Genomic DNA, 48,079 nt, shown 5'->3' with positions numbered 1-48,079 from the left:
GTGATTCGGCCGCTGATTTTCGTCAAGGAAGCGGACATTCGCCGGGCCGTCAAAAAATTAGACCTGCCGGTCATGCACAACGCCTGCCCGGCCGACGGTTTTACCCAGCGCAGCAAAGAAAAAGAGCTGATCTCAAGCCTATCAAAAGAAAACCCCGGCTTGCGGGACCGGATGATGCACGCAGTGACGGCCGGGTTATGGACAGACCACTTAACGATGCCATAGGAGGTGCTTCATGCTTGCCCAACTGAAAAGTGCTTGCCACACCGGTTTGGATGTATCTACGGTTTCGGTAGAAATTGATGCTGCCCGCGGCTTGCCTTCTTGGGACATTGTCGGCCTGCCGGATATTGCCGTTCGCGAAAGCAAAGAACGCGTTCATACTGCCTTAAAAAATGCCGGTTTTGATTTTCCACCGCGAAAAATCGTGGTCAATTTAGCGCCGGCCAACTTAAAAAAAGAAGGGCCTAGCTTTGACCTGCCGATTGCCATTGCCATTTTAATCGCTACAGAACAACTACCCCAAACTGCCGCAGATCATTTCATGCTCTTAGGCGAACTGGGGTTGGACGGCGCCTTGCACCGGGTCGATGGCATTTTGCCGGCCAGCTTAAAGGCCAAGGCAAGCGGACTAAATATGATTTTGCCGGCAGGCAACGCCAAAGAAGGCGCCTTAAGCGGCACCGCTGTTTATGGCTTTAGCCAGCTTCGGGAAGTAGTTGACTTTTTACGCGATCCGACCCTGCGCCAACCGGAACCCATGCCCGACATCGACGGCATTCTCAAAGCCGATCAAAAGGTTAAGTTTGACTTTAGCGACGTCAAAGGGCAAAGCGAAGCCAAACGTGCCCTTGAAATTGCAGCAGCCGGCGGTCACAACGTCCTGTTCATTGGCTCCCCCGGGGCCGGGAAGACCATGCTGGCCCGGGCTTTTCCGGGAATCTTACCGCCCCTCAGCCGCCAAGAAAGCCTGGACGCCAGCAAGCTGTATTCTGTAGCCGGCCTATTGAGCGATGACCGTTTTCTGGTCACAGACCGACCTTTTCGCAGCCCGCACCATAGCGCTTCTCAGGCCAGCTTAATCGGCGGTGGCCGGATCCCGCGACCGGGCGAAGTTTCCCTGGCCCACCACGGTGTCCTCTTTATGGACGAGCTGCCTGAGTACCGCCGAGAAGTGCTGGAAGGCCTGCGTCAACCGCTGGAAGATGGTGAAGTCACCGTTTCCCGCGTCAGCGCCCAGGTCACCTACCCTTGTGATTTTATTTTACTGGCAGCGATGAATCCCTGCCCCTGCGGTTATTTAAACGATCCCCACCACAATTGCACCTGTACTTCTGCCCAGGTGTCCCGCTATCGCCAGCGCATTTCCGGCCCCCTCTTAGACCGCTTTGACCTACAAGTGGAGCTCTCCCCCATTGCTTTTACCGAATTATACGATAAAAAGGCCGGAGAATCGTCTGCCCTTATTCGCGACCGCGTCATTGCCGCCCGCAGCATTCAATTGGAACGCTTTAGCAACCGGCCTGTTTTTGCCAACGGCAGCATGACCCACCAGGACATTCGGCAATTCTGCGCCTTGGGCGCTGAACCCAAGGCCCTCTTGCGCCAGGCCTTTGACCGCTTAGGCTTGTCCGCCAGAGCCCATGACCGCATATTAAAACTGGCCCGAACCATTGCCGACTTAGATGGCGGCAGCGCCATTGCCACCCGACACATTGCCGAAGCCATCCAGTACCGGACCTTGGACAAGCGCCAATGGCATATCAGTTAAGGAGTGTGAACCGATGGATCCTAGAATTCGTCAATTGGCAAAAAATCTAACCGCCTATTCCGTAGCGTTACAAAAAAACGACAACGTCCTTTTGGATATTTCCGGCCATGACGCCCTTCCCCTGGCCGAAGCCCTCTTGGAAGAAAGCTACGCCAGAGGCGCCAACCCCTACCTGCACTTGTCCGAACCCCGGCTGACACGTGCTTATTTAACCGGCGCCGCAGAAGAACAAATGCGTCAACTGGCTGAATTTGAATTGACTCGAATGAAAAAAATGGATGCCTATATTGCCGTGCGCGCCGGCGATAATTCTGCTGAACTGGCCGATGTTGACCAAGAGCAGCTGGCCCGCTATGCCAAGGCCATGAGCCCTGTCCTGCGCGACCGGGTTGACCGTTCACGTTGGGTCATTTTACGCTATCCAAACGGCGCCATGGCCCAGTCCGCCAATATGAGCAGCGCTGCCTTTGAAGATTTTTATTTCAAGGTCTGCAACTTAGATTACGGCAAATTAAGCCAGGCCATGGACGCCTTGGTTGACCGGATGAACGCCACGGATGACGTTCACCTGCTTGCACCGGGCACCGACCTGCATTTTTCAATTAAGGGCATTAACGCCGTTAAATGTGCCGGCGAATGCAACATTCCCGACGGTGAAGTCTACACCGCCCCGGTTAAAGACAGCGCCAACGGCGTGATTCGCTACAATGTCCCCTCCCGCTATCGGGGCACCACCTTTGAGAATGTGAGCCTCACCTTTAAAGACGGCCGCATCATCGATGCCCAGGGCAATCATCCAGACCGCCTCGCCGCCATTTTTGATACAGATGAAGGAGCCCGTTATCTGGGCGAATTTGCCCTTGGCTGCAACCCCTTTATTTTAAACCCGATGAGCGACATTCTTTTTGACGAAAAAATAGCCGGCAGCATCCACTTAACCCCAGGCGCCGCCTATGAAGATGCCTTCAACGGCAATAAGAGCGACGTCCACTGGGACCTGGTGCTGATCATGCGGCCTGAATGGGGCGGCGGCGAGATTTATTTTGATGGCGAGTGCATCCGCCGTGACGGTTTATTTTTACCAGAAGATTTACAAGCCTTGAACCCTGACGCTTTTATTGAAAAGGAGTAATTTATGCGATTTTTTCCTGAATCGACCCTTGCCTATGCCATCGACTATCAAGATCGTCTGCTACCTGCTATGTCTAATACAGATGCCTTGCTAGAGCGTGCGCGAATTTTTGCCGAAGGCCTGGCAGCCCTTCAAGTCCCCCTTGCCGTTACCCGCCAGTACCCGAAAGGCCTAGGCGATACAACCGCTGTGCTGAAAGAGGTCTTCGCCGATGCCCCGGTCTACGATAAGCGCAGCTACAGCATTTATGACGTCGATGACCTGCGCCGCGATTTAAAAACCAAGGACCCGACCACCGTCTTGCTTTTCGGCATTGAAACCCATATTTGTGTCGCCCAAAGCGCCATTGACATGACCGCTGCCGGTTACCAGGTGTTCTTAGTCGTTGACGCCTGCTCAAGCCGTTTTGAACAGGACCATCTCATCGGCTTGAAGCGGATGGCCCATGAAGGCATCGGTCTGACGACTGTTGAAGCGGCCCTTTTCGAACTTTGCCGGACCTCAGAGCACCCACACTTTAAGACCATTTCTAATCTAATCAAATAAAATAAGCAAGCCTGTCGAAACGAAGCTGTTTCGACAGGCTTGCTTATTTTATAAGGTATCTTACTGAGCCACCGGAGCCCCGTTCTCCACTGCCAGCGCGGTCGCGGTGCCGGCAACAGGGGCCGGACCGGTTTGGCCGGCATCCCAAGGCTTGGCCAGAAAGAGCCCGAAAATAACGCCGATGACAATGCCTAAAAGGACAATTCCGGCATAAAGGCTACGATAATTCCCGCCACTTTTCTCCTTTTTTTTCACTGCAGGAATATCCTTAAAACGCTTCACTTTCTTTGAAGCCTTCGCCGGTTTGTCAGATGCGGTTACCTTGCCCGTTTGCTGATGATCGCCATAGCCCAATTGGCCCGTCACCCGCTGGAAAAGTGATTGCTTCTCCGTTGATGGACTGGCCGGCTCTGCCACCGGCGCTTGAAGGTCCTCTGCTTCCTGGTGAGACCGAACGTTTTGCTGGGCATCTTGCCAACGCCGGCTTAACCGTTGGGCGGCTTTAGCGCTGGATTCACGCTCATAATAAGTGTTGCGCGGCCGTTCAAAGGTCGAATGCCTCGGGGCCTCGGCCTCCTGCACCGATGGCTCGTCCACTGGCATCGTTTGGTCTAAGGCCGCCAAGGTCTCCGCCGGGTCGTATAAACGCGTATGATCAAAGTCATTATCGGAATCATCCCAGGGCTCAGGCTCGGGTTGGGGAACCTTTGTGCCACACTGGGAGCAAAAGAGGTCTTCCGATGACAATTTCTTACCACAATGATTACAGTACAAAATATCACCTTCATTAAAATTACAAACTCTATACCGTATCATTCTACCACAATGGCGCATGAATGAATAGGGCTGATTGCAGCATTAAAGCAATTCTCTTACGATTGACGTTGTATTGTCCATATGATACAATAAGTGCAAATATTTTAACGTGAAAGGAAAGGCTACAATGAAAAATCCGTTTTCCAAAAAAACCCCGACTGTAAGCAATGAACCGGCCACTGCAAAGCCCAAGCGGTTTTCGCGAAAGCAGCAGTTAATTGCCACCGGGGTTATCGTTGCCCTTCTCATCAGCGGCATCGCCTATGCCGCTCTCTACCAGGGAAGGGATGAAGCCATTGCCGCCGATCGGATAACCGACCTGACCCCTTCCCACTTTTCAACGACCGTTTCCGCTACCGGCGAAGTGTTGGCCGATAAAGATGTAGACATTTACACCACACAGACCGCGCCAATTGAAGAAATCTTTGTCGAAGAGGGCGAAAAGGTCGAGCAGGGGCAGGTCCTGGCCAAGCTGGACGACAAAAAATTGCGGCAGCAAATTCGCCAACGGGAAGCGGCTGCCGGCGTCAGCGCCCGCAGTGCCGCCGCCCAGGTTAGTGCCGCCCGCAACCGGTACAATGCCGCAGCCAGAGCCCTACAAAACGGAACAAACGGCGCCATCGTCTCAGCAGGTAGCGCCCTGGCTTCTGCCAAATACGCTTGGGATGCCGCCGAAAAGACCTATCGCGATATGAAACGGTCCATTGATGAAGGCTATAACCCGGAACTGACCAATGAAGCTTCCGGAAAAATCAGCAATAAGCAAGCCGTGGACAATGCCAAACAGCGCCTGCAGCAAGCCAAAGCCCAGCTCAGCGAGGCCAGAAATAAATACAATGAGGCGGTCAACGATACCGCCCGCTACGACAAGGAGCGGCAACGCCTGCGCACGGAACGGGACAATGCCCAAACCAGCCTATCCCAGCAGCAGCGGGAAATTTCTAGCTATACGGTGACCCAAAAAGTTCTAACCGGAAAAGACGATAACGGTAAGCCTACTTATGAACTACAAGAGGTCCCGGCCCAATTGCCGGCCGGTGATTCGCGCTACAGGGCTTTAGACGCTCTGAACGAAGACTTATCACGAACCCAGTCTGCCCTCTCCGATGCCGAATCCAAGTACGCCGCCGCCGATGCCAACAAGTCTACCTGGGAACAGCAAATCACCAGCCGGGAAGACGCCGTTGCCCAGGCGCAACTGGCCTATGACCAGGCCATCGAAAACGATGCCCAGCAAGCAGACTTGCGCCATAAATCCGCCAAGGTGCGCGCGGACAACCTTTCCACCGCCCGCCTGCAAGCAGATACGGCCAAAAGTGCCTACGAGCAAGCCCAAAAAAGCTTGGCAGCCGCCCAAGCCGCTGCCAATGATGAAATTCAAACCTTTGAGGACAACATCGCCACCACCGCTGCAGCCGGCGACGACACTGCGACCCGCGTTGAATTGGCCTCCCTTTACGAAGACCTCCAGGACATGACCATTCGCGCCCCAATGGCAGGAACCATCTCCAAAATATACGCCAAAGCCGGCAGCCTGCCCAGCGGCCCCCTCTTTAAAGTTGAAAACTTGAACAGCCTGGTGATCAAATCCGAATTAAAAGAGTTTGACCTGCGCACCGTCCGCGTTGGCCAATCGGTCAAGATCAAGGCCGATGCCACCGGTGATAAAACCTACCATGGGCGCGTGGTCTCTATTGCCAACACAGCAACCCAAAGCGCCGCCAGCGCCATTCCTTCTGCCGACGGCGCAGCCCCCTCTGTCGGGAGCGACACCAATCCCACCTTCACTGCTAAAATTGTCATCGAAAATCCGCCGAAAGAATTGCTCGCCGGCATGAAAACACGCTTATCCATTGTTACCGCTGAAGATCAAGGCGTTTACGCCGTCCCCTTCGGCGCCATCATGGAAACTGGCGATAAAAAATCCGTCATGGCCCTTATCCCCGTCAAAGGAAAAAAAGGCGTCTATGAAGCTAAAAAAATCACCGTGAAAACGGAGCTGGAAAACGACATTAACGTGGTTATTTCAAGCAAAGAATTAAAAGACCACCTGAAAATCTTAAACGATCCGGAAGGCATTGAGGAAGGGGCTCGCGTGAGCATCAGCGATAAGCTCCACAGCGATACGCCGGACGATGATTCTGAGGTTACTGGGAGCGGTGCAGCATGAGTGAGCAGCCTTTAATCCGAATGCAGGGCATTCGCAAAAGCTACTACATCGGTGAACCGAACGAGCTGGAAATTTTACACGGCATTGATTTAACCGTTGATGAGGGCCAGTTTGTTTCTATCGTCGGTCAGTCCGGTTCCGGCAAATCCACCTTGATGAACATTATCGGCGCACTGGACCGGCCGACCGCCGGCAGCTACACCTTAAACGGGTTGAACATCGCTCAAGCGCACGATGCTGAACTTTCCGGCATTCGCAACCGTTTAATTGGTTTTGTCTTTCAAACCTTTAACCTTCTGGGCCGGTCTTCCGCCTTGCGTAACGTTGAATTGCCCATGCTCTACGCCGGCATTCCTGCCAAAGAACGACGCGACCGGGCCGAATACCTGTTAGAGCTGGTGGATATGAAAGAGCGAATCCGCCATCAGCCCAACGAACTTTCCGGCGGTCAAAAGCAAAGGGTCGCCATCGCACGCGCCATGGCCAACGACCCGGCCATTATTTTGGCCGATGAACCGACCGGCGCCCTGGACACCGCCACCGGCAATATGGTGATGGATATTTTTCATCGGCTGCACGTTGACTCAGGCAAGACGATCCTGCTCATCACCCATAACCCAGACCTGGCCGCCCAAACCGAGCGCCAGTTGCTTATGCAGGACGGCCATCTTTTTGAAGGGGAGGCGGTCAACCAATGAACATCACCGAAAACATCCGCCTGGCTTTAGAAAGCCTGCGCGCCAATAAGGTCCGCTCCCTCCTCACCATGCTGGGCATCATCATCGGCATTTCATCGGTCATCGGCATTTTGACCATCGGCAATGCCATGGCCGCCAGCATCAGTAATTCCCTGTCCAGCTTAGGCACCCAAAACGTCTACCTCTACGTGATCAGCCGAGAAGATGACTATTCCCGCCAGCCATCTGACCGTGACCTGATTACAACAGATATGCTGGAGGCCATGCAAAGTCGCTTTGGCGACCGCATTGCAAGTTACAGCCTGGAAAAATCTGCCGGCATGGGTGAAGTGCGACAGGGTTACCACAAGGCCAAGCTGACTTTGAACGGCGTCAGTCAAGGCTCTTCTGCAACAAATAACATCAAATTGTTGGCCGGTCGTTTTATTCGCGAAGGCGACGTCCGCAGCGCCCGCAATACAGCGGTCATTTCCGATAAAATGGCCAAAGACCTTTTCGGCGATGACATGAAAAAAGCCCTGGGAAAAGATTTGGAAGTCCGCAGCCCATCCGGGATGAATAGTTTTACCGTCATCGGAATTTATAAGCACAACACCGACCCGATGACCGCCTCCATGGCAGGGCAAAACCCCAACAGTACAACAACGCCATGCTATATTCCCGTTTCCACAGCAGAACGGATGACCAACGACAGTTCGCAAGCTTATCCCCAAGTTATCGTTAGCGCGGCCGAAACAGAAAATATCCTTAATTTCACCAAGGAACTGGAATCCTTTATGAATCGCTTTTATGCCAACAACACTAACTTTAAGATCATGAGCCAAAGCGTTGAACAAGCAGCCAATGAACTTAATTCTGTTTTAAGCAGCGTTAAACTGGCCATATCCGTCATTGCCGGGATTTCCTTACTCGTTGGTGGCATCGGCGTCATGAATATCATGCTTGTTTCTGTTACCGAACGAACCCGAGAAATTGGGGTGCGAAAGGCCTTAGGTGCAACCAATTTTGACATTCGCATCCAATTTATTGTCGAAAGCATGATTGTTTGCCTGATTGGGGGCATCATCGGCATCCTCTTCGGCGGTCTCTTCGGCTTCCTAGGCAGCCTCGCCTTAAAAGCTGCCACCGGACCGAGCCTATTCTCCATTATCATTGCCACCGGCTTTTCCATGCTGATTGGCGTTTTCTTTGGCTATTATCCGGCCAACAAAGCCGCCCAGCTTGACCCTATTGACGCCTTACGCTACGAATAAAAGATTATAAAAGGGCTTCCTGCTATCAGCATTCTGATTCAGGAAGCCCTTTTTTACTTGTTACATTTTCTCCCTCATGAAAAGTTTCTTTCCAAAAAATAAGGCGAATGGCCCCCTTGTGCAGGGTGGCCATTCGCCTTGTTTTAATCATCTGATAAAGGTTAACAAAAGAACTCGCTTTACGTCTAACGCTTACTGGTCCTCTTGGCAATGCCGTCCAATAGAAATTCATTCAGCACCCGAATATAAGTCCCTTTCATCCCCAGAGACTTGGACTCAATGACGCCGGCGCTTTCAAATTTGCGCAAGGCATTGACAATCACAGACCGGGTAATGCCGACGCGGTCGGCAATTTTAGAGGCCACCAAGAGCCCTTCTTCACCGTTTAATTCATTGAAAATATGTTCAATGGCTTCCATTTCGGAATAGCTCAAGGTATCCAAAGCAATCTGCACGGCTGCCTTCTCACGACTTTTCGCCTCATCGCGCTCAACCTTGCTGCGCATGATTTCAATACCGACAATGGTGGCCCCATATTCTGCCAAGACCAGGTCTTCATCGGTAAAATTCACTTTAAACTTGGCCAGAAGCAAGGTGCCTTGACGGCGTTTCCCAGCAATAATTGGAATAACCGTTGTGATTTTACCACCGAAATCACAATTTTTTTCGCTAAAGAAGCAACGGTCACCGGTATTCGGTACATTGGCTTGGGTGGTTTCAGTATTGATCAAGTCATCATTGTAATGGGCCGGCATGCGTTTGTCTTTCAGGATGATTTGCTCCATCAGAGAGCAATTAAAATCGTCCATGAAGTGATGCCCCAAAAGGGAGCCACGTTCCCCTAAAATATAGGTATTGCACTCAATCATATCCGATAAAATGTCCGCGATGTTATTAAAATCAATGTAGGTGCTGTCATTTTCTGAGCCTTCTTGCAACAATTTGTTCAGTCTCCGAGTTTTTTCCAGTAAATCAGACATAAAGCCCTCCTTTAACAAAAGTTAATGCGACAGAGATATTTATTAGGGTTTAAATTAAATATTTGGTTAGGTCATTTTCTTTTAACGCATGTGGCAAGGCGGCGCGGACATAGGCTTGATCAATCACACATTCATGCTGCGTGTCACCGGCCTTGTATAATTCATCGGTTAGCAAGTCTTCCATGACGGTGACCAGGCGCCTGGCCCCTAAATCTTGTTCCGTTTCATTTAGAACGTAGGCAAGGTGCGCAATTTCGGCGATGCCATCATCGGTAAAGGTTAAGGTACAATCTTCCGTTTCCAACAATTGACGGTACTGTTCAATTAAAGAATAGTCCGTAAGGGTTAGAATTTTAATAAAATCTTTTTCTGTTAAGCTGGATAAGCGAACTTTTACAGGAAAACGTCCTAAAAGTTCCGGAATCAAGTCTTCCGGTTTGGCCACATGAAAGGCACCTGCTGCAATAAAGAGCACATGGTCTGTACGCAGATTACCGTATTTCGTCTTAACCACAGAGCCTTCTACAATAGGCAAAATATCGCGCTGAACCCCTTCACGAGAAATATCCGGACCACTGCCGGCACCTTGGGCATTGGCAATTTTGTCCAGCTCATCAATAAAGACAATTCCGTGATTTTCAGCCAAGTCAATGGCTTCCTCTGCAACGGCATCTTCATCAATAAGGTTTTCCGCTTCCTGCTCTGTTAAAATACGGCGCGCTTCAGCAATGGTCATCCGTCTTTTTTTCTTTTTGCCAGGCATCATTTTTTTCATCAGGTCATTCATATTGTCCATGACCTGGTCCATGCCGGATTGGGCCATGAGATCATTGCTGACCGGTTTTTCTTCAATCTCCACTTCGACAACTTCATCTTCCAGTTCCATCCGCTTTAATTTTTCACGAAAGATGGTTCTTTTGTCGTTGCGCTCATTGACTTCATCAATATTATCGGTTAACAGAGGGTTCTCCTCTTCCGCGCTGCCGCCGAAGAAAAGCTCCAAAGGATTGCTCCCGCCGCTAGCCCGTTGACGTAAGGTTTTTTTCGGTACCAGGATATCCAGTAACTTGTCATTGGCCAAGCGTTGCGCTTCATCTTTTACGTCTTCCATGCGTTTTAAGCGCACGGTTCTGACTGCAGCTTCGGCCAAGTCACGAATCATCGATTCAACATCACGGCCTACATAGCCGACTTCTGTAAATTTTGTCGCTTCCACTTTGACAAACGGCGTCCCTAATATTTTGGACAACCGCCGCACAATTTCGGTTTTACCCACGCCGGTTGGCCCCATCATAATGATATTAGACGGCGCCACTTCTTCCTGCCACTCTTTCGTCAAACGGCTGCGGCGATACCGGTTGCGTACAGCGATGGCCACGCTTTTCTTGGCCTCATTTTGCCCAATAATATGGCGGTCCAGATAAGCCACCATTTCTTTCGGTAGGAGACTGGGCACACGGCTATCAGTTGGCATCGGCGCCCTCCTTTTCAATGCTTTCTACAACAATGTTATGGTTGGTGTAAACGCAAATATCTGCAGCAATTTCAAGCGCCTTGCGCGCAATATCCGGCGCTGGAAGGTTTGTATTACCTTTTAAGGCCTTAGCTGCCGCCAGGGCAAAATTGCCACCGCTGCCGATGGCACAAACGCCATCTTCCGGCAAAATCACTTCACCGCCACCGCTGACAATCAGGAGTTCATCGCGGTCTGCCAAAATCAACAAGGCTTCCAGTTGACGGGTCATTTGGTCCGTCCGCCATTCTTTGGCCAGGGCCACTGCAGCCCGTACCAAATGGCCTCCGCAAGCTTCCAAATGCTGCTCAAATTTATCAAATAGGGTAAAGGCATCAGCCACGGACCCGGCAAAGCCGGCCAGCACCTGGTCCCGATAGAGTCGGCGCACTTTTCGTGCAGTACCTTTCATGATGGTGGTTTCCCCCATCGTGACTTGTCCGTCTCCGGCCAAAGCAACGCCGGCGTCTGTTTTGACGGCAACGATGGTTGTCGCATGAAATTGGGTCATTCTGTCATCTCATTTCTTATGTGCGCGAGGATGTGCCTGCAGGTATACGTCGCGTAAACGCGTTGCAGAAATCTTCGTATAAATCTGTGTTGTCGAAAGGCTCTCATGCCCTAAAAGTTCTTGAATCAACCGCAAATCGGCGCCATGGTCCAGCAGGTGGGTGGCAAAGCTGTGCCGAAAAGCATGGGGCGACACATGAAAGGTCAGGGCGCCTTTTTTAATGTATTCATCGGTTAAATAACCGACGCCGCGCCTGGTCAATCGCCTGCCAAGGTGGTTTAAAAATAAGGCTTCTTCCTCTGTATCCGTCAACAACTGCGGACGGCCTTTGTCAAGGTAGGCCATCACCGCTGCAAAGGCTTTGCGGCCCAAGGGCACCATGCGCTCTTTACGCCCCTTGCCCATGATTTTCAGGACCGGATAATCGGCAGCTCGGAGAACATCGCTGAGGTTTAAGGCTATCAATTCAGACACCCGCAAACCGGAGGCGTATAAGCATTCAAAGATGGCCGCATCGCGCAAGCCCAAAGGCGTCTGTTGCAAGTCCAAGCGATTTAAAAAGAGGCTCAGGTCTTTTTCAGGAATAGCGACCGGAAGATGCTTATCCTGCTTGGGACCGGTCAAGTCTTGCCATGGATTGTCAACAAGAAGCCCCTGGCCTGCCATATAACGATACCAGCTGCGAATGGCGGAGAGCTTCCGGGCCACAGTCGATTTTGCATAATCTTTTGTCCCTAATTCATAAAGGTACAAGCGAGCATCGGTATAGCTAACCCTTTCAAGGCTAAGCCCTTCTTGCTGAAGCCATGCCAAGTATTGTTCGAGATCCCGACGGTAGGCCTCCACTGTATTGGGAGACAAACGTCTGGTAAAGGCCAACTCGTCTAAAAAATGGGTCAATTGTTCAGCTGACAAGATTGTGCTCCTGTAAAAAAGTCTGTAAATCCGTCAATGCCCGTTCGGCATATTTCCCGCCGCGTTCTTTTTTATTGCGCACCCGTTTGGCCAAGGGGGGCAAGAGTCCAAAATTGATGTTCATTGGCTGGAAATTTTGTCCGTTTCCGCTGGTGATATAGGCCAATAAGGCTCCAATGGCAGTGGTTGCGGGAAAGGCTAAGGGGGCTTGCTCCAAGGCCAACCGCGCTGCGTTAATGCCCGCTACCAAGCCACCGGCAGTCGACTCAATATAGCCTTCCACCCCGGTCATCTGTCCGGCAAAGAGCAGGGACGGACGGGCTTTGAGCTGCCCAGTAGGCAGTAAGACCTGGGGCGAATTCATATAGGTGTTGCGGTGCATCACACCATAGCGAACAATTTCCGCATCGCGCAAGGCAGGAATTCTTTTTAGCAAGTCCTCTTGAGCCCCCCAGCGCATGCGCGTTTGAAAACCGACAATATTCATCAATTGTCCCTGCGCATCGTCATGCCGCAACTGCACCACGGCATAGGGCGTTTCACCGGTTGCCGGGTCAACCAGCCCGACCGGTTTCATCGGTCCAAACCGCAGCGTATCTCGGCCACGGGCTGCCATGGTTTCGATGGGCATACAGCCTTCAAAAAAAACTTCGTCTTCAAAATCTTTCGTTTCTGCCCAAGGTGCCTCTAACAGCGCCCGATAAAAATTGGCGTAAGTTGCTTCATCCATAGGGCAATTCAAATAATCTTCTGCCTGTCCCTTGTCATACCTGGATTGCCAAAAGGCATCTTCCATATGAATGGATTCTTTGCTAACGATAGGGGCCGCAGCATCGTAAAAGTATAATTGTTCAGCGCCGGTTAAGTCTTTCAAAGACGCTGAAAGGGCATCGGAGGTCAGAGGCCCTGAAGCCACAAGGGTGATGCCGTCTTCGGGAATCTCCCGTATTTCTTCACGCTGAAGGGTAATCAAAGGGTGTGTTTCAATCGCCTCGGTAATGGCCCTTTGAAAGCCCACCCGGTCCACCGCCAAAGCACCGCCGGCGCCGATGGCGTGAGCATCCGCCAGGCGCATGATAAGCGAACCAGCCCTGCGCAATTCTTCTTTTAACAGGCCGGCTGCATGGCCGAGGTCTTTTGCCCGCAGTGAGTTGGAACAAACCAATTCACCCAAATCACCGCTGTGATGTGCCGGTGTCATGGTCATCGGCCGCATTTCATACAAGGTCACGCCGATGCCGCGTTCAGCCAGTTGCCAGGCTGCTTCAGAACCGGCCAAACCGCCGCCGATAACCCTTACTTTATGCATCGTCAGCCTCTTTCTCTAATTTATAGTTACAGTCTTTGTTGCTGCACACAATGCGATGCGTACGCCGTGTGTTTTTTTCTACTAAGTAGCCGTCCTGACATTCGGGACATGGTTCACCTGTCGGTTTATCCCAACTGACAAAATCGCAATCCGGATAACGGCTGCACCCGTAAAAGATGCGCCCCTTCTTACTGCGGCGCTTCACCACATCTCCCTGGCCGCACTTGGGGCAAGTCACGCCGATTTTTTCCAATAAGGGCCTCGTATTGCGACAATCGGGAAAGCCTGAGCAAGCTAAAAATTTTCCATAGCGCCCCATTTTAATGACAAAGGGCTTACCACATTTTTCACAAATGATATCTGTTACTTCGTCTTCTATTTTAACATCGCCGATGTTTTCTTCCGCTTTTTCCAAGTGGGGCTCAAAAGCCTGCCAAAAGGTCCGGATTACGTCTTTCCAATACCGGTCCCCTTTTTCCACATCGTCCAACTCAGACTCTAATTCAGCGGTAAAATCAACGTTAATGGTATCGCCGAAATGAGTGACCAAGAGGTCATTGACCAATTCACCGGCTTCTGTCGGATAGAATTGCTTATTTTCCCGGACCACATAATTGCGGCCGGTGATCGTTTCAATAATCGCCACATACGTTGACGGGCGCCCAATGCCTAACTCTTCCATTGTTTTGATCAGAGAGGCTTCATTATAACGTGCCGGGGGCTGGGTGAAGTGCTGTTTCGGCTCATGTTTTTCTAGGGTCACCGAATCCCCTTCGTTGAGTTCGGGCAAGAGGTCATCATCTTTTTTATCTTTATTGAGGTCCTGCTCCACTTTTAAGTAACCGTCGAAGAGAATCACGCTGCCCGATGCCCCGAACGTATATGGCCCACTTTGAATAGATGCGGATGTTTGTTGCACTTCCGCCGCAGCCATTTGGCTGGCCATAAACCGCGTCCATATTAAGTGGTATAGCTTATATTGTTCATTGGTCAAGTAGGGCTTTATCTCTTTTGGCGACCGCAAGGCTGAGGTCGGTCGGATGGCTTCATGAGCATCTTGAACGTTCCCGCCAGCTTTCACAGCGCGGGGGCTACCGCCCAGATACTGTTTGCCATAGGAGGATTCAATCAACCCGCGCGCCTCATCTCGTGCAGCGTCCGAGATGCGAACCGAGTCGGTACGCATATAGGTAATCAGCCCGACTGAGCCGGTCTTGCCCAGGGCTACCCCTTCATACAAGCCTTGAGCAATGCGCATGGTCTTACGGGCAGTATAATTGAGCCGGCGCGATGCTTCCTGTTGCAATGAACTGGTTGTAAACGGGCGTGGCGGATTTTTTTTGCGTTTGCTGCGCTTTACCTGCTGCACCTCATAGGTGGCCTGGTCCAAATCATTGAGAATGGCTTGCATGGCTTCTTCGTTGGCCACTTCCGCCTTTTTGCCCTTTATTTTGGCCAGTTTGGCAGAGAAAGAATCGCCTTTCACGGTTTTAAACTGAGAGGTCAAAGACCAGTACTCTACCGGCTCAAAATTATTGATTTCCTCTTCCCGCTCACAGATGAGTCGCAAGGCCACAGATTGAACGCGCCCTGCCGAAAAGCCTTTTTTCACCTTTCGCCACAACAAGGGGGAGAGCTTATAGCCAACAATACGGTCCACCACCCGACGCGCTTGTTGGGCATCCACCAGATCCATATCAATGGTCCGCGGTTCATGAACCGCTTCCTGAACTGCATCTTTGGTAATTTCATTAAAAGTAATCCGGCATTTATCCCCGTCATCCAAGCCCAATTGATGCGATAAGTGCCAGGCAATGGCTTCACCTTCACGGTCAGGGTCACTGGCAAGGTATATTTTATTGGCTTTTTTGGCCGCTTTTTTTAAATCGGCAATGATTGGCCCCTTACCACGAATGGTGATGTATTTCGGAGTAAAGTCATTATCTATATCAACGCCAAGTTGGCTTTTTGGTAAATCTCTCACGTGACCCATGGAAGCAACGACTTGATAATGGCCGCGTCCAAGAAATTTTTCAATGGTCTTCGCCTTAGCCGGAGATTCCACAATCACTAAGTTTTTCGCTCGTTTTGCCATTTACACACCTACCTACATTGATCTTTTTTTATATTGACGGCCCGGTAATTCATCGACAAGGCCTTCTATCATAAGAAGGCTTAATGTAGCTGTCAATTCTTCAACAGGCATCTCTAATTCCTCTAGCAAGTATTCCAAAGAAACCGGCACCGCACTGAGCGCCCCCATAATGGGCGCCGCTTGCGGATGATTCGCCGCCGGCGCTTTGGCCTTGTCTTCCTCATCAAATAAGCTGCGCTGACCGTATTCTTCTAAGATATCATTCGCATCACAAACCATCTTGGCCCCATCTTTGATTAACCTCAGGCACCCTTCTGATTGAGGGCTGGTAATCATTCCGGGAACAGCAAAAACATCACGACCGTTATCCAAGGCCAGATTAGCGGTGATTAAAGCACCGCTTTTGGCGGCCGCTTCTACTACAACCAAGCCTTCACATAAACCGGCAATGATGCGATTGCGACGTGGAAAATGATGCGGTTTCGGTTCTGCCCCTAAGGGAAAAGAAGTGATAATGGCGCCTGTTTGATGGGCAGCCACGCGTTTATATAAGGGAAGATTTTCTCGCGGATAAACCCGATCAATGCCCGTTCCCAACACACCAATCGTTCCGCCGCCGCCTTCTAAAGCGCCTTCATGCGCCTTGGCATCAATTCCCCTGGCCAGCCCACTAACCACCACGCAATTTTCAATGGACAATTCGGCCGCCAATCGTTCGGCCACTTCTTTTCCGTAGTAAGTGGCTTTGCGGCTGCCGACCATGGCCAAATGGAGTTTTTCAGGCGCCAATCGCCCGCGGCAATATAAAAGAGCCGGCGGATCATAGAGACCCTCCAGCGCAACCGGATATTCGGCATCGCCGCGGAAGATCAATTGAATGTCGCGCTCCTGAAGCCATTGCGCGCGCAAGGATAAGTCCGCTTTTTGCCGAATGGTAAAGTATTTTTCCCATATTTGGGCCGGTATATCCGGGTAGTGTTCTTTGAAAAAGGAGAGTGGTGCCTGCCAGACGGTTTCAGCCGGCCACTGGTCCCGCAGATCTGCGACCGTCTGACTCCGATATTCACCTAAAGCTTGATGGACAACCGTCCAAACACTCCTATCGTACACGGCCACCCCTCCTTTTTTACCTATTAAAATTGTAACACTTGAAGAAAAAATTGTATATAGCTAAGGTGGACACTTTTCTAAATAGTCAAATTTTTACTTTTTATTGATAATCCGCCCGTTCCGGCCAAGGGCAGAGCTCGCCAACAGGACACTTTCCGCAAAGGGGGGTTCGAGCTTTACAGGGCCCTCTACCATGCCAGATGAACCAATGGTGACTGTCACACCAGAGTGATGGCGGCAGGCTTGCCGTCACCTGTTGTTCAACGCCGACAACCGTTTTATGATGGGCAAAACCCAAGCGGTTGGTCACCCGAAAGACGTGCGTGTCAACTGCAAATGCCGGTTCATGAAAGGCGTTGCAGAGGACAACATTTGCTGTTTTTCGGCCAACGCCGGCCAGCTTTTCCAGCTTTGTTCGGTCGGCAGGCACTTGGCCTTGGTGTTCGGACACCAGCATATGACAGGTTTTCAGGATATTTTTGCTCTTTGAGCGATATAAGCCGATGCTGGCAATTTCTTTAGCCAGCGCTTCTTCCGTCAACTGCAAAAAATCAGTCGGACCGGGATATTTTTGAAACAGGGTTTCCGTCACCATATTGACCCGCACATCGGTTGATTGTGCCGATAAAATCGTAGCAATCAACAACTCAAATGGATTCTTAAATCGCAAACCTGAACCGATATCGCCGTATTCTTCTTTTAGTATTTCTAAAACAGCCCATTCGCGCTCCGTCATAAAATCTCCTTTATCAAAAATAAAAGCTGCACCACACTCTTAGAGGCGGTGCAGCGCAGTTTAAACAGTGGCCAATTTTTGAATCGCCTGCTCAGGGATAATCAGCCGGGTATGCTCAGATAAATAGGCGCGCGAAAATCGGGTCCTATTGCCGTACTCTAAGAGGTGGCCCAAAACGCTGCCGTCTAAAGCCCCCATATCCCCGAACAGCAAATAATAAACGCCATCCTTGCCCTGGTAGACTTGGCTGTCTGCGGAATAAAAGCCATCCAGCAGGTGAGCCGTTTCGATCACATGCTCCAAGCTCTCAAATTCGTATATCGTCACGAGATCATCCTCAATTGCATTGATATACCGGTCTAAATTTTGATGCCCAGCTTCTTCAGATGATGCCGCCGGCGCATCCATTTCAAGGGCCGAGTCCAAATCAGAAACTTTAGTGATGGTCATAATCATGCTTTCCCCGGAAATCGGATAAGCTTCAACCATCAACTGGCTGTCTTGGCGCACCTCAAAGCCGCAATCTTTATTGGCTTTTTCCAAGATCTCCTGAAACAGTTCTTGGGCTTGAGGATTATAAGGGGCCAAATCCCATTTTTTTAGAGCCCGCAAATTCAAGTCTTCCTGGCTAATAATAATTTGCAGCTTATCGTCGCTTAAACGTTTAAATTTCATTACGGACACCTCCAAGGAGACTGTCAAGTTTGATTATCCCTAGTATATCTGCGAAAAATTACTTGTCAAGACATTTTATGCCTTATTTCAAACCTCTTCTCGGCGCGCAAAGGGCAATTGCGCCTGAGCATTCAATCTCAAGTCGCTGGTTTCGCCGCGAAGCGCCTGATAATACGCCGCCGTGCCAATCATGGCGGCATTGTCCGTACAATAGGACAGAGGCGGGCAATAAAAGGTCATCCCCCTGGCCGCGCAACCACTTGCCAAGGCCTCGCGTAAAGCGCTGTTGGCAGCTACACCGCCGGCCAAGAGCAGGGTCTGAATCTGCTCCTTTTCTGCTGCGGCAAAGGTTTTGTCACAAAGGGCATCGACCACAGCCGCTTGAAAGGAAGCGGCCACATCGGCAACATTGATGGTCTTCCCCTTCATTTTTTCTTGGTTCAAATAATTCAACACCGCGCTCTTTAAGCCACTAAAACTAAAATCATAGGGGTTATCCAAATGGGCACGAGGAAAGGCAATGGCCTCTGGGTTCCCCTGGCGCGCTAAGCGATCAATCTCCGGCCCACCCGGATAGGGCAAGCCCAGGGCCCGCGCCACCTTGTCGAAGGCCTCACCGGCCGCATCATCTTTGGTCTGCCCCAGGGTCATATAATCCCCATGTTCCTGTATTTTTAAAATATTGGTATGGCCACCGCTGACCACCAAGCATAGGGCCGGCAGCTGAATATCCGGATTGGCCAAAAAATTGGCATAAATATGCCCTTCAATATGATGTATACCCAAAAGCGGTTTTTTTATTGCATAGGCCAAGGCTTTTGCCGTTGAGACGCCAACCAGGAGGGCCCCTACCAAGCCGGGTCCGTAGGTCACGGCAACGGCGTCAAGCGCCTGAAAAGACAGCCCTGCCTCTTCCATAGCTGCATCTATCAAGGCATTGATGTAGGTTATATGTTGGCGAGAAGCCACTTCCGGTACAACTCCCCCAAACTTCTGGTGAATCCGAATCTGGCTGCTGACCACATTGGCTAAAATGTCCTTACCGTCACGAACGACAGCTACCGCCGTTTCATCACAGGACGACTCAACGGCTAATATCGTCATACTCATCTTGCATCTCCCGTTCATAGATATAGGCGTCCACATCGCCGTAATATTTTTTCCGCACAGACCGGCGTACAAAACCATTTTTTTCATACAAGCCAACCGCAGCAGCATTTGTTGCAGCCACTTCCAAAAAAAATTTCAGAACGCCTTGCTGATAAAGCTGCGCCATACCAGCTTTCAGCAAGGCCTCACCATAACCGTTTTGCCTGTAGTCCGGCAAAACGGCCAAGCGCCACAACTCGCCCTCATCCAATACATACTGAAAAAGAACATAACCAACGGGCTGGTCCCCATCATAGGCGGCCAGCGCCAAATGGCTGTCTTCTGCCGCTAAGGCTGGGCCAAGACTGGCAGACCCCCATGGCTGGACAAAGGTTTGCGCCTCTATTTCTGCCAAAACCGGTCCGTCCTGGTCAGTGCAAATGCGTAGGTCAATCATACAGGCACTCGCCTGGATGAGATTTTTCCCAGTTTAAGACGGCCTCTGATTGTCGCAGATAATACGGTTCAACCGTCAAATAGCTCTTGCCCTTACCCACCTTTAGATCTGCTTCGGCCAGTTCCGCCAAAACGCCGGCACGAACATACCGGTTTAGTCCTTGGGCAAACAAGGGCTTTCCGGTCCATTGAGCGGTAATTGCTTCCGCATAAACATCGACGCCGTCCCCGCAAAAAAGAACATTCGGCGCTTCAAATAAGCCTGCCAGCAATTCACTTAAGGCAACTGCTTGCGGTTGCGATTGGCGATAGATGCGGTCGCCGTCAGCCTTGTAGACACAGGTATAAACTTCCTTCCGGCGGGCATTTAAAATTGGGCAAATGATGCCCATGTGGGGAACCTGGCCGGCCGCTAAAACATCCAGCGTGGTCTTAACGACAATGGGCACCTGCAGCCCTTGGGCCAAGCCCTTTGCCGTTGCCAATCCGATCCGCAGCCCGGTAAAGGAGCCCGGCCCACAGGTGGCTGCAAGGCCTTCGATTTCCGCAATATCAATACCACTCAGGGTCAAGGCCCGGTCAACCATAGGCATCAACTGTTCCGAGTGGGTCAAACCGGTGTTGAGGGTGACTTCCGCGCAAATTTTCCCAGCGGCCAAAACCGCCACAGATGCTGTATTAACAGCCGCGTCCAGCGCCAAAATTCGCATCACTTGTCCCTCCTTTGCAAAATATCCGCATGGCCCTGTACCTGGTAAGTCAGCTCACGCCCTGCACCGCAATAGCTTAGGGTCAGGATTAGGGCGTCTTCCGGCAAGTAGCCTTCCAAGCGCTCCGGCCATTCAACCACCGTCACCCCGTCTCCTTCAAAGAGCTCAGGAAGGCCCAAATTTTCAGCCTCTGCCGGATCTTCTAGCCGATAAGCGTCAATATGATATAGGGGCAGACGCCCGCTGTGATATTCTGAAATAATAACAAACGTAGGGCTAGTGACCTCTTCTATGACACCTAAGCCCTTAGCCAAGCCCTGGGTCCAGGTGGTTTTCCCGGCGCCCAGGTCACCCTTGAGCAAGATAACATCGCCGGGCCGCAAAACTGCGGCCAAATCTTGTGCCACTGCGCGCATTTCAGATGGATTGGATAATTGCATAAATGCCTCCTATAAAAAAGAGGTGTTTCAGTAAACTGAAACACCCTTATCATGGGCCCACCTGGCATCGAACCAGGGACCGCCCGGTTATGAGCCGGATGCTCTGCCGCTGAGCTATAGGCCCGTATTACGGGGACTGGCCCCGCAAATGCAATAAAAATTATAACAAGTCTAAAGATACTAGTCAAGGTAATCCTTTAACTTACGGCTACGACTGGGATGCCGTAGTTTGCGCAAGGCTTTGGCCTCAATTTGGCGAATACGCTCACGGGTCACGCCAAATTCCTGGCCCACTTCTTCTAAGGTGCGCGAACGGCCATCGTTCAAACCAAAACGCAGCCGCAGAACTTTTTCTTCACGTGGTGTTAAGGTTTCCAGAACTTCTTCCAGCTGCTCTTTAAGCAATATATAACTGGCAGCTTCATCAGGGGCCTGCGCCTCTTCATCTTCTATGAAATCACCCAGGTGGCTATCTTCTTCTTCACCGATTGGGGTTTCAAGGGAAACCGGTTCCTGAGCCACTTTTTGAATTTCACGAACGCGTTCAGGCGTTAATTCCATAATTTTCCCGATTTGTTCCGGCGTGGGATCTGTCCCCAACTCTTGCAGCAATTGGCGCGATACCCGCACCAGCTTATTGATGGTTTCAACCATGTGCACCGGAATGCGAATGGTCCGTGCCTGGTCAGCAATGGCCCGAGTGATGGCCTGACGAATCCACCAAGTGGCATAGGTGCTAAACTTAAAGCCCTTGGTGTAGTCAAATTTTTCAACGGCCTTTAAAAGCCCCAGATTTCCCTCCTGGATCAGGTCCAAAAAGAGCATCCCGCGCCCGACATACCGCTTGGCAATGCTGACCACCAACCGCAAATTTGCTTCCGCCAGTTCATTTTTAGCGGTCACATCACCATCCTGCATGCGTTTGGCCAGTTCAACCTCTTCTTCAGCCCGCAACAAGGGAACCCGGCCTATTTCTTTTAAATACATCCGTACCGGGTCATCAATACCCACATCATCCGGAACGCTTAAATCAATCTCAACTTCCTTGGATTCTTTCTCTTCGTCTTCAAGGGCAGCTGCGTCCGGCTCTTCATCCGGATGCTCCATCTCCTCGCCATCTTTAAGATCCACGCCAAATTGATTAAGCTGTTCAAAGAGCATGTCCATTTCTTCCGTAGACAGCTCCATCTTTTCTAAAGCGTCTCCGATTTCCTCGTAAGTGAGTTCACCTTTTTTCTGACCGAGCGCCAAAAGTTTGGAAATCGCATCACTTATTTTATCGGTATTTTTGCGTTCCTTTTTTACATCCGGCATAAACTAGGTCTCCCTTCTCGGCCCATCTTCCAATAATTTTTTCTCAATCAGCAACGCCTCCAGCTGATCCAATATTTCACGCGTACAGTCATCGTCCCCATCCGGACAACGGTTTAATGCCTGCAGCCCCCTTGCATATTGTGCTTCCAAGTCAGCTAATCTCTGCTCTGTCAGCAATTGATTAAAGTGTCGGTCTTTTTTCTCCGACGGGATATGTGCCTCAAGATAGGCCAAGGCATTCGCCAAGCCTTCGGAAAACCGGGCGTCAAGAGCGCCGACCGACACTTGTCCGTATTTTTCATATCCTGCTCTCAATGTTTGATATAAACTTTTTGCGTCATTATCAAACAAAGAAGCATCTCCACAAGAAGCCACAGATGAAAAATTTTTCGGATTATCCACCAAATAAGCCAAAAGCAGCCATTCACGACCTGTGATAACCGGTTTAGGCAGTTCATCTGGCAGCGCCTCTTCCGGTTCAGAAGGCCGCCGACGTTGATACCGATGGCTATAGCGGTACTCTTCTTTCACCACTTGCTCGGATAAGTCTAAAAAGTCTGCAATGATGCGAAAAGCGTGGTCTTTTTCTGCCGGCGTCCGATAGTGGTCCACAGTTGGCAAAATTTCCGCCAATAGATGCATCTGCACTTCAATACGCGATAAATCGGCCTGGTCCGCCAAGGCCTGCAAGCGGAAGGACAAGCCTTCCGGCGCCGTTTCCACAAGGGCTTCAAAGGCTGCCTTCCCTTGCGCCGCTAAAAATTCATCCGGATCCTGACCCTTTGGAAAACGCAGCACGCGAACCCGTCCGCCAAGTGTTTCAATCCGCTCAATGCTTTTTAGGGTGGCACGAATGCCCGCTGCATCGCCGTCAAAGGCGGTTACGAACTGATAGGTGTACCTCAGCAGCCGCTTGATTTGCGCATCGGTCAGCGCTGTGCCTAAGGGAGCCACCGCATTGTCAATGCCGTTTTGATGGCAGGCCAGGACATCCATATAGCCTTCCACCACCACAACCCGGTCCTTATCCCGGATGGCATCTTTCGCCAGATACAGCCCATATAATTCTGAGCCCTTATGGTAGAGGGAAGTTTCTGGAGAATTCAGGTACTTTTGAGGCGCCGCATCTTTTTCCAAAATGCGCCCGCCAAAAGCGACAACGTGACCCTGGGCATTGCGAATTGGAAAGATCAACCGATCGCGAAAGCGGTCATACAAGTTTCCTGTTTTCGCGCTGCGCCCGCTTAAGCCGAGCTGGATCAACTCATCGGCGCTGACCCCCTGACGCTGTAGCGCACGGGTCATATGGTCCCAGCCGGGCAAGCAAGCGCCCAATTCAAACCGCTCCTCAATGGCCCCTTGAACGCCGCGGCCTGTTAAATAATCGCGGATGACCGGCGACCGGCCATCGGCCAAAACCGACCGATAGAAGCGACAGGCTTTTTCATTGACTTCTTCCAAACGTTTGCGTTGGCGCAAGGCCGCTTTCTTTTCCGGACTCATGTCAGGCTCCGGAACCGCGACACCGGTTTCCTTGGCCAAGCGTCGCACCGCCTGTGGAAAACTAAGGTGCTCCATTTCCATCAAGAATTTGAAGGCATTCCCCCCGGCCCCACATCCGAAGCAATGAAAAATCCGTTTTTGGGGGGACACCGAAAAAGAAGGCGTCTTTTCATTATGAAAGGGACAAAGGCCCGTAAAATTGGCACCGCTGCGTTTTAAGGATACATAACGAGAAATAAGCGCCACAATATCAACGCGCTCACTGACTTCATCAATGATTTCCTGGGGAATCAGTCCCCGATTCTCCGACACGATGAGTCCCCCTCTCGGTTTTTGCCGTGAAAAAATCTCCGCAGGACAGGCCTCCGGAGAAGTTATCCACTTCACCTTTATCATTGGTAAAGTATTATTTTAGCATACATTTTAGGTTTTCACAACTGTTTCCGCTAGAGGCCGATAAAAGAACGCGGCAAGGTCAGATCCTTGAAAAGCGCAATGCAAAAATTATCCGTCATACCGGAAATATAATCGGCCACCCCTTGCTCCCGGCCATCCAAGGCCGCCAGCTGCTGGTAAAAGGTGGGCATCTTTTCCGGATGCTTCATATAATAGGAGAAGAGAAAATCCACCACAAAGCTGGCCCTCTCCCTTTCTTTTTGGCAAACGTCACCGGTATAGACCGCCTTGAACAAAAAAGCCCGCAGCCCGGTAAGCGCCCGATGAACAGGCTCACTGAATGAAAGCTTTGGCAATCCGCCATCCGGCCTAAAATCCAAGTGTAAGCCCTCTTGGACCAGGTCTTCCACTAGGGTAGTCAGCCGTTCCGACAGGCTGTGCCCCAATACATTGGTATAGGCGTCAGGCAGGTCGGCCTCGCTTAACAAGCCTGCCCGGACGGTATCGTCAATATCGTGTTGCACATAGGCAATTTTATCCGCAAAACGGATAATTTGCCCTTCCAGAGTCATCGCCTCTCCGGCAGCTGAAAAGCCACTGTGGTGCAGCACCCCGTCTAAAACTTCCTGAGTAAGGTTTAGACCCCGGCGGTCACCGTGTGCCTCTATGCGTTTTAAAACGCGCAGGCTGTTTTCATTGTGCTTAAAGCCTGTTTTTATGCGGCGGTTTAAAACTTCCTCCCCGCAATGGGCAAACGGCGTATGACCAACATCATGGGCCAGCGCAATGGCTTCAATGAGGTCCAGGTTCAAATTTAAAGCCCGACCGATGGTTTTAGCGATTTGATTCACTTCCAGCGTATGGGTCAGCCGCGTGCGGTAATGATCGCTTCCCGGAGAAATAAAGACTTGGGTTTTATGCTTTAACCGTCGAAAGGCTTTGGAGTGAATAACCCGATCCCGGTCCCGCATATACGCCGTGCGAATTGGATCTTCCGCCTCCGGCCGTTCACGCCCTAGGCTGTCTGCTGCACAAGCCGCCAAAGGCGACAAATTTTCCTTTTCCTGAAAAAGAATGTTTTCTCGTATGTTCATGGGTCACCTTCTTTCCAAGGACAATACCAAAACGCAACTGTGACGGAAATCACAGTTGCGTTCAATATACAATTATTTGCGCGGCGCTTTAATTTGTGCCTGTGCCGCAGCGACAATGGCGATTGGCACACGGTAGGGTGAGCAGCTGACAAAGGTCAGGCCGGCTTCGTGACATTTGGCCACGGATGCCGGGTCGCCACCATGTTCCCCGCAAATGCCGAATGAAATCCCCGGTTTAACACCGCGGCCTTTTTGAACAGCCAGGGCCACCAACTCGGCCACATGGTCATCCAGGACAGCAAAGGGATTTTCTTTGAGGATTTTCTTTTCCAGATAAATCGGCAAGAATTTCCCTTCCGCATCGTCGCGGCTGAAGCCCAGGGTCGTTTGTGTTAAGTCGTTGGTCCCGAAGGTGAAGAAATCACAGTGCTCGGTCAACTTGTCGCAGCCCAGGCAAGCCCGCGGCAATTCCAGCATGGCACCGACTTTGTAGGGAATCTCAATGCCCTGTTCCGCACTGACGGCCTTGGCCACGTCATCAATTTCAGCCCGTAAAATTTCAACTTCTTTTTGGTCAATCACCAAAGGAATTTCAATTTCAACATGAATATCTTTGCCTTCTTTGAGCAATTGTGCCGTCGCATTTAAAATGGCTCTGGCTTGCATCCGGTAGACATCCGGATAGGTAACCCCCAGGCGGCAGCCACGATGTCCGAGCATGGGGTTGGCCTCATGCAGGGCACGCACCTTGCGCAAGAGGACCTCTTTTTCTTCAATAGCGCCTGCATCGGCCCCGGTGTGTTTCATGTCGTTGATTTCCAACATCAGTTTTTCCATGTTCGGCAGGAATTCATGCAAGGGCGGGTCCAAGAGACGAATGGTCGTCGGATGACCGGCCATGGCATCCAAAATGCCGACAAAGTCTTCCTGCTGGAATTTCAGCAAATGTTCCAGCGGTGCCCGACGTTCTTCAAGGTTCTCTGCTAAAATCATTTGCTGAACATACGGCAGCCGTTCCACTTGCATAAACATGTGCTCGGTACGGCAGAGGCCAATTCCTTTGGCGCCAAATTCCAAGGCCTTTCTGGCATCAGCAGGGGTATCCGCATTGGCGTGAACGTTCATGCCGCCTTCTTCAGCCACTTCTGCACACCAGTCGAGGATCTGTTGGAAATAGCTGCTGATAACCGGCGGAATAACCGGCACTTCCCCTTTGATCACATTACCGGTAGACCCGTCAATGGTAATGATATCTCCATCTGTCAAAGTCAAATCGCCAACGCTAAGGGTCTTCTTGTCCAAGTCCACCTTAATGCCGTCACAACCGCAAACGCAGGGTGTCCCCATGCCACGGGCCACAACTGCTGCATGGGAGGTCATCCCACCGCGGCTGGTCAAAACGCCTTGCGCCATGACCATACCGTGAATATCATCCGGGGTGGTTTCGTTGCGCACCAGGATGACTTTTTCACCGCTTTTACCGCGTTCTTCAGCTTCATCAGCCGTAAAGACAATGGCCCCGGCTGCAGCACCGGGAGAGGCCGGCAGACCTTTGGTCAGAACGTCCAGGTCGGCTTTCGGATCAATAGAGGGGTGCAAGAGTTGATCCAGCTGATAAGCATCAATCCGTGCAATGGCTTCATCGCGTGTGATAAAACCTTCCTGAACCATTTCAACGGCACAGCGTACAGCCGCTTGCGTGGTGCGCTTGGCGTCACGGGTTTGCAAAATAAAGAGAGACCCGTTTTCAATGGTAAATTCAATGTCCTGCATGTCTTTGTAATGGTTTTCCAAAAGCGAGCAGGTTTCTGTAAATTGTTTAAAGGCTTGCGGCAATTCCTTATCCAGTTCAGAAATATGATGGGGGGTACGAATCCCGGCCACCACGTCCTCGCCTTGGGCATTGATCAAATATTCACCGTATAATTCACGGACACCGGTTGCCGGGTTACGGGTAAATGCAACCCCGGTGCCGGAGGTATTGCCCATGTTCCCGTAAACCATCGATTGAACGTTAACTGCGGTACCGATATCGTCCGGAATGCGGTTGATTTGACGATAAACAATGGCCCGAGGGTTGCCCCAGCTTTCAAAAACCGCGGAAATGGCCAAAATCAGTTGTTCTTTAGGCTCTTGCGGGAAGTCTTGGCCGGCTTCTTTCTTGACCAATTCTTTATATTTTTCAATCAATGTGCGCAAGTGGTCCGGGTTTAATTTATAGTCCACATCAACGCCCTGATCTTCTTTGACCCGTTCCAAAATCTGGTCAAATTTGTACCCGTCAATGCCCATAACCACGTTCGCATACATTTGAATAAAACGACGGTAGCAGTCTAAGGCAAAACGTTCGTCTTCTGTTAAGGCCGCAAAGCCTTGAACGGTTTTATCGTTTAAACCAAGGTTTAAAACCGTATCCATCATACCGGGCATGGAGATGGCCGCACCGGACCGAACAGAAACCAATAAAGGGTTTTTGTCATCGCCAAACAGTTTGCCCGTTTGTTCTTCAACCGTCTTTAAATTTTTCCATACCTCATCCAGCAAGCCTTCCGGCAATTGGTTGCCCTGATTGAAAAAGTCATTGCAGGCTTCTGTGGTAATGGTCATCCCCTGGGGAACCGGTAAGCCGATTCGCGTCATTTCTGCCAAATTGGCCCCCTTGCCGCCTAAAAGAGCGCGCATATCCTTGGAGCCTTCTTTAAATAAATAAACATATTTTTTACTCAATGATATTATCCCCTCTGCTATAATATATTTGTAAGATGACATTGGCAGTTTCTTCAACAGCTTTATGTGAAACATCAATAATCGGACAACCGATGCGTTTCATGATTTTTTCGGCATGGTCAATTTCTTCAAAAATACGCGCCATGTCCGTATAATCGCTTCCGCCGACAACGCCCAAACTCAGCAGGCGCTCGCGGCGAATATTGCCCAAGACATCCGGGCGAATGGTTAAACCCACAATTCTATTTTTAGGCACTTCAAAAAGCTTTTCACTAACCTTTACCTGTGGCACCAAAGGCAAGTTGGCCACCTTTAAGCCACGGTAGGCCAAATACATGGACAGTGGTGTTTTTGAGGTTCTGGAAACACCAATCAGCACCAAGTCCGCCAATTTTAACCCGGTCGGATCTTTACCGTCATCATACTTGATGGCAAATTCAACCGATTCAATCTTCTTAAAGTAAGATTCATCCATGCGTTGAACAAGGCCCGGCTGCCCTTTCGGCTGCTCACCGGTCATGCTCCCAATTGCCTGAAAGGGCAAGGCCAAAACATCGACAAAGGGTATTTTGCGCTGCATGCAGTAATCCCGAATGAAATCGCTTAATTCTTTTACCACAAGGGTGTACATCAAAATGCTCTTTTCGGTGTCAATCTTATCCAAGACCTGAGCCAAGTAGTCAATATCCTCCACAAACGGAATGGGTTTGTAGTGAAAAGAGACATCCGGAAACTGGTTTGCGGCAGCCCTGGCCACATATTGTGCCGTTTCACCCAGGGAGTCGGACAGCAGGTAGATGGTATAATCACGCATCTCACTCATGAGCCTCACCCCCGGTATAACCATAACCGATGTCTACAAAGGCCCTGGCAACATTGGTTTTGGTAAAGCGGCCGATGACCTCATACTGGTCCTCGCCCAGCTTTTTAACCACCGGCAACCCGTCAATTTCATGATGGGTCAGCTTGCGAGTCGCCATCCAAAGGCTTTCCTCCGGCGTCGTCATAATAATGTTCGGCATTCGAGTCATCACAACCCCTACCGGCACGGCATGCATATCCGTATTGCCGACAGCCAGTTTCAATAAATCTTTACGTGATAAAACCCCCTCCAACAAGCCGCCTTCACTCACCACAAAGAGCGTCCCGATATTGTTCATAAATAAGGAGACCAGGGCATCGTATGCAGAAGATCGCTCATCCAGCACCACCGGAACGCTTTGATATTCGCCAACGGTCAGCTCGACCATGCGCATATAAACATCATAACCGTGTCGATTTTCATTATAATAATAACCGACACGCGGTCGCGCTTCCAGGAGCCCCAGCTGACTCAAAAAAGTTAAGTCACTGCGCAAAGCCGCCCGGGTTGTCCCCAGTTTGTCGGCAATATCATCACCGGTAATTGGGCTGGTTTCTTTAACAATGGACAATATTTGCGTCTGTCTGTCGTTAAGTTGTATAACCGTTTCCTCCCTTCTTGTGGCCTTTGCGTTTATTATGACTTAATTTGACGCCTTTTTCAAGTCATTTTTGCCCACAATTAAGATTATTTGCGCTTTAATCTTTCCTTTAACCAGCATTCCGGCTTCTGATGAGCTTTAAATCACAAAAGGGCCGCTCACAATTTTGTGAGCGGCCCTTTTGTAAAGCCTCGTATTTTTCTGCTAGGACAATTTGCGCTTATGACCGGAAATTATCGTATTGCAGGGCTTGACCATAATCTTTTTCCTTTAAGAAGCCAATGACGGTCTGCAAGTCGTCAATTTTTTTACCGCTGACGCGGATTTTATCATCCATAATTTGCGTCTGCACTTTCAGCTTAGTGTCTCGAATGTCTTTGCTGATTTTTTTCGCCAAGTCTTTGTCAATGCCCTGCCGGATGGTGATGTCCTGTTTTACCCGGCCACCGGAGGGTTCAACCTTGCCGTAGACCATGTTCTCAATGGGGACACCACGACGGATAAACTTGGATTGAAGGACGTCCACCACACTTTTCATGCGCATGTCGTCATCGGCGTTCAAGTGAATGATATCGCCATCAACATTAATCTCTGTTTTAGCGCCTTTAAAGTCATACCGGTTACCGATTTCTTTTAAGGTCTGGTTCACTGCATTGTCCACTTCTTGGGCATCGACTTGGGAAACGATGTCAAAGCTTGCATCTTTAGCCATAATTACCTCCTAAAAATCAATCTGTTTGGGAACGCGAGGGAAGGGAATCACATCACGAATATTTTTCATACCGGATAAATACATGAGCAAGCGTTCAAAGCCGACGCCAAAGCCGGCATGAGGGGTCCCGCCGAAACGGCGCAAGTCTGAATACCAGCGGTAATCGGCTGCTGACATGCCATTGGCCTGTAAGCGCGCCTGCAGAAGGTCAAGCCGCTCTTCCCGCTGGCTGCCGCCGATGATCTCACCGATACCCGGCACCAAGAGGTCCACCGCCGCAACGGTTTTGTCGTCTGCATTCCGCCTCATGTAAAAGGCCTTGATTGCTTCCGGGTAATCGGTCACAAAAAGGGGGCCCCCAACCACTTCATCGGTCAAATACCGTTCATGTTCGGTCTGTAGGTCCAGGCCCCAGGCAACCGGATAGCTGAAAGGATGGCCGCTTTTTTCTAAAATGGCGATGGCTTCATCATAGGTCATGCGCGAAAAGCCGGCGGTCTGCACAGCCGTCAAGCGGTCAATCAAGCCTTCATCAATGCGGTCGTTAAAAAAGGCCAGTTCGTCGGCTGCTTCGGTTTGGACCGCAATGATCATCTGACGGATAAAATCTTCCGCCAAGGCGATAAGGCCATCTAAATCACAAAAGGCACATTCCGGTTCAATCATCCAAAATTCAGCGGCGTGGCGAGCGGTATTGGAATCTTCCGCGCGGAAGGTCGGACCGAAGCTGTACACATTTTTAAAGGCATGGGCAAAGGCTTCAGCATTCAACTGACCGCTTACCGCCAAATTTGCCGGACGGCCAAAAAAGTCCTGGGTGTAATCAAGCGCTTGCGGTGGCTCTGCGGCCAAGGCCTCAAGGTCTAGGTTGGTGACTTGGAACATTTCACCGGCGCCTTCCGCATCGCTGGCGGTTAGAATCGGTGTGTGCACCTGCACAAAACCACGCTCATGAAAATACCGGTGTACCGCAAAGCTTAAAAGACTGCGCAGGCGGAATACAGCTTGAAAGGTATTGGTGCGCGGTCGCAAATGGGCAAGGGACCGTAAATATTCAAAGCTGTGTCGTTTCTTTTGCAGGGGGTAGGTCTCATCAACCGGACCGACCACCTCCAGGGCAGAGACTTGAAGCTCTACCGGTTGCTTGGCCTGAGGGGTTGATACCAGAAGGCCGCTTGCCCGTACCGCCGTCCCGGTTAGCAGGTGGTTGTCCGCTGGGGCGGCCTCTGTTCCGGGCTTATAAACGAGCTGGAGGCCCTTCTGGCAGCTGCCGTCGGTTAATTCAATAAAACCGACGCTTTTACCGCTGCGATGGGTGCGAACCCAGCCTTCCACGGTGATGTTCTGCTCCAGCAAGGCATCCGCCTCCCGGTAAATATCTGCTATTGAAGCGTTCATGGCGCCTCCTATTCCAGTGAAATACGGCCAATAGCGCCGTTTCTGTAATCTTTTAACAAGAGGGCGGCTGTTTTCCGATCGTCTACCCGGCCGCCGCTGATGAGGGCCCCGCGCCGCCTGCCGATGGCCTGCATCAAGCCATAGGGGTCTTCCTGCTCAATCACATCTGACGACAAACCATAGCGGGCCGCCAAAAGCTGCGGATAATAAGCCTGGAGGTGGCGCACCAGCCGAAAGGCCGCTTCTTCAGGCACAAAGACATCATCGGAAATGGCCCCGGTAATGGCCAGCTGATAGCCAAGGTCTTCGTTTTCAAATTTAGGCCACAGGATACCCGGCGTATCCAGGAGTTCAATGTCCTCAGACAGCCGCAGCCACTGTTTGCCTTTGGTGACACCCGGCTTATTGCCCGTATCCGCCACCGAACGGCCAACCACCGAGTTGATTAAGGTGGATTTGCCTACATTTGGAATGCCAATGATCATGGCGTGGACCCGGACCTTTTGCGCCCCCTTGCCCATAAACTTGGCCCGTTTGTCATGGGATAAGTCATAAATGGCTTCCGTCAGTGCCTTGGTCGCCTGCTTGCCGCCACGGGTCAAGTCCAAGGCAATGGCACCATGCCCGCTATCATGATAGGTCCTCAGCCAATGGGCCGTTCGTCCAGGGTCTGCCAGGTCCGCCTTAGTCATAACAATAAGGTGGGGACGCTTTTTGCCGATAATCTCTTCCAGGAGCGGGTTTTTACTGGCCACCGGTATGCGCGCATCCACCAATTCAATCACAACATCGACCATGGCCAATTCTTTTTCAATCATCCGCCTGGCCTTGGCCATATGTCCGGGAAACCACTGTATATTCATCTTAACACCTGCCATGCAGAAACCGGCCAGTAAATCAACTGAGCCTTGCCGATGAGATACTCTGCCTGGACCGTTCCCCAAAACCGGCTGTCACTGGAATGGTTCCGGTTATCCCCCATCATGAAGTACTCATTATCCGGCACCGTCAAGGGCCCGAAATCCGGCATATTGGTATCCGGGGCGACATAAGGCTCATCCAACGGCTTACCGTTGATAAAAACCGTATTGTCCTTGATTTCCACCGTGTCCCCCGGCAAACCGATCAGACGTTTAACGTAATCCATTTCTTCCAGGCCTTCTTTTTCATTCACCGGGTACTTGAAGACCACAATATCGCCTCGCACCGGCTCATGCATCTTGTAGGATAACTTGGTCACCACCACCTGGTTGTTCAATCCCAGGGTCGGAATCATGGAACCTGAGGGAATGTAATAAGTTCCAACGATGAAATGGCGTAGGAAAAGCACCAGTACCACCGCCAGCAAAATTGGAATTAAAAACTCCTGAACAAAGCCGCCCTTTTGAGGCTTTTTTTTAGCTTCTTGTTCATCTGTTTGGCTCATTTTAGCACCTCGATTGTCCTGTTGCACACGCTGCAACTAGAAAAAGCCCTTCGCCAACGGCGAGGGGCTTACTTTTAACGATGAATTTCTTTGATGCGAGCTGCCTTGCCGTACCGGTTGCGCATGTAATATAATTTAGCACGACGCACGCGACCTTGACGAACCAGTTCAATGGCGGCCACACGCGGAGAATGAATCGGGAAGATACGTTCTACTGTGACACCATAAGCCGTACGGCGAACGGTAAAGGTTTCTGTTAAGCCGCCGCCAACCCGTTTCAGGACAACACCTTCAAAAGCCTGGAGACGTTCACGGTTACCTTCGACAACCTTAACCTGTACGCGAACCGTATCCCCGGGGCGAAAATCAGGTACATCCGTTTTCAACTGGTCTTGTTCAATTTGCTTTAAAATATCCATAATTTCTCCTTTCATCTGTAGAGCGTTCTTAGGAAAAGTCCCAGCGGACCGCTCGGATCAAAACAAAGCATATTGTAGCATGATTAAGGGTAAATAGCAAGTAAAAATATTAAAAAGTAGCGTTAAAAAAGAAAGGAAGTCCTTCATGTCCACAGGCAAACATTATCAGATGTTTGATATTCTCGGGCCCATTATGGTTGGCCCCTCCAGTTCTCATACCGCCGGCGCCTGCCGGTTGGCGAATATGGCCCGCCGCATCTATGGGGCACCTTTGCACAAGGTTATCTGCGAACTGCACGGCAGCTTCTCCCACACCTATCGCGGTCACGGCAGCGATCGGGCGGTGGCCGGCGGCTTGCTTGGCTTAGCGCCGGATGACGAGCGTTTGGTTGACGCCTTAAGGCTTATCGCCGACAAGGGCATTGACCTTACCTTCACGCCAAAAGACCTGGGCAACGTCCACCCCAATACCATGCGGTTTCGTTTTATCGCGCCAGATGAGCCGGAATTTACCGTTACCGGCTCATCCATCGGCGGCGGCAATATTCGCATTACCGATATTGACGGCACAGCAACTGATTTTACCGGCGAATATCCGACGCTCATTTTACGCTATCCGGACTCACCGGGCATGGTCTATGCCGCCAGCGGCATTTGCCATGACAACAACTTAAACATCGCCCACATGCACGTCAATCGTTTAGACCAAACGGCAACCATGATCATCGAACTGGATGAGCCGTTTACACCCCGTGTGACAGACGCCTTTCAAAAACTGCCCCAGCTTGACTTTTTCAAAGCCATCGCCCGTTAAGGAGGATACTGTGTATACATCCGCAAAAGAATTGTTGGCCGCCTGTGAAGAAAGCGGTCTGTCCTTGGCTGAAATGACCCTGCGTCACGAGTGTGATAAGACCGGAACAGCACGCGAAGACTACCTCAAGGGCCTAAAAGGGCGCCTCGCTGTGATGCGTGAATCCGGTGAGCGAGCCCGCAAAAGCCCCTTGATCTCCCTATCCGGCCTGACCGGTGGCAATGCGCACCGGGTGGCCCAACTGCCTCCCGAACAAAGCTACCTGGGCCCTCTTCCCCTAAAGGCCATGGCCATCGCCTTATCTACGTCAGAGGTCAACGCCCGCATGGGTAAAATTGTTGCCGCCCCAACCGCCGGGGCTGCAGGCATCCTGCCGGCAGCCATCTTAATTGCTGAAGACCAGCTAAACCTATCTGAAGAAGCCTTGATTGAGGGACTCTTGGTGGCCATTGCCATCGGCTACATCATCGCCACCAATGCGACCGTCTCCGGTGCTGAAGGCGGTTGTCAAGTGGAGTGCGGCGCCGCAGCTGCCATGGCCGCCGGTGCCTTGGTCTATTTGCGAAAAGGCGCCCCCTCAGCTGTATTTGAAGCGGCATCTTTTGCTTTAATCAACATTATGGGCTTGGTATGCGATCCGGTCGGCGGCTTGGTGGAATTTCCCTGCGCCTTGCGCAATGCCGGTGGTGTCGTCAACGCCATGAGCGCCGCGGACTTAGCCTTGGCCGGCGTGACCTCCCTGGTTCCTTTTGATGAAGTGGTCCAAGCCCTATATGAAGTTGGCCGTGCCTTGCCGGTCCAATACAGAGAAACCGCCCAAGGCGGCATGGCTACCACTCCTTCCGCCCGCCAGGCCTGCACCAGCTGCGGCCTTAAAAGCGATTAATCCTCTGAAATACAAGCGTCCCATCTGCTTTGCAGATGGGACTTTTTCCGTTTTGACGCATAAAAAAACAGCCCCGTAGGGCTGTCGCGACGCAGATGGGACTCGAACCCACGACCTCCAGCGTGACAGGCTGGCATTCTAACCAGCTGAACTACTGCGCCGTATGGACGATGACGGGCTCGAACCGCCGACATTCTGCTTGTAAGGCAGACGCTCTCCCAACTGAGCTAATCGTCCGGATGACCTGTAGGGGATTCGAACCCCTGAATGCCAGCGTGAAAGGCTGGTGAGTTAAGCCACTTCTCCAACAGGCCACAATTAAAGGCGTCTCACAAGAATACATTATACAGAGATGAGACGCCTTTTGCAAGTCTTTTTTACAATTTCAGCAAAATTTTTACGTCAAGGCCAGTTTGCGAATCTTTTCGTCATGAATCCGATAAATCCGCATTTCCTGAACAAGGTCGGCACCGAGCTTACGATAGAAGGCCAATGCCGGCTCATTCCAATCCAGGCAGCCCCACTCAAGGCGCCCATACCCGGCAGCTACACACTCTTGTGCAATGCGTGACATCAGCGCACGTCCGATGCCTTCGCCACGATGCCCCTCATCAATGTACAAGGCATCGATGTAATAACCGGACGCCCCGATAAAGGCTGAACAAACCGTGTAGCAAAATAAAAAGCCGACGGTTTGGCCATCCCGTACCGCAAAAAAGGCGCGTGCTTGACCGGAAGCCACCAAGCCGGCCAATTGGTCAGGCTCAGCTGTAATGTGCTCTTCCATCTTTTGATACCGCCCTAATTTCAGCATGTAGTCACGCATTAAAGGGCCATCAGACGCCGTCGCCGCCCGCACTGTCATTTTATTTTCCATAAGTCACCTTCTCATGATTCAGTCTTGCTCATTTCATCTTAGACCCTTTCAAAAACAGTGTCAACCTGGTCCATCCAGGATTAATACGAAAAGTACTTGACCAAGCCATCATACATACCTTGAGCAAGCTTGGTTTGATAGGCATCCGTCGCCAATCGCTTCTCATCTGAAGGGGTGGTTAAAAAGCCGCATTCAATTAAAACGGAAGGCACTTCATTTTCACGTAAAACAGCATAATTAGCCTTTCGGGTGTAGGTCCTGGTGCCGGTAGCCCCCTCCATGCCTTTCTGCATAGCACTTGCGAATTCTGCCCGCATATCTTTTTGAGCTGCGCTGGTAAGCCGTATGTTGCCATCAAAGTAATAAACCCCTATGCCAAGGGCATTCGGATTGCCGGGAGCGGCATCGCCATGGATTTCAACATAGGCGTCAGCGTTATTATCATTGGCCACCATGGCTCTTTGGGCCAAAGAAATATGCACCGGCTTGTATTCTCGAATCATAATGACCTTGGCGCCCGCCGCTTCCAATTGGCGCTTGAGCTTAATCGCCACTGGTGTGTTAAAGGCCACTTCCGATAAACGCAAGACACTCCCGATGGCACCTGGGTCTACCTTACCCGGACCAGTGTATTCCCCATGACCGGCACTGACGACAATGGTCTTACCGGCAAGACCCAGCTGACCGTTTTTATGTTTTTTGACGGCCATAATGGAGAATTCATCTCCACGGCGGTCCAAGCGGAAATAACCGCCCGGTTCTGTACTCGTATGAATAATAAGGCCCTTGTTTCCATTTGGCACGCATTTAAAATCGACAAAGGCCGTTTTTCCCGCCACCGGATTACCTAGATTGCCGTTAAAAGCAAGGCCGTTAATGGCAACGGACAGCTTATTCCCCTTATTGGCCAGCACCTGGACATTGGCATCATTCACCTTAAAGGTGACCTCATGTTGCCCAAAGCCCGGTGTAGACCGTTTAACGGTAAGGGCGGCTGAACCACTCGAAGCGTTTGCTTGCTCAGTGGCTGGAGCCGATTCAGCAACGCTCCCATTGGCAACAGGTTGTACCAATAAGCCGAAAATCCAGCCGGTTTGGCCATTTGCCAATCGGACATTGTACCAATCCGAGGTTTGATTGAGCCGGGTCATGCGATCGCCTTTTTTCACCGTACCGATAATTTGATGAGAAGTGGACGGGCCACTGCGAATATTCACAACGGATGCGGTAACTTCCAAATCGCCGCTTGCGGTGCTGCTCCCGTTCCCATTGCCAGGGACGGTTGGATTGGCCGGTGGTGCGGGGGTTGGCGCCGGATTTGGTGTACTCGGCGTGCCGGATGTGCCCGGTGCCGGACTCGTATAGGCCTCATATTTAACAAGAACTTTAGAAATCCAAGCTTTTTGCCCGTCCGGAAGAATAATTTGATAAAATTCGCCGGACTTGCCTACCGCATCGTAGCGGACATCTTTTTTCGCTTGAGCCACTACAGCGCTATCCGTAGACGCTTCCTTAAAAATAAGGCCGGGTGCCTGTACAACAGTAACAATACCCTTCACTTCTGAGCTGGACGTTTCGGCCGGCGTTTTCGCTTCTCCTGCCGGCGTGTTAATGATCACCGTGCGGCTGGCATTATCCCAACCGACTTCCTGGCCCAGGCTTTCACCGGCTGCCCGCAAGGGAATCATAATCCGATTGTTAACCAGCTGAATGTTCACATCAATGGGCTTAGCCAAGCCATTAATGTAATAGACAGGTTGGTTGTAAGGGAAAGCCAGGGTATTGTTGCCGAGCATCACATAAGCCGTTTGTTCTGCCTGAACCCACTTCACCTCTGCACCTAGGGCATTACTGATGAAACGAATCGGCACCAGGGTGCGGCTGTTTTGAATAATCGGCGGCACATCACTGTCGACCCGCGTTCCGTTGACAACAATGGATGGCGCCGGCGCTGCCTGAGCAGGCAAGGAAATAAGGCCGCCGGCCAAAAGAACCGTCAACACTAAAAAACCCATCAACCATTTCCGATAAGTATTCCATTTACTCAATACATAAACCTCCTTTGTAGCATGACCAGCCAGCCCCCTTATTGTATCCAACTTTTCCATCTGCTTCAATTCATAGCTGCTAACAATCCAGGGACAAATAAGCTACAGAATGATGACAAATTTATTCAATAAAAAAGCGTCACTGCCTAAACAGCGACGCACTTTTGCTTTATTAGAGCTTAACAACGTTAGCAGCTTGATCACCGCGATCGCCACTAACGACGTCAAATTCTACAGCTTGACCTTCGTCCAATGTTTTAAAACCGTCACCTTCAATGGCGCTGAAATGTACGAATACATCGTCGCCACCGTCAACGGTAATAAAGCCATAACCTTTTTCTGCATTAAACCATTTTACTGTTCCTGTCATCTGATGACCTCCATAAAAATTAGTCAGGATTGACAACACAGATTTGGACATAAAAATTCACATATTGTAACGAATTACATCAGCACATATGTAACCCCTTACAATATGTGAAAAAATGATGACGCATTTCTGTATTTCTTTACCCTATGACAATTATAACAACACCCACTCTAAAAAGCAACTACAAATACAGGCGGAATGCAACAGATGGATTTTTTCTATAAACCCTTCTTTCTTGCAACAACGCCGCTTCCTGCTTCCCCGCAGAAGTCCTATTCAGTCTCTTTTAGGGCTGATAGGGCAGCTGGTCTATCCGGCAATACTGAAAATATTTTATCCAGATTGACCAGTTTCAGTAATTTTCGGACGTATTCCTGAACATTGAAAAAGACAATCTGACCTTGTTTTTCATTAATTTCTTTATAAAAAGAAATTAACATGCCCAGACCGGATGAGTCTATGAAAGAAACTTTCTCCAAATCAACCATTACATTGTAAATGTGTAATTCCTGAATCCGCTTTTTGATATCCTCCTTGAAATCAAAGGATTGCTCCAAGGTAATATCCCCTTCTAAAATGACTTCCACATAGCCATCGTAATTTTTAACACAATAGCTCGCCATGCTTCCTCCTAAAAAGTGACAAAGATTATATTAACATCATCATTTTGGACGTACCGGCTCAAGGCCGAGCGCACTTCTATCATAAACTGCTCCGGTCTTACAGGAGAGGAGTATTCGTTTTCAAAAGCCTCTGCCAGCATCTCAAAATCGCTAAAATAACGAGATGAGTGCCCAAATAGAGGCAATTCAAATATGCCATCCGTATAAAGCAGGACCGATTCGCCGACCAAACATGAACAGGTCGCGCTGTCAAACTCTGCCTCTTCAAATAATCCAAGCGGTAAGGCAGAGCTGTCGTCCAGGACCCGAAAGCTTCCCTCGGAAAAATGGATCGGCGGCACATGGCCGGCATTTGCCCAGGACAGCCTGTGCGCTTTCGCATCATAGAGCATATAGCAGGCCGTCACAAAAAAATCATTCCGGGTATTCGAAAAAAACTGCCACAAGTTGCGGTTGATTTCCTCAAACAACCGCACCGGATCCATCCAGTAAGGCTTGAGCTCGTATAATTTTTCTTTCAAAATCGCCACAATAATGGCCGCTGAAGCGCCGTGTCCCTTGACATCGGCAATAAAGAAACCGTAGGTATGGTCGTTCACTTGTAAAAAATCATAAAAATCGCCACCGACAAAGCTGGCTGGACGATAAACGACATCCACCTTTAATTTCCCGGCAAAAGGCGCTCCCTGTGGCAAGAAATCGTTCAACAGCTGGCGCGCCAATTTTAAGTCCTGACTCAGTTCAAGGTAGCGCGCATTCAAATCAACGGTTGCCTTCCGCAGGCGCAATAAATTGCCGACGCGAATCAGCAATTCATCCCCACTCACCGGTTTGGTCAAAAAATCATCGGCGCCGCTCGCTAACCCATGTAGGCGATGATTGCGATCGCTCAGTGCCGTTACCATAATCACCGGCAAAAAATTCTCCTGCCGAAGGTCTTTCATCATCCGGCACAATTCAAATCCGTCAATATCCGGCAGCATCACATCGGTAATCACCAAGTCCAGCTCATTGCTGTTGAAAATTTGCATGGCCTCCAGGCCAGTAGCAGCCTTTAAAATGGTCATGTTAAAGCGTGAGTTCATCAGATAGCTTTCAAGCAATTCAAGGTTAAGGGCATAATCATCGATGATCAATACTGTGAATTGCTCAGACATAAGTGACCCTCCGTTTGTGATGCGTCACACCATTACATGGACTGATTCCAGTAGTCGACGACGCGGTTCCATTCTTCGTCATCGTCAATTTCATACAAGACGTCTTCCCCGTCTTCGTCCGCAATACGAAAAACCATCACGGTTGTCTCATCGGCTTCTTCATCCGGTGCATAAGGGGCCACCACCGCATAGGCGGCATCTTCAAAATCAAAATCCCCGATCAGTTCAAAGGGTTGTGCCGTATCATTTTCATCCACCAGGACAATGACATTTTCAGGGAATAATTCTTTCGTCATCTCATCCTGCACAGCTTCATCATTTTGTTTATTGTCCACGACATACCTCCTGCCCTTTAGGGCTGTCCATCCACGTTTGTAAAATCAAGACCGCTGCCAGTTGGTCCACTTTTTTCTTGCGCTTTTTACGGCTGACATCTGCCTGTAAAAGCACTTGGGTGGCGGCAACGGTCGTTAACCGTTCATCCATCCAGTAGACCGGAAGCGGGTGGGCTTCCGACAGCAAATCGGCAAAGGCTTTGGTTTCTTCAGATTTAAATCCTAAAGAATTATTCATGTTTTTCGGCAGACCGATTACCCAGGCGCCGACTTCATACGTTTGGGCCAACGCCTTTAGCGCCTGTATGGCCTGGTCATCATTTTTCCGCTGCAGGGTCTGGACGCCCTGGGCTGTAATGCCCAGGGCATCGCTGACGGCAACGCCGATGCGACGTTCACCGACATCCAAGGCCATGACACGCATCAGCGTCTCCGCTGGGAGAGGCCGATGTATTCTGCCAGCATCTCTTCAATGAATTCATCACGGTCAATTTGCTTGATCAATGCCCGCGCATTTTGATAGCTGGTAATATAGGCCGGGTCACCGCTCAGCAAGTAGCCTACAATTTGATTCATAGGCTCGTAACCTTTTTCTTCTAGGGCCCGATATACCGTCCGCAAAATATCGCGCGGTGTCATCTCACTGGAGCTTGACTTGTTGAAATACATGGTTTCATCCATATCATTATGCATACCATCATCTCTCTTTTAATTGATTTCGTACAATATCTGCCACTTTATTCAAGGCTTCAGACAGTTTTTCTGGATCTTTACCGCCAGCTTGGGCCATATCCGGTCTGCCACCACCGCGGCCACCCAGCATTTCCGCCACTTGACCGATGATCTTACCGGCATGCAGCCGTTTGACCGCCTCGTCTTTGGTCAGCATACTGACCAACATGACCTTGTTGTCTTCTGTTTCACTGGCCAAAAGCACTAGGCCGGATTTAATCTTATCTCGGTATTGGTCTGCCATTTGCCGCAATTCATCCGGACTGCCTGCTTTAACCTTATCGACAACAACATCAAAATCATCAATTTTAACGATATTTTTCAAACGGTCGCCAAGGCTTTCCTTGACTTTTTCCTGCTTCAATTGGGCCAGTTCTTTTTCTGTATTTTTCAGCGTGGCTTCCAAGTTTTCAACCCGGCCCAAAATGTCTTCCGGCCGATTGACCTTCAGGAAGGTCTTTAGCTGGTCCAAGGTATCCATTTGTTCTGTCAGATAGCGATAGGCGCCGGCACCGGTTAAGGCCGTAATCCGTCGAATGCCCGCGGAAACGGCACCTTCTGAAATGATTTTAAAAATGCCGATTTCACTGATGTCCTTGACGTGCGTACCGCCACAAAGTTCCCGGCTGATATCGCCAATTTGGACCCCCCGCACCACATCACCGTATTTTTCGCCAAACAAGGCCATGTAGCCGTTGTCGTTGGCTTCATCAATAGACATTTCACGAACCGACAAGACTTCACCTTGTTCAATTTCACGATTGACCAAGGCCTCCACTTCGCGAATTTCTGATGGGGTCATGGCCCGCTGCAGGGAAAAATCAAACCGCAAGTGGTCATCGGCCACTAAAGAGCCCGCCTGGTGCACGCCCTCTCCTAGAACCTGACGCAGAGCGGCATGCAACAAGTGGGTAGCGGTATGGTTGCGGGCAATATTGCGGCGCGTCCCGGCGTAAACCTTTTCCGTCACAGCATCGCCAACCGTCACCGTTCCTGTCACCGAGCCGGTCAAAACAAAGGTCCCATCCGGGAGCTTAACCGTTTCATCAATGATAATCCGCCCCTTAGGCGCCATCAATTCACCACGGTCACCAATTTGGCCACCGCCTTGTGCATAAAACGGTGTCTGGTCTAAGATGACTTGAACCGTTCCCTCCGTCACCGAATGAACGCCCTCACCATCTTTTAACAGGCCCAAAATCTTACCGTCACCGGTCAAATGATCGTATCCGGTAAAGACGGTTTTGGCCAAGTCCGGAAAAGCCCTGCGTACATCTTTGGCCAAGTCCCAGGCGTCGACCGTCTGTTGCGCCGCCTTGGATTGCTGCCGCTGTGCATCCATGGCCCGTTCAAAGCCTTCTGCATCCACGGTAAGCCCATTTTCTTCAGCCACATCCTTGGTTAAATCAATCGGGAAGCCATAGGTATCGTAAAAGGTAAAGGCCGTCTTCCCGTCAATCTCTGTTTTGCCTTCGCTTTGCAAGGCACGAACGGTTTCACTAACTCGTTCCATCCCCTCAGACAGCGTTTTCATAAACCGCTCTTCTTCACTGCGGATGGTTTCTTCAACAAAGGAAGCCTGTTCAACAATGGAGGGGTAAGCATCTCCCATCAACCGGCCAACTTCCGCCGTAATCTTATACAGGAAGGGTTCATTTAAGCCCAAGGTCTTACCCAGCCGCACCGCCCGGCGAATAATCCGGCGCAACACATAGCCCCGCCCTTCATTGGACGGCAATACCCCGTCTGCAATTAAAAACGTCGCACATCTGCCATGATCAGCAATGACCCGGAAGGGAAAACCCGCCTTGCCAGGATCGTAAGCTTTCCCACACAGCCCTCCAATAAAGGTCAACAGGGGTTTAAACAAGTCCGTTTCCCAGTTGTTGGGCACCCCTTGTAAAACAGAAGCGATACGTTCCAGCCCCATGCCCGTATCCACACTCGGCTTCGGCAGCGGTTCCAGCGTTCCATCCTCATGACGGTTGTATTGCATAAAGACCAGGTTCCAAATTTCCAACCATCGGTCGCAATCACATACCCCCAGGGCGCAGCCGTCTTCGTGATCACAGGCAAAAGCACTGCCGCGGTCATAGTGAATCTCACTGCACGGCCCGCAGGGACCGACATCCCCCATCTGCCAGAAATTGTCCTTTTCTCCTAAGCGAAGAATTTTTTCCGGACCAAAGCCGGTGCGCTCGTGCCATAAATCATAAGCTTCATCGTCATCTTTATAAATGGTAATCCACAAATCATCCGGATTAAGCCCTAATTCTTCCGTTAAAAAGGTCCAGGCAAAATTAATGGCATCTTTCTTAAAGTAATCCCCAAAAGAAAAGTTGCCCAGCATTTCAAAGAAGGTATGGTGTCTGGCCGTTTTGCCGACCGTTTCCAAATCATTATGCTTGCCGCCGGCGCGGACACATTTTTGTGACGTCACCGCACGCGTATAGGGACGTTGGTCAACGCCTAAAAAAACTTCCTTAAATTGGTTCATGCCGGCATTTGTAAAAAGCAAAGTCGGGTCATTATGTGGGACTAAAGAGCCACTGGCCACATGCGTATGCCCTGCAGCTTCAAAATACCGAATAAATTTCTCTCTAATTTCTTTAGATGTCAACATATACAGACTCCCCTTATTTCGCCTAATTTAAGAAACATTATACCACAACCAACCCGCTTTTGATGTTATGGAAAAGCAAATTTATATTCATTGTATCACGCCCCCTTGCCTGTGTAAAATGACCGGCAACAAGGCAAATCCCTTTTAATAGAGAATATTGTTTTTTCTTCTTTCTCATATACCAATCCTTGACTTTTTATTTAAATCTGTTAGAATAATGTTTGTTGACAAACGAGGTGTAGCTCAGCTTGGTAGAGTGCTACGTTCGGGACGTAGATGCCGCAGGTTCGAATCCTGTCACCTCGATAATAACTACTCATGTATAATCATGTGTAATCAAAAACCGCTCTATTGAGCGGTTTCTTTATTTTAATGTACTCATTTGAAAGCATATTTCACCACAGCATCTACCGACTTTTCTACCGACTTTTTTCTTGACTAAAACTGCCGGTTTGAAAGAATAAAAAATCAATGTATAACTATCAGTTTTCGTGTATATCCACATTATTGCATCAATCGTACGGAGCCGTTTATCCTATTCTAGAAGCTCTTGATTTGCATAAAAATTCTCCTTTTCCCTCGTGGACAAAAGTAAAAAATAGCACTACTTCTACCTTCCATTATAGACAGCTGTCCCCACATTTTTGTGGGGGCAGTATTTCTTTAGCAAGAAATCACTGGGCGCCCCCAAGGACATCTTTATTCCCCCATATACAAGTATAGAATGGCACAAAAAAAGAGCAGCTAAAAAGCTGCCCTCTAATAGTCAACTGCTTTCACATGCTTTAGAAGTTCCAAAAATCATCTGTATCATTGTTATTTTTATTTTCGAATGGCTGAAAACCACTCTCATCTTGACCTTCCCAGTTACTATTAACTTGCTTTTTCTGTTTATTCTGCGATTTAGCTGAATCTAAAAATTGCACACTGTTGCAGACAACTTCTGTGAATTCACGTTTAATATTTTGCTTATCCGTATATTTTCGAACCTGAATTGATCCGACTACAGCAACTCTACTACCTTTGCTTAGGAATTTAGCAATATTTTCAGCTGTTTTTCCCCAAGCCTGGCAGCGGATAAAGTCCACTTCCTTTTCTCCGCTCTTGCCTCTGTAAGTACGTTCAACAGCCAAGCTGAAAGATAATACCGCCTTGCCATTTTGCGTAAAGCGAAGCTCTGGATCTTTAGTCAATCGACCAATTAATTGTACAGTGTTCATTTTTTTCTCCTTTACTTTTCTGTATTTTTCCTATCCACTATTGGAAATTCAATGAAGCCGCTTTTGTAGCCACTGCCAATCAATACTAATGCCCAAAAGAAATACAGGAAAGCCCCTTTGGCTAACTCCGTAAATCCGAGTTCAATATTGACAGCAATACCATAAAGAGCAATGAATGATAAACCTGTCAAACACCCCCACAAATACCTCTTTAACTTTTTCACGTTAAACATCCTTCCTCAAATTCCAATAAAAAAAGAGATATGCAGAAAAGATTTATCTTTCTTACATATCTCTAATATTCAGCTTTTTTGCTTCTTATTCGCCTAAAACGAGAGCACTTTGCTCTTCTGAAAAGCCTGCCCTAAACATATTAGAGTGAATAGCTTCTCGACTCTTAACTCTACCTTGTACGTCACCTCAGTCTTTCTAACTCGCTATCAGAAAAAGAATATCCAGTTACCTCTCTAATTAGGTTGTAAGACATGTCTTTTTCCAATAACTTTTTAGCAACTTGACAGGCTTTTATTTCCATGCCTTTTTCCATACCATACTGTTCAGCTTCTTTTTCTCGAGAGAGGGCGTCCATTTTAGCGATGTCACGTTGAGCCATTGAATAGGCTAATTTTGCCTCTTTGACTGACATGCTCATAATTTTCACAACCTCCTTTGCTAATTCATTTTCCTGCGCAAGCTTATCAAGCTCTTCCCATGATTTGGCTCGGAAAAGTTCTGCCCAGATTCGTCTACCGGAAAGGTTATCTTCCTCTGTAGAAAGATTAATTTTCGTCAGATCCATTATGGATATACGAAACCTATCTGTATAGCTTTTCCCGGTTTTTTTGTTCCGCAATTCATACTCCGAAAAAAACTCAGGCTCCTCCTTATCGAAAGGGTAATCCAGTATGCTAAATTGCCGAATAAAGGGAAGCTCTGAATACGTTTTACCCGGGTTGCTCTGTGCAGCCATTCTTGCGGCATAATAAAGCGACCGCAAATGCCAAGTTTCATATCGCCTTACTTGCACTTCAACATTAACTAATACGTCATCATTAACCCTTGCGCCAACATCCAATATAATTTCCTTGCCATCAATCTGTTGGCCATAATCAATAGGATTAAGGACCACCACATCTTTAATCTCTTCAGGTCTCTTCGACAAAAGAGAGGCCACTAACCCCCTTAGGGCTACCTCGCTTTCTTGCATGACGATATGAAACATCAGGTCATTCGTCAGCCGATAAAATTTTCTTTCAGCCATACTTTCTCCTTTCATTATACCAGCAAATTTCCAATAAAAAAAGAGATATGCAGGAAAGAATCATCTTTCTCTTACATATCTCTTAATATTTACTTTTTTGCTTCTTATTCGCCTAAAACGAGAGCACTTTGCTCTCCTGAAAAGCCTGCCCTAAGCATATTAGAACGAATAACTTCTCGACTCTTAACTCTACCTTGTACGTCACCTCAGTCTTTCTAACTCGCTATCAGAAAAAGAATATCCAGTTACCTCTCTAATTAGGTTGCAAGACATACCTTTTTCCATACCTTTTTCCGTGCCTTTTTCCATGCCTTTTCTCGCTCATTAATAGCAAAATATATGCCATCATCTTTTGTTGCTGTACGCATAATGTCCACTACCTCCCTTGCTAGCGTGTCTTTTTCTGCAAGCTGGTTTAGTTCGTCCCAAGACTTGGCTCTAAAGAGTTCTGCCCAAACAAGCCTGCCGGAGGCAATATCTTCCGGACTGGCTAAATCTCTTTGGGTCAGATCCATAATCGATATACGAAACCTATCTGTATACCTCTCACCTGTCTTTTTGTTCCGCAGCTCGTATTCTGAGAAAAACTCCGGCTCATCCTTATCAAAGGTATAGTCCAGTATGCTAAATTGCCGAATAATCGGAAGTTCTGCATATGTTTTCCCCGGATTGCTTTGTGCAGCCATTCCAGCTGCATAATAAAGCGACCGCAGATGCCAGGTCTCATAACGCCTCACTTGCACTTCAACATTAACTAACGTATCTTCATTGACTCGTGCGTTAACATCCAAAATAATTTCTTTGCTACTAATCCGCTGACTGTAGTCAATTGGATTAAGCACTTCTACACTGGTTATCTCTTCAACCTTTTTCGACAAAAGAGAGGCCACTAACCCCCTTAGGGCTACCTCGCTTTCTTGCATGACGATATGAAACATCAGGTCATTCGTCAGCCGATAAAATTTTCTTTCAGCCATACTTTCTCCTTTCATTATACCAGCAAATTTCCAATAAAAAAAAGAGATATGCTTGAAAGCGCTTGCTCTCTTACATATCTCTAATTTCTCTTAAAAAGGACGCAAAAATCCTAGGCTCTTACATTCCCGTTCGTTAAATTCTTACGATTACTCGCAAGACATCAACCAGTATATGTACTGGCCTTCCATCAGCATTCCGGCTTATGCTGCCCACTTGGGTAAAACCACCATGCGCCTCCGGAATCGCAACGGCTTTAAGATTACTTTAATATAAAAATATTATACAACGTTAGCGCTTTATAGTCAATAATATAATTATCAATCCGCACAAAAAGAGCACGCCCCTTGTAAGGGAACGTGCTAATAGCTACGTTTAGCTTAATCCAATTTTTAGGCCTTTCACTTTCCAGCCACATACACTGGTACGCCAACAATCCGCTAGAGCAATAGGTAAGGCTTTGATATCATCTCCACCTTTTCCCCTGCCCCACACCGTACGTGAGACTTTCACCTCATACGGCGCTCCATCGCAATTACTTCAGTTGATTCATATCCTTTATTAATCCTACTTGATTTGTTTCATTAACCGTAGCTAGTTGGATAGGCTCCAACTTGGTCGTTTTTCTTAGTTTATTAAGCTTTTTGAGTTGTTTACCATCTAGCCGCAATTGGCTAGACAAGTAAGATATGGTGTCAGGGTTTGTGGCATGTACCAGCTTGTGGGCCGGTGTCGTAAGCAGGATTAGATTTTGGTAGTTATCCTTGCCACCTAGCTTCCT

General features: G+C 49.6%; 45 protein-coding genes, 5 tRNA genes and 3 pseudogenes. 10 read left to right on the top strand and 43 right to left on the bottom strand.

Going from position 1 to position 48,079, the window contains the following annotated elements; genetic code table 11:
* The 4 genes and pseudogenes from BLQ16_RS09685 to BLQ16_RS08200 all read left to right on the top strand — a co-directional run.
* Positions 1–225: pseudogene (locus BLQ16_RS09685) on the top strand (hypothetical protein); the annotation flags it as partial.
* A 10-nt stretch (positions 226–235) separates the two neighbouring features.
* Positions 236–1,771 (top strand): YifB family Mg chelatase-like AAA ATPase, encoded by a 1,536-nt coding sequence (locus BLQ16_RS08210; protein ID WP_091792255.1) that lies wholly within the window; start codon positions 236–238, stop codon positions 1,769–1,771.
* Between the two features lie 13 nt (positions 1,772–1,784).
* The gene (locus BLQ16_RS08205; RefSeq protein WP_091792254.1) at positions 1,785–2,903 is read left to right on the top strand and encodes an aminopeptidase; all 1,119 of its coding nucleotides are present in this window, start codon (positions 1,785–1,787) and stop codon (positions 2,901–2,903) included.
* Between the two features lie 3 nt (positions 2,904–2,906).
* Entirely contained in the window at positions 2,907–3,449 is a 543-nt protein-coding gene (locus BLQ16_RS08200) for an isochorismatase family protein (RefSeq protein ID WP_091792253.1), read from the top strand.
* A 60-nt stretch (positions 3,450–3,509) separates the two neighbouring features.
* Here BLQ16_RS08200 and BLQ16_RS08195 read toward each other — a convergent pair whose 3' ends face one another.
* Positions 3,510–4,223 carry a zinc ribbon domain-containing protein gene (locus tag BLQ16_RS08195; protein WP_159428055.1) on the bottom strand — a complete coding sequence of 238 codons (714 nt, stop codon included), beginning with the start codon at positions 4,221–4,223 and terminating at the stop codon, positions 3,510–3,512.
* A 169-nt stretch (positions 4,224–4,392) separates the two neighbouring features.
* On the opposite strand from BLQ16_RS08195, the gene BLQ16_RS08190 reads away from it, so the two are divergent.
* Genes BLQ16_RS08190 through BLQ16_RS08180 form a run of 3 tightly spaced genes read left to right on the top strand, consistent with a single transcriptional unit; the run spans position 4,393 to position 8,386 of the window.
* A complete protein-coding gene (locus BLQ16_RS08190; protein WP_091792251.1) occupies positions 4,393–6,435 on the top strand; it encodes an HlyD family efflux transporter periplasmic adaptor subunit in 2,043 nt (680 codons plus the stop codon).
* Positions 6,432–7,133 carry an ABC transporter ATP-binding protein gene (locus BLQ16_RS08185; protein ID WP_091792250.1) on the top strand — a complete coding sequence of 234 codons (702 nt, stop codon included), beginning with the start codon at positions 6,432–6,434 and terminating at the stop codon, positions 7,131–7,133. Before BLQ16_RS08190 ends, BLQ16_RS08185 begins: the two co-directional genes overlap by 4 nt.
* Positions 7,130–8,386, top strand: coding sequence for an ABC transporter permease (locus tag BLQ16_RS08180; RefSeq protein ID WP_091792249.1), 1,257 nt, complete (start codon positions 7,130–7,132; stop codon positions 8,384–8,386). The genes BLQ16_RS08185 and BLQ16_RS08180 overlap by 4 nt, the downstream gene beginning before the upstream one ends.
* A gap of 185 nt (positions 8,387–8,571) precedes the next feature.
* On the opposite strand, the gene codY is transcribed toward BLQ16_RS08180, so the two are convergent.
* From codY to rplS, 25 genes are all read right to left on the bottom strand, one after another.
* Positions 8,572–9,366, bottom strand: a complete 795-nt coding sequence (gene codY / locus BLQ16_RS08175) for a GTP-sensing pleiotropic transcriptional regulator CodY (protein WP_091792248.1) — start codon at positions 9,364–9,366, stop codon at positions 8,572–8,574.
* 49 nt (positions 9,367–9,415) lie between these two features.
* Positions 9,416–10,840, bottom strand: coding sequence for an ATP-dependent protease ATPase subunit HslU (gene hslU, locus BLQ16_RS08170; protein ID WP_091792247.1), 1,425 nt, complete (start codon positions 10,838–10,840; stop codon positions 9,416–9,418).
* Positions 10,830–11,390 (bottom strand): ATP-dependent protease subunit HslV, encoded by a 561-nt coding sequence (gene hslV, locus BLQ16_RS08165; RefSeq protein ID WP_091792246.1) that lies wholly within the window; start codon positions 11,388–11,390, stop codon positions 10,830–10,832. The genes hslU and hslV overlap by 11 nt, the downstream gene beginning before the upstream one ends.
* A 9-nt stretch (positions 11,391–11,399) precedes the next feature.
* Positions 11,400–12,305, bottom strand: a complete 906-nt coding sequence (locus tag BLQ16_RS08160) for a tyrosine recombinase (protein WP_159428054.1) — start codon at positions 12,303–12,305, stop codon at positions 11,400–11,402.
* Entirely contained in the window at positions 12,295–13,614 is a 1,320-nt protein-coding gene (gene trmFO / locus BLQ16_RS08155; RefSeq protein WP_091792244.1) for an FADH(2)-oxidizing methylenetetrahydrofolate--tRNA-(uracil(54)-C(5))-methyltransferase TrmFO, read from the bottom strand. The genes BLQ16_RS08160 and trmFO overlap by 11 nt, the downstream gene beginning before the upstream one ends.
* Positions 13,607–15,709, bottom strand: coding sequence for a type I DNA topoisomerase (gene topA, locus BLQ16_RS08150; protein WP_091792243.1), 2,103 nt, complete (start codon positions 15,707–15,709; stop codon positions 13,607–13,609). Before topA ends, trmFO begins: the two co-directional genes overlap by 8 nt.
* A gap of 12 nt (positions 15,710–15,721) precedes the next feature.
* On the bottom strand, positions 15,722–16,819 hold the full coding sequence (gene dprA / locus BLQ16_RS08145; protein ID WP_159428053.1) for a DNA-processing protein DprA: 1,098 nt from the start codon (positions 16,817–16,819) through the stop codon (positions 15,722–15,724).
* Between the two features lie 100 nt (positions 16,820–16,919).
* Positions 16,920–17,555, bottom strand: coding sequence for an endonuclease III (gene nth / locus BLQ16_RS08140; RefSeq protein ID WP_091792241.1), 636 nt, complete (start codon positions 17,553–17,555; stop codon positions 16,920–16,922).
* Between the two features lie 60 nt (positions 17,556–17,615).
* Positions 17,616–18,230: an adaptor protein MecA gene (locus BLQ16_RS08135; RefSeq protein ID WP_091792240.1), complete on the bottom strand. Its 615-nt coding sequence runs from the start codon at positions 18,228–18,230 to the stop codon at positions 17,616–17,618.
* 87 nt (positions 18,231–18,317) lie between these two features.
* Complete coding sequence (gene tsaD, locus BLQ16_RS08130; RefSeq protein ID WP_479724472.1) at positions 18,318–19,358, bottom strand: tRNA (adenosine(37)-N6)-threonylcarbamoyltransferase complex transferase subunit TsaD; 1,041 nt, start codon at positions 19,356–19,358, stop codon at positions 18,318–18,320.
* Positions 19,315–19,776 carry a ribosomal protein S18-alanine N-acetyltransferase gene (gene rimI / locus BLQ16_RS08125; RefSeq protein WP_091792238.1) on the bottom strand — a complete coding sequence of 154 codons (462 nt, stop codon included), beginning with the start codon at positions 19,774–19,776 and terminating at the stop codon, positions 19,315–19,317. Before rimI ends, tsaD begins: the two co-directional genes overlap by 44 nt.
* Positions 19,769–20,485: a tRNA (adenosine(37)-N6)-threonylcarbamoyltransferase complex dimerization subunit type 1 TsaB gene (gene tsaB, locus BLQ16_RS08120; protein WP_091792237.1), complete on the bottom strand. Its 717-nt coding sequence runs from the start codon at positions 20,483–20,485 to the stop codon at positions 19,769–19,771. The genes rimI and tsaB overlap by 8 nt, the downstream gene beginning before the upstream one ends.
* On the bottom strand, positions 20,485–20,925 hold the full coding sequence (gene tsaE, locus BLQ16_RS08115; RefSeq protein ID WP_091792236.1) for a tRNA (adenosine(37)-N6)-threonylcarbamoyltransferase complex ATPase subunit type 1 TsaE: 441 nt from the start codon (positions 20,923–20,925) through the stop codon (positions 20,485–20,487). Before tsaE ends, tsaB begins: the two co-directional genes overlap by 1 nt.
* A 52-nt stretch (positions 20,926–20,977) precedes the next feature.
* Positions 20,978–21,049 (bottom strand) — tRNA-Ile (locus BLQ16_RS08110).
* Positions 21,050–21,105: 56 nt separating this feature from the next.
* Positions 21,106–22,239: an RNA polymerase sigma factor RpoD gene (gene rpoD / locus BLQ16_RS08105; protein ID WP_091792235.1), complete on the bottom strand. Its 1,134-nt coding sequence runs from the start codon at positions 22,237–22,239 to the stop codon at positions 21,106–21,108.
* Between the two features lie 3 nt (positions 22,240–22,242).
* Positions 22,243–24,054 carry a DNA primase gene (gene dnaG, locus BLQ16_RS08100; protein WP_159428052.1) on the bottom strand — a complete coding sequence of 604 codons (1,812 nt, stop codon included), beginning with the start codon at positions 24,052–24,054 and terminating at the stop codon, positions 22,243–22,245.
* Positions 24,055–24,188: 134 nt separating this feature from the next.
* The gene (locus BLQ16_RS08095; RefSeq protein WP_091792233.1) at positions 24,189–25,232 is read right to left on the bottom strand and encodes a deoxyguanosinetriphosphate triphosphohydrolase; all 1,044 of its coding nucleotides are present in this window, start codon (positions 25,230–25,232) and stop codon (positions 24,189–24,191) included.
* Positions 25,233–25,304: 72 nt separating this feature from the next.
* The gene (gene ppdK, locus BLQ16_RS08090; RefSeq protein WP_242868983.1) at positions 25,305–27,959 is read right to left on the bottom strand and encodes a pyruvate, phosphate dikinase; all 2,655 of its coding nucleotides are present in this window, start codon (positions 27,957–27,959) and stop codon (positions 25,305–25,307) included.
* Positions 27,952–28,782, bottom strand: coding sequence for a pyruvate, water dikinase regulatory protein (locus tag BLQ16_RS08085; protein WP_242868982.1), 831 nt, complete (start codon positions 28,780–28,782; stop codon positions 27,952–27,954). The genes ppdK and BLQ16_RS08085 overlap by 8 nt, the downstream gene beginning before the upstream one ends.
* Complete coding sequence (gene ccpN, locus BLQ16_RS08080; RefSeq protein ID WP_091792231.1) at positions 28,775–29,422, bottom strand: transcriptional regulator CcpN; 648 nt, start codon at positions 29,420–29,422, stop codon at positions 28,775–28,777. The genes BLQ16_RS08085 and ccpN overlap by 8 nt, the downstream gene beginning before the upstream one ends.
* A gap of 220 nt (positions 29,423–29,642) precedes the next feature.
* Positions 29,643–30,134 carry a YajQ family cyclic di-GMP-binding protein gene (locus tag BLQ16_RS08075; protein WP_091792230.1) on the bottom strand — a complete coding sequence of 164 codons (492 nt, stop codon included), beginning with the start codon at positions 30,132–30,134 and terminating at the stop codon, positions 29,643–29,645.
* Between the two features lie 9 nt (positions 30,135–30,143).
* Entirely contained in the window at positions 30,144–31,532 is a 1,389-nt protein-coding gene (gene asnS / locus BLQ16_RS08070; RefSeq protein ID WP_091792229.1) for an asparagine--tRNA ligase, read from the bottom strand.
* A gap of 8 nt (positions 31,533–31,540) precedes the next feature.
* Positions 31,541–32,395: a ribosome biogenesis GTPase YlqF gene (gene ylqF / locus BLQ16_RS08065; RefSeq protein WP_091792228.1), complete on the bottom strand. Its 855-nt coding sequence runs from the start codon at positions 32,393–32,395 to the stop codon at positions 31,541–31,543.
* Positions 32,392–32,958, bottom strand: coding sequence for a signal peptidase I (gene lepB / locus BLQ16_RS08060; protein ID WP_091792227.1), 567 nt, complete (start codon positions 32,956–32,958; stop codon positions 32,392–32,394). The genes ylqF and lepB overlap by 4 nt, the downstream gene beginning before the upstream one ends.
* 74 nt (positions 32,959–33,032) lie before the next feature.
* A complete protein-coding gene (gene rplS, locus BLQ16_RS08055) occupies positions 33,033–33,377 on the bottom strand; it encodes a 50S ribosomal protein L19 (protein ID WP_091792226.1) in 345 nt (114 codons plus the stop codon).
* Between the two features lie 217 nt (positions 33,378–33,594).
* Between rplS and sdaAB the strand changes: the two are divergent.
* Positions 33,595–34,191, top strand: a pseudogene (sdaAB, locus tag BLQ16_RS08050) (L-serine ammonia-lyase, iron-sulfur-dependent subunit beta); the annotation flags it as partial.
* Between the two features lie 10 nt (positions 34,192–34,201).
* Entirely contained in the window at positions 34,202–35,077 is an 876-nt protein-coding gene (gene sdaAA / locus BLQ16_RS08045) for an L-serine ammonia-lyase, iron-sulfur-dependent, subunit alpha (protein WP_091792224.1), read from the top strand.
* 87 nt (positions 35,078–35,164) lie between these two features.
* On the opposite strand, the gene BLQ16_RS08040 is transcribed toward sdaAA, so the two are convergent.
* From BLQ16_RS08040 to alaS, 12 genes are all read right to left on the bottom strand, one after another.
* Positions 35,165–35,238: transfer RNA gene (locus BLQ16_RS08040), tRNA-Asp, on the bottom strand.
* Positions 35,239–35,241: 3 nt separating this feature from the next.
* A tRNA-Val gene (locus BLQ16_RS08035) sits at positions 35,242–35,314 on the bottom strand.
* A gap of 3 nt (positions 35,315–35,317) precedes the next feature.
* A tRNA-Glu gene (locus BLQ16_RS08030) sits at positions 35,318–35,391 on the bottom strand.
* A gap of 83 nt (positions 35,392–35,474) precedes the next feature.
* On the bottom strand, positions 35,475–35,954 hold the full coding sequence (locus BLQ16_RS08025; protein WP_091792223.1) for a GNAT family N-acetyltransferase: 480 nt from the start codon (positions 35,952–35,954) through the stop codon (positions 35,475–35,477).
* A gap of 80 nt (positions 35,955–36,034) precedes the next feature.
* A complete protein-coding gene (locus BLQ16_RS08020) occupies positions 36,035–38,002 on the bottom strand; it encodes an N-acetylmuramoyl-L-alanine amidase (RefSeq protein ID WP_159428051.1) in 1,968 nt (655 codons plus the stop codon).
* Between the two features lie 172 nt (positions 38,003–38,174).
* Positions 38,175–38,372 carry a cold shock domain-containing protein gene (locus BLQ16_RS08015; protein ID WP_091792221.1) on the bottom strand — a complete coding sequence of 66 codons (198 nt, stop codon included), beginning with the start codon at positions 38,370–38,372 and terminating at the stop codon, positions 38,175–38,177.
* A 272-nt stretch (positions 38,373–38,644) separates the two neighbouring features.
* Entirely contained in the window at positions 38,645–38,995 is a 351-nt protein-coding gene (locus BLQ16_RS08010) for an STAS domain-containing protein (protein ID WP_091792220.1), read from the bottom strand.
* Positions 38,996–39,003: 8 nt separating this feature from the next.
* A complete protein-coding gene (locus BLQ16_RS08005; protein WP_091792219.1) occupies positions 39,004–40,152 on the bottom strand; it encodes a PP2C family protein-serine/threonine phosphatase in 1,149 nt (382 codons plus the stop codon).
* A 32-nt stretch (positions 40,153–40,184) separates the two neighbouring features.
* Positions 40,185–40,487: a DUF1292 domain-containing protein gene (locus tag BLQ16_RS08000; RefSeq protein ID WP_144019682.1), complete on the bottom strand. Its 303-nt coding sequence runs from the start codon at positions 40,485–40,487 to the stop codon at positions 40,185–40,187.
* Positions 40,477–40,911: a Holliday junction resolvase RuvX gene (gene ruvX, locus BLQ16_RS07995; protein ID WP_091792218.1), complete on the bottom strand. Its 435-nt coding sequence runs from the start codon at positions 40,909–40,911 to the stop codon at positions 40,477–40,479. The genes BLQ16_RS08000 and ruvX overlap by 11 nt, the downstream gene beginning before the upstream one ends.
* Positions 40,911–41,180 (bottom strand): IreB family regulatory phosphoprotein, encoded by a 270-nt coding sequence (locus BLQ16_RS07990; RefSeq protein WP_091792217.1) that lies wholly within the window; start codon positions 41,178–41,180, stop codon positions 40,911–40,913. Before BLQ16_RS07990 ends, ruvX begins: the two co-directional genes overlap by 1 nt.
* Before the next feature lie 4 nt (positions 41,181–41,184).
* Positions 41,185–43,842, bottom strand: a complete 2,658-nt coding sequence (gene alaS, locus BLQ16_RS07985) for an alanine--tRNA ligase (RefSeq protein ID WP_091792216.1) — start codon at positions 43,840–43,842, stop codon at positions 41,185–41,187.
* A 232-nt stretch (positions 43,843–44,074) separates the two neighbouring features.
* On the opposite strand from alaS, the gene BLQ16_RS07980 reads away from it, so the two are divergent.
* Positions 44,075–44,148 (top strand) — tRNA-Pro (locus BLQ16_RS07980).
* A 479-nt stretch (positions 44,149–44,627) separates the two neighbouring features.
* On the opposite strand, the gene BLQ16_RS07975 is transcribed toward BLQ16_RS07980, so the two are convergent.
* The 5 genes and pseudogenes from BLQ16_RS07975 to BLQ16_RS09760 all read right to left on the bottom strand — a co-directional run.
* Positions 44,628–45,062: a single-stranded DNA-binding protein gene (locus BLQ16_RS07975; RefSeq protein ID WP_091792215.1), complete on the bottom strand. Its 435-nt coding sequence runs from the start codon at positions 45,060–45,062 to the stop codon at positions 44,628–44,630.
* Between the two features lie 11 nt (positions 45,063–45,073).
* Positions 45,074–45,286, bottom strand: a complete 213-nt coding sequence (locus tag BLQ16_RS07970) for a hypothetical protein (protein WP_144019681.1) — start codon at positions 45,284–45,286, stop codon at positions 45,074–45,076.
* Between the two features lie 191 nt (positions 45,287–45,477).
* The gene (locus BLQ16_RS07965) at positions 45,478–46,323 is read right to left on the bottom strand and encodes an Rpn family recombination-promoting nuclease/putative transposase (RefSeq protein WP_159428050.1); all 846 of its coding nucleotides are present in this window, start codon (positions 46,321–46,323) and stop codon (positions 45,478–45,480) included.
* A 257-nt stretch (positions 46,324–46,580) separates the two neighbouring features.
* The gene (locus BLQ16_RS07960) at positions 46,581–47,300 is read right to left on the bottom strand and encodes an Rpn family recombination-promoting nuclease/putative transposase (protein WP_159428049.1); all 720 of its coding nucleotides are present in this window, start codon (positions 47,298–47,300) and stop codon (positions 46,581–46,583) included.
* A 533-nt stretch (positions 47,301–47,833) separates the two neighbouring features.
* A pseudogene (locus tag BLQ16_RS09760) lies at positions 47,834–48,079 on the bottom strand (hypothetical protein); the annotation flags it as partial.

The organism is Peptococcus niger (genome assembly GCF_900101835.1).
Taxonomy (GTDB): Bacteria; Bacillota; Peptococcia; order Peptococcales; family Peptococcaceae; genus Peptococcus; species Peptococcus niger.
This window is presented reverse-complemented; position numbering and strand designations above follow the sequence as displayed.

Coding starts and splice junctions, on each gene's coding strand:
- BLQ16_RS08210 (WP_091792255.1), top strand. CDS start 236: ATGCTTGCCCAACTGAAAAGTGCTTGCCACACCGGTTTGGATGTATCT.
- BLQ16_RS08205 (WP_091792254.1), top strand. CDS start 1,785: ATGGATCCTAGAATTCGTCAATTGGCAAAAAATCTAACCGCCTATTCC.
- BLQ16_RS08200 (WP_091792253.1), top strand. CDS start 2,907: ATGCGATTTTTTCCTGAATCGACCCTTGCCTATGCCATCGACTATCAA.
- BLQ16_RS08190 (WP_091792251.1), top strand. CDS start 4,393: ATGAAAAATCCGTTTTCCAAAAAAACCCCGACTGTAAGCAATGAACCG.
- BLQ16_RS08185 (WP_091792250.1), top strand. CDS start 6,432: ATGAGTGAGCAGCCTTTAATCCGAATGCAGGGCATTCGCAAAAGCTAC.
- BLQ16_RS08180 (WP_091792249.1), top strand. CDS start 7,130: ATGAACATCACCGAAAACATCCGCCTGGCTTTAGAAAGCCTGCGCGCC.
- codY (WP_091792248.1), bottom strand. CDS start 9,366: ATGTCTGATTTACTGGAAAAAACTCGGAGACTGAACAAATTGTTGCAA.
- hslU (WP_091792247.1), bottom strand. CDS start 10,840: ATGCCAACTGATAGCCGTGTGCCCAGTCTCCTACCGAAAGAAATGGTG.
- hslV (WP_091792246.1), bottom strand. CDS start 11,390: ATGACCCAATTTCATGCGACAACCATCGTTGCCGTCAAAACAGACGCC.
- trmFO (WP_091792244.1), bottom strand. CDS start 13,614: ATGCATAAAGTAAGGGTTATCGGCGGCGGTTTGGCCGGTTCTGAAGCA.
- topA (WP_091792243.1), bottom strand. CDS start 15,709: ATGGCAAAACGAGCGAAAAACTTAGTGATTGTGGAATCTCCGGCTAAG.
- nth (WP_091792241.1), bottom strand. CDS start 17,555: ATGACGGAGCGCGAATGGGCTGTTTTAGAAATACTAAAAGAAGAATAC.
- BLQ16_RS08135 (WP_091792240.1), bottom strand. CDS start 18,230: ATGAAATTTAAACGTTTAAGCGACGATAAGCTGCAAATTATTATTAGC.
- tsaD (WP_479724472.1), bottom strand. CDS start 19,358: ATGAACGGGAGATGCAAGATGAGTATGACGATATTAGCCGTTGAGTCG.
- rimI (WP_091792238.1), bottom strand. CDS start 19,776: ATGATTGACCTACGCATTTGCACTGACCAGGACGGACCGGTTTTGGCA.
- tsaB (WP_091792237.1), bottom strand. CDS start 20,485: ATGCGAATTTTGGCGCTGGACGCGGCTGTTAATACAGCATCTGTGGCG.
- tsaE (WP_091792236.1), bottom strand. CDS start 20,925: ATGCAATTATCCAATCCATCTGAAATGCGCGCAGTGGCACAAGATTTG.
- rpoD (WP_091792235.1), bottom strand. CDS start 22,239: ATGCCGGATGTAAAAAAGGAACGCAAAAATACCGATAAAATAAGTGAT.
- BLQ16_RS08095 (WP_091792233.1), bottom strand. CDS start 25,232: ATGAACATACGAGAAAACATTCTTTTTCAGGAAAAGGAAAATTTGTCG.
- BLQ16_RS08085 (WP_242868982.1), bottom strand. CDS start 28,782: ATGAGTGAGATGCGTGATTATACCATCTACCTGCTGTCCGACTCCCTG.
- BLQ16_RS08075 (WP_091792230.1), bottom strand. CDS start 30,134: ATGGCTAAAGATGCAAGCTTTGACATCGTTTCCCAAGTCGATGCCCAA.
- asnS (WP_091792229.1), bottom strand. CDS start 31,532: ATGAACGCTTCAATAGCAGATATTTACCGGGAGGCGGATGCCTTGCTG.
- ylqF (WP_091792228.1), bottom strand. CDS start 32,395: ATGAATATACAGTGGTTTCCCGGACATATGGCCAAGGCCAGGCGGATG.
- lepB (WP_091792227.1), bottom strand. CDS start 32,958: ATGAGCCAAACAGATGAACAAGAAGCTAAAAAAAAGCCTCAAAAGGGC.
- rplS (WP_091792226.1), bottom strand. CDS start 33,377: ATGGATATTTTAAAGCAAATTGAACAAGACCAGTTGAAAACGGATGTA.
- BLQ16_RS08025 (WP_091792223.1), bottom strand. CDS start 35,954: ATGGAAAATAAAATGACAGTGCGGGCGGCGACGGCGTCTGATGGCCCT.
- BLQ16_RS08015 (WP_091792221.1), bottom strand. CDS start 38,372: ATGACAGGAACAGTAAAATGGTTTAATGCAGAAAAAGGTTATGGCTTT.
- BLQ16_RS08010 (WP_091792220.1), bottom strand. CDS start 38,995: ATGGCGAGCTATTGTGTTAAAAATTACGATGGCTATGTGGAAGTCATT.
- BLQ16_RS08005 (WP_091792219.1), bottom strand. CDS start 40,152: ATGTCTGAGCAATTCACAGTATTGATCATCGATGATTATGCCCTTAAC.
- ruvX (WP_091792218.1), bottom strand. CDS start 40,911: ATGCGTGTCATGGCCTTGGATGTCGGTGAACGTCGCATCGGCGTTGCC.
- BLQ16_RS07990 (WP_091792217.1), bottom strand. CDS start 41,180: ATGCATAATGATATGGATGAAACCATGTATTTCAACAAGTCAAGCTCC.
- alaS (WP_091792216.1), bottom strand. CDS start 43,842: ATGTTGACATCTAAAGAAATTAGAGAGAAATTTATTCGGTATTTTGAA.
- BLQ16_RS07975 (WP_091792215.1), bottom strand. CDS start 45,062: ATGAACACTGTACAATTAATTGGTCGATTGACTAAAGATCCAGAGCTT.
- BLQ16_RS07965 (WP_159428050.1), bottom strand. CDS start 46,323: ATGGCTGAAAGAAAATTTTATCGGCTGACGAATGACCTGATGTTTCAT.
- BLQ16_RS07960 (WP_159428049.1), bottom strand. CDS start 47,300: ATGGCTGAAAGAAAATTTTATCGGCTGACGAATGACCTGATGTTTCAT.